Origin of the sequence: Corynebacterium sp. UBA4397 (assembly GCF_002390965.1) — a bacterium.
GTDB lineage: Bacteria > Actinomycetota > Actinomycetes > Mycobacteriales > Mycobacteriaceae > Corynebacterium > Corynebacterium flavescens.
On record NZ_DGRD01000031.1, the window covers coordinates 1 to 57,671 of the forward strand.

Below are 57,671 nucleotides of genomic sequence, written 5' to 3' on the forward strand. Positions count from 1 at the left end.
CTCCCACTGAGCTAATCGCGCTGGGAAATCAAGTTCCACGAGGGAACTTGGAGCGGATGACGAGATTCGAACTCGCGACCCTCACCTTGGCAAGGTGATGCGCTACCAACTGCGCTACATCCGCACTGCAAACAACTACTCAAAGCATGACACTCTAATCGTTGCGGTGCGAGTAGAAACATTATCGTGCGCAGGCGAAGTTTCCAAATCCCCCGCTCAACTAGCCTAACGCTGGCCGAGATACCTATGGCTCGGCAGGCATATCGAACTACAGCGATGTAGTTCTGGGCTTAGTCACGGCACTGTCCTGAGTCCGATAGCCCCTCGCGGCTATCAGCGCAGTAACTAGCCCCGATTAGGAGAGTGAGACTGGCACGGTGTAAATTCTTTTCTCGTTGAGGTCCTATAGCTCAGTGGGAGAGCGTTCCGTTCACACCGGAAAGGTCACTGGTTCAATCCCAGTTAGGACCACCACCTAGCACCCTCGTTAGAGTTCATGTTGTGAATTTCTGGCGAGGGTGCTTCTGCATGCCAGGGCACTTTTAAAGGCTAGGGTGGGCGCATGCTTGACATCTCCGAACTCCTTGGCCCAGACCAACCCGGCATTCGCCTCATTGAGGCCACCTCCCTAGTGGGCTCGGCCACGACTCATGGAACCTCAGGACAGCTGGGCAATGCCACCGACTCTGCGCTTTTTGCGGCAATGCGGGAATGGGCGGATGTCATCGTGGTGGCGGCGGGGACGGTTGAGGCGGAGGATTATGGCGGCGTCGCCAAGCCGAGTACTGCACGGATTGCGGCAGTGACGCGCTCGCTCTCCCTGAGCACGGACTCGAAGTTCTTTCGTGTCACTACCCCGCCGCTGGTGCTGTGCCCTGATGTCGCTCTGGACTCACCCAAGGCCCAGCTGCTGCGGGAGGCGGGCGCCGAGCTCGTAGGCGTGGGTGACGGTGGCGTGGAAGAGATTGTGGCGGCGCTGCACGCCCGCGGGTTTCGCCGCCTCGTGGTGGAGGGTGGGCCGCATCTCTACGCCGGATTCATCGCGGCGGGGCTGGTGGACAAGTTTTACCTCACCGTGGATCCCCACCTGAGTCCGAGCGTGGAGACCCCGCTGGTCAATCCCGCCTTTCTAGACTCCGGTGCAGACTCCATAGTGCCCATGGAACTGGAGAATGTGCAGGCAGACGGCGATGGTACGGTGTTTCTGCGCTATAGACGCCGCCCCACCGCTTAGACTTATTCCCCGTGAACAACCAAGCCTTGCTCCGCGCCGCCGCTTGGCCGGCCGCCGTCATCGTGGTCTTTCAGCGCGTCTTCATCCTGGCCCTTAATGGCACACTTACCGACGATTTCACCACGGTGCATTCCGCGATCCGCCGCTTCATCGACGGCCAAGAGGTCTACGAGCAGGCTTATACGCACGTCGACCCCCTCTATCTTTACTCGCCGGGGGCAACGCTTATCCTGAGCCCTTTGGGCCTGGGCAGTTTTGAGGCGGTACGTGCCATATTCATCGTGTGCAATGCCGCAGCCATCATCGCTGCCCTGGCGTTGTTAACTCGGCTGGTGGGACACAGCCTGCGTGGCGCACTTTTCCCCAGCGCCATTGCTCTGTCCTTCTTGAGCGAGTCGGTGACCAACACCCTCGCCTTCACCAATATCAACGGCCTCCTCTTCTTGGCCTTGGTGGGCTTTCTCTGGGGAGTTATTCGCGGGGACGAGACCAACACGAGCCTCAGCGCGCCTGCGCGGCGGCGGTGGCGTTGGGTGGCGGGTGTGTGCATCGGCCTGGCCATCCTCATCAAACCGCAGTTTGCCCCGCTGCTCTTCCTGCCGCTGGTGCGCAAGGACTGGCGCAGCATCCTTGTGGGACTGGCCATTCCCGTGCTGTCCAACCTCATAGCTTGGCCCCTGGTGGCGGATTCCTCCGCCTACTTGAGCAAGCTAGTCCCCTACCTCGGGACCACCCGAGACTTTGCCAACTCCTCCTGGGAGGGGGTGCGCGCATACTTCGATGTGGGTCCGTGGCTCTACTATCCTCTGTGGCTCGCCTTCGCAGCACTCGTGGCCGCAGCCATTGTAATGCTCTTGCGTTGGCGCGACCGCGATAACACGTTGTGGGTGATGAGCACCGCTGGGATCATCTTGCTCGGGGTATTCTTCTTGTCTTCCCTGGGCCAGCAGTACTACTCGATGTGGCTGTTCCCGCTACTGTTTACGGCGTTTCTGCCGCGCTCCATATTCCACACCTGGGGCGCCTGGCTGGCGGCATTTTTATTCCTCGCCCCCTTGGACTGGAGCTCCAACGTCGCCCCGGACCTCGGGCGCTGGGCAAACTTCTTTGCAGGCACCGTGGGATGGGGGCTTTTGATAGTGGTCAGCGCAGCGACTGTATGCGGCTGGTGGCAGCGCGATAAGCGCCAAGGCTAGACTCTGGCTCATGACCGATTTCAAGCTCATGGCCGATACCGAATGGCGCAAGCGCCTTAGCCCGGAAGAATACTATGTGCTGCGTCAGGCGGGCACCGAGCCACCGCACGTTGGGGAATACACCAACACCACTACTGAGGGCGTCTACACCTGCAAGGCCTGCGGCGCAGAACTATTCCGTTCCACGGAGAAGTTTGACTCGCACTGCGGCTGGCCCTCCTTCTTTTCCCCGCTGGCAGGTGACAATGTAATAGAGCGCGAAGATAACTCGCTCGGCATGCCGCGCACGGAGGTCCTGTGCGCCAACTGCCACTCGCACCTGGGACACGTCTTCGCCGGCGAGGGTTATCACACCCCCACCGACTTGCGTTATTGCATCAATTCCATCTGCCTCAACCTCGAGGAAAAGCCCGTCGAGGACTCTTCACACTAAGGCAGAATCTCCATCAGTTCGCCCACGTCCGCCACGCGGCGGCCGGTGTGGAAGGGAATCTCTTCGCGCACATAGTGCCGCGCCTCGGTGTAGCGCATGAGGTACATCAAGTCCACGATGCGGTGCAGCTCAGGCGCCTCGAAGGCCAGAATCCACTCATAGTCCCCGAGCGCGAAGGCCGGGACCGTATTGGCGCGAACATCTGCAAAATCCCGAGCCTGCATTCCGTGCTCAGCAAGAATGCGGCGACGCTTTTCGTCATCCATGGTGTACCAGTCATAGGAACGCACGAAGGGATAGACGCTGATCCACTCGCCGGGCTCCTCCCCCATGACGAAGGAAGGCAGGTGGGACTTATTAAACTCGGCGGGACGGTGCAGGGCGTTGCCCACCCAGGTCACCTCGGAGACCTGGCCGAGTGTGGTCTCGCGGCGGAAAGCTGCAAAGGCCTTTTGGATCTCCGTGAACTCTGCGGCGTGCCACCAGATCATGAAATCCGCGGACTCGCGCATTCCGGAAAGATCGTAGATGCCGCGCACCGTGACAACGCCCTGCTCCGCCAGGTTGGCAAAAAAGGCCCGCGCTTGGGCGATGGCATCTGCCCGGTCCGTTCCCAATGCTCCCGGGATGACCTGAAATACCGCATGCTGCGAGTATTGCTGGATCTCGTTGAGTTCCTTGAAGTTGACCTTCGCCATGAATTTCTCTCCTTCAACTTAAGACAATGGTGTCAATCATATCCATCATAAGTTGGATACGGCACCGATGCCATTCGCTCACCCCACGGCGCGCCTCCCCCAGCAAAGCGAAGGGACTCTATAGCTTGATCGATGTGAGTAATTCCGACCTAACTCCGCGTCCCCCGGCAGGCAGCCCCTCCCAGCTGAACGCCGCAGCCGCAGATTCCTCCTCTCCCTCCTCTCCAGGACAGGATTCGACGCCGCAGATCTTTAAAGACGCCGTCGACTCCATGCACGCTGCTCGTTTGCGCCCAGAGCTAAGCCTCGGGCCCATTCGCCCTCCGCAGCGCTTAGCTCCCTTTAGCCACGCAGTGGGCCTCGAAGTTGGCTCCGCAGAGGACGCCGATATCGTGCCGACAGACACCGAGGGCGATGCCTTCGGTCGCCTCATTCTGCTCCACGATCCCGGCGCCGAGGAAGCCTGGGAGGGCGCGTTTCGCCTCGTGGCCTACATCCAGGCCGACATGGACGATGCGGTGGCTGGGGATCCCCTGCTTCCCGACGTCGCCTGGGATTGGCTCAACGAGGCCCTCGCCGAGCGCGGGGCAGAACACACCAACCTCGGCGGTACGGTCACCTCGACCGCCTCGGTGCGCTTCGGCGAAATCGGCGGCCCTCCCCGGGCCCACCAGCTAGAGATGCGGGCCTCCTGGACCGCAGCTGGGCTCGATCTCACCGCGCACGTCGAGGCCTTCGCGCAGGTGCTGGCTAATGTAGCCGGGTTGCCGCCAGAAGGCATCACGCAGCTCGGCCACTGAGACAACTAAGACAACTAAGATGAGTCACTATCTGAGCGCCCCGCGCGAGGGCATCCCGGATCTGCTTGATACCCCGGCCCAATTCGAAGAGGCCGCACGCGAGCTCGCCTCCGGTGCGGGCCCCTTTGCCATCGACACCGAGCGCGCCTCCGCGTATCGCTACGATGACCGCGCCTTCCTCATCCAGGTGCGCCGGGCCGGGGCTGGCACCTTCATCTTCGATCCCGAGGGACATCGCAGCGCACTCACCTCTGTCCTTGCCCCCGTGCTCAATGACAGCCCCTGGGTCATTCACGCCGCCCCTTCGGACCTGCCTTCCTTGGCTTGGCTCAACCTCCATCCTGGCGCCCTTTTTGACACGGAGCTGGCCTCGCGGCTCGCCGGGTTCGACCACCCCAATCTCGGCTCCATGGTCGAGGAGCTCTTAGGCGTGGAGCTGGAGAAGGGCTACGGAAATTCTGACTGGTCCACGCGCCCCTTGCCGAGCGAATGGATGGCTTATGCGGCACTAGACGTGGAGCTCCTCAACGAGTTAGCCGCGAATTTACGCGACATTCTCGCGGAGAAAGAACGCATGGACTGGGCCGAGCAAGAGTTTGCCGCCATCCTCAGAGAGCACGCGGGCGATGGAGCCGGCGCTGGGGTCGGTGATAAGGCTGGCGACGCTACTTCTCCCTCCAGTTCGTGGCAGGATCTCAAAGGCCTTTCGACCCTGCATAGTGCTGAGAAGCTCGCCGTAGCTCGCGCACTATGGACTAAACGCGACGAGCAGGCACGGCGCGATGACATAGCACCTGGGCGGATTCTATCCAACAAGCTCATCATCGACATTGCCCACCGCCTACCGGAGTCACCGGGCGCGCTGGGCAAGATCAAGGGCTTTCCGCGCCGCAAACGAGGTGCGCAGAGCTATTGGTTCCAGGTCATCGAACGCACGCGCCGACTCGACCCCTCTCAGTGGCCGAGCCCCCATCCCACGGCCTCGCCCGTCCCCTCGAAGTCCCTGTGGATGCGCGAGTACCCAGAGCAGTGGGAGGCATACCAGAAGGTGCGAGATGAACTGGCGGATCACGCTGAGGATCTTGAGATCGCTCCTGAGCTTTTGTTGCGGCCTGCACTGGTGCGCGAGGTGGTCTGGGCGGCAACCGGGCCGGTGCTGAAACGTTACCCGGAATCGGTCGCCGGAGCCATCAGCTCCGCAGGAGACATAATTCCTTACCTTCGCACCACGCCTGCGCGTCAGTGGCAGATCGAGCAGGCGGCCCCGGCTCTGCAGGCCGGGCTGTTTTCCGCCCGCCGGCTATAGCTCAGGCGCGGAGAACGGGCCCTTAGAATTGGCCTTCGGTTTCTTCCTCGACGAGCATCTCGACCCACTGGTTGATCTGCTCGGCGATGGCCGTTGGCTCTAGGCCATTATCCGCGAGGACCTCGCCACGCGATGCATGCTCCGGAAAGTAGTTCGCAATGGCAATGTGGCGCACTGGTGTGTCTACCTCCGTTGCCTCAAGGGCTTCTGAGATGAGCGAGCCAATACCGCCGCGCATAATGCCATCCTCGATGACGACGACGAGATCATGATCCGCGCCCAGTGCCACGATAGACTGGGCTACTGGGCAAACCCACCGCGGATCGATGACCGTGACATTGATGCCGGACTCCTCCAATATGGTGGTCGCCCGCATCGAACGCGTTGACATCGCGCCCACTGCGACGATGAGTACGCTCGGGATCTCTTCGCCTTCTGCAGTCTCAGCAGCAGTATCAGTATCGCTGTCGACATCGACGTCACTGTAATGGAGAATATCCACGCCGTCGGCAAGCGTGTCCACAGCCTCGATGTCATCGAGGAGGTTTCCTTTGGGAAAGCGCACCACGGTGGGGCCAGTCTCGACGGCGATGGCCTCGTTGAAGAGCTCACGCAGGCGTGCCCCGTCGCGCGGGGCGGCGATGCGCATGCCCGGGACGATGCTCATCAAAGCCATGTCCCAGACGCCGTTGTGCGAGGGACCGTCGGAGCCAGTGACTCCGGCGCGATCCAAGACAATGGTCACGGGCATCTTCAGCAGTGCAATGTCCATGATGACCTGGTCAACCGCGCGGTTGAGGAAGGTGGAATAAACCGCTACGACCGGATGCATGCCGGCTAAAGCGAGGCCAGAGGCCGAGGCCATGGCGTGTTGTTCGGCGATTCCAACGTCAAAAAAGCGCTCGGGGAACTTCTCCTCGAAGGGGGCAAGACCAGTGGGACCGGCCATCGCCGCGGTGATGGCGACGATATCATCGCGCTGCGCGGCGGCCGCCAGCAATTCTTCTGAAAAGGCTGCCGTCCACCCCGGCTGCTTCTTTCCCTTGGCCACGCCCGTTACTGGGTCAATCGCCCCAGTCGAGTGCATCTGGTCCTTGGGCTCATTGACTGCCGGGGCGAAGCCGTGCCCCTTTTCGGTGACCACGTGCACGATGATCGGCCCCTCATAATCGCGCGCATAAGATAGCGCATGTAACAGGGCACCTACGTTGTGGCCGTTGATGGGGCCAACGTACTTGATCCCCAGCTCGGGGAACATCTCGGTGGGAAGGACGGTGGACTTGACCCCCTCCTTGACCGCATGGAGGGCATCGAAGGCGCGCTCGCCTACCCAGCCCATGGACTTCAGGCGCTTCTTGCCCTCCTGCATGAGCTGGTCATAGCCGTGCTGGGAGCGAATGCGCCCTAGATTCTCAGAAAGTCCCCCGATGGTCGGCGAATAGCTACGACCGTTGTCATTGACCACGATGACCGCGTTGCGGTCGTGTCCAGCGGAGATGTTATTGAGGGCCTCCCAGCACATTCCGCCGGTCAGCGCGCCATCACCCACGACGGCCACTGCGTTGCGGTGATCCTCGCCCTTGATCTTGAAGGCCTTGGACATGCCGTCGATGATCGATAGCGCAGCCGAGGCATGGGAGGACTCAGTCCAATCGTGTTCGGACTCGCCGCGGTCCGTGTAGCCGGAGAGCCCGCCTTTCTGGCGCAGCGTGGCGAAGTCTTTGGAGCGACCCGTGAGCATCTTGTGCACATAGGACTGGTGCGAGGTATCGAAGACAATGGGCTCGCGCGGCGAATCAAAGACGCGGTGCAGCGCGATGGTCAGCTCGACGACGCCTAGGTTTGGCCCCAAATGCCCACCGGTCACGGAGACGGTTTCGATGAGGTGATGGCGGATCTCTGCGGCGAGATCATCTAACTTGTCCACCGGCAGGGCCTTGAGGTCCTGCGGAGACTCGATGTTTTCCAATAGCGACATGAAGCGGCCTTTAACTCTCTTCCAAGCTCAGGTTCTTAATTCATCCACCGTACCTTTAACGCACGGTCGAATACATTTTTTGCACCTAATTCGGCGTGACAAAACCACGAAAAGCACCCCGCCTAAAGGAACCTTGGCAGAGGACCCTCCAATTACTAGTGCGCAGACAATAGCGCAATGGTCTCGAAATGGTGCGTTCCGGGGAAAGCGTTGAGCAGCGCCAACCTTTTGACCTGGTAGCCATGCTCGGCCCAATCAGCAACATCGCGGGAAAATGTCGCCGGATCGCAGCCGATGTGGATAATAGCCCGCGGGCCGGCCGCCGCGACAGCAGATACCACCTCCGAGCCCGCACCGGTGCGCGGCGGATCGAGGACCACGACCGAGGGTTTGGGCAGCTGTGGGGCGACCTTTTCCACTCGGGCGGATTCGACCTTGACATCGTACTGCTCCAAGTCCGGCTGCTGGGAGGCCGTCGCCGCCGGGGAATAGTCCACGGAGATAACTGGCTCTCCCGTGACCTGCGCCAGGGAGGGAACGAAAAGCCCTACCCCGCCATAAAGGTCCCAGGCCACCAGCCGGTCCTTCGCATCCGTAGATCCCGCTACGTCTGCTGTGGCAGCGGATGCTCCAGCAGCGGTGTCAGCAGTGTCAAGAGGCTCAATTGCCGGCATGAGCGCCGCACTTAACCACCTGCGTACCAGCGCGGTATAGGCCTCAGGCGCAGCAGTATGCGCCTGCCAGAAGGCGGTCGCCGGGAAGCGGAAGGTGTGCCCATCGGACACCTGGGTCACTTCCCCGCTGCCCTCGATGACCTCGCGAATGGTCTCAACGCGGCGCCCACGCGGGGCCTTGCGCGTCTCCATGACGTGGCGCTCGCCAGTGCTATCGAGCACAACGACTACCTCAGCACCGGGGCTAAAGCGCCGCGCATCAGGGCCCACGATGTCTTCTACCAGGCCTGGTGCCAACTGCGTGCAGGCAACGGAAGTAACGAGATCATTCGAACCGCGCTTGCGGGTGCCCGCCCTGCCCTGGCTGTCTACGCCGAGGCGCACGCGGGTACGCCATCCGCGCTGCGGGCGAAGATCGTGGATCTCTATATCGCTCGCATTCCAGTCCTGCTTTGCCACGCGGTGAAGTTGATCAGTCAGGACGCTGGCTTTCAACTCCGCCTCACGAGCGGGATCTAGCTCCGCGAAGTCGCAACAACCTGCGCCGAGTGCTGCGGCGGGACAGTTGCCCTCAACCCGCAGTGGGCCTGGCGCCACTACCTCAACCAGCTCGGCTCTGATGAAAGCCTTCTTGACCTTGTGGGCACGCGCGCGCACCTCATCCCCAGGAAATGCGCCGTGTACGAATACCACGCGGCCGTCTGGGGCAAAACCGATGCCCTCCCCGCCGTGTGCCATGCGCTCGATAGTCACATCTAAGACATCGCCCCGGGCAATGTCTGCCTGGGTGGACTCGGAGTTAGTGTTGGTGCTCATTGTTTTCCTGTTCTGTCTCCTGTGGGGAGAATTGCTCGATGGCAGCGTTGGCACGTTTTACCATCCACACGGTCAATATCAACACCAGCCCTGTCAAGGGCCAGCCCATGATAATCCGGGTTACCCCCAGAGCCGTGGTGTGGTCTGCATTGTAAATAGCGTTTTGAATAACGAAGCGGGCGAGGAAGACGACGGCCCAGCCTCCGGTGGCGATGGCAAAGGCACGCCGCGCTGCAGGCACTTGCCGCCAGGCCATGTCCTCGCCGTTGATTCCCTTCCAGATAACTCCCACGGCTGGCCAGCGGAAGAGTATCGAAGCCACTGCGAGGACGCACAGAATCAAGGACATCCAGATGCCATAGAGGAAGTAGCCCTTGGCGGAGCCGCTAAACCAGGCGATTGCCGCGCACAGCGCCACGCCCAATAGCCCTGATATTGCCGGCTGCAGTGTTTCCTTACGCAGAATGCGCCAAGCTGTGATGGCCACCGCGACGCCCACGGCGGCAATCAATGCCGGGCCGAGTCCCCAAAAACTGTTGACTGGGATGAGAACGAGGACGGGCAACGTGGCCGAAACCAGTCCGGTTAATCCGCCCATCTGCTCAAGCAGAGTTGGGTCAGTGGTAGAAGAATCCGCGTCACGTGCAGTGGAGGATTCTTTGCCGGTTTCTCTGCCCGTTTCATTACCGGGTTGATCCACGGGTTCGCTTCCGGGCTCAGTGCCAAACTCGGCACCGGATTCGGGTGTAGTCACTACGCTAAGACCTACTTGGGCTAAAGGTATGGGGTGGGATCGATGTTGCGGGAAAGAATACTAGTTCTTCTTGTCTTCGTTCTTCTTGTCTTCGCCCTCTTCTGGATGTGGCTTTTCGTTCTCCTGCGCGGAGGAAGCGCTCCCTAGATTGCGCAGGTGCTCACGCGCCTCATCAAGGGCTTGCTGGTCTGCGTCACTCACACCGTTCTCGGGGTGTTGGGCTGAGTTTGCCGCAGCGGACTTTTCCTGTTCCTGGCGCTGCTTAATAGCCTGCTGGACCTGCTCGGCCAGTGGCTTGGGCAAGGTAACTGGGAGGGAGTTTCCGGCAAGCACCGGGTTCTCACCGCGGTAGACAAAGCTGCGGGCAACGACCTCGCGGCCCAAAGCCACGAGCTCCTCTTCCTTTCCGGCGGGCGCAGCCAGGGTCATACGCAACATCCAGCGCGGCCCCTCCACGCCAATGACGCGAATCTGACCATTGCCATTGGTGCCAACGATTTCCGTACCCCACGGCCCGATCTCTGTGGTGGTGCTCAGGCCATCGTTGCTCATGCCCTCGATAATCTCCTGGGCGGCCTCGACCCACTGCCCGGCGTGGCGGGGTGCGGCGAAAGCCACGGGAGTGACGCGCCCGTGATGGGTGACGATGTGGAGCATCCGGGGACCGTTCTCCCCCATCTCGACCTGCACCTGGGACTCCTTCGGCAGCGGGATCCGGATAGAACCCAGATCCAAGATGCCCACGGAAAAGTCTGCGAAGTCGAAGTCGTTGATGTCTACGGAATCGCCGTCAAAGGGGCCGGATTCACCACCCACCGCGTCGTGGGGATAGCTGACAATGCCAGTCGCAGCGGCAGCGTCTGCTGCGGTATCCACCAGCCCTGCCGTGGTATCCCCCATCGCCGTTCCGGTTGCCGGATCGATAGCCAGGTTTTCTAACGCCTCCTTGCTAGCAGCACCTGGCACAGCGGTGGCATCGGTACCGGTATCGCCGCTGTTCTTATCGTCCTTGGATGCGTTGTCATCCTTCGAGGCGTCGTCATCATGCTTGCGAGAAAATGGCCAGATTCCCATGTGTTTTTCCTTCCCTTACTTTGGGTAGAAGTTAATTCGAGATTGAGTCAGCTTGAGTCAGGTTGAGTCGAGACTGTATTGAGTATCGCGGAGACGTGCTCTTCTCTCCTCTTAGGAGCCGGTGGAGCCGTACCCACCCGCCCCACGCTCGGTGTCATCGAGGTCATCGACTTCGGCGAAATCAACCAACTCAACTCTTTGGATGACCAGCTGTGCAATCCGCATGCCGCGGGTTATCTCAATCGGCTCGTGGAGATCGTGGTTGATTAGGCAGACCTTGATCTCACCCCGATAGTCGGCATCGATAGTACCGGGAGTGTTGACCACCGAAAGTCCATGCTTGGCAGCTAATCCCGAACGCGGATGCACAAGGCCCACCGTACCTAGTGGCAGCGCGATTGCAATGCCGGTCCCCACAAGGGCGCGCTCGCCAGGAGCCAAGGTGAGGTCCTGTGCCGCATAAAGATCTGCGCCTGCGTCACCGCGATGAGCGCGCTGCGGCAGGGGCAGACCCTTGTCGAGCCTCTTGAGCTGGATCGGGGAAAAGGAGCTGGCCGGTACAGCACCAAGGCTGGCACTGGGGCTAGAGGTGGGGCTAGTAGGGGGATTGATATCACTCACCTGCCCTAGCCTACCGTGCCAGCACTAGACGCCTATCGGCGGATGTCACAGCAGCGTGAGAAAAAGGCGCAGGGTGGTCTAAACTAGTATGCCGTGTCTAGAAATAATGCCCCCACCCCGGATCCCGCACAGCCTTCCACCGCTTCATCTTCAGGCAAGCCCGAGGTTCTCTTTCGCGAGCGCCAGTGGGTGCCCTGGTATTTCTGGGTCCTTGCCGCGGCCGTCGTAGCGATTACTACGTTTACCGTCGGTCTCAACCGCAATGTGTGGTGGCATGTCATTCCGGCGGTGTTGTTGGGCGCCATCGCCGTGTGGGTGCTGCTCTCTTGGTCAAGCACCGTCATTCGCGTGGAGCGCGATGGTGATGGCACGCGCTGGCTGATGGTCAAGGATGCACAATTGCCGCATGACGTGGTAGTTCGTTCCATCGTGGTACCCAAGACCGCCCGGCGCAGTGCGCTCGGCCCCCAATATGATCCGGCCTCTTTCCTGGTCACCCACGCTTGGCTGCCGGAGCACGCCATGATGGTGCTCGATGACCCGGAAGATCCCACGCCCTATTGGCTTCTAGCCAGCAAGTCGCCCGAGGAGTTGCTGGACGCCTTTGTCCCGGGACAGCGCCAGGAAAACTCCTAGACCCCTCGCTGCCCTTTTGCTTCTCCGCGGTTACTTCTCCTCGGTGACCTTAGTCGTGCCTAGGTGTCGAGCCTAGGCACAGTCGCGGCAAATAAGTTGCCCGTCCTCCTCGTGGGACAGGCGCTTTTTTGATTGGACCAAGAAGCACACGGAGCAGGTGAACTCGTTTTCTTGGCGCGGCACGACGGTCACGTTGAGTTCCTCGCCGGTGAGATCCACTGTCGGCGGCTCAAAGGGCTCGACGAACTCCCCGTCATCATCCATGCCGCTATTGGCGTTCTCGGAGGCCTTGAGCCCCTCCAAGGAATCGGTCTCAATCTCGTCTTCTGCGCGGCGTCGCGGTGCATCGTAATCGGTGGCCATTATGCACGCCCCTTCACTTCAAATGGTTGGAATAAGGTATTTATCGATCGCGCATACTAAAACACAAAGCCCGATCTGTCATACTCCACGCCGAGTGGGGGCTAGATTATTTCACCCCCGCTGCGGTTCCAAAGCCCCAATACTGGCCAAGAGCTGCTCAAATGCGGGCGCCAGATCCGGTGCGGCCACCCAGATAATCTCACCATCGGCGGCCCCTTTATCTAGGCCAGGGTGATGCACCACGGCGCCGGCCTCGGCAGCAATGACGGCGCCCGCAGCGAAGTCCCAAGCGTTGATGCCGTGCTCGAAATAGGCATCGACGCTGCCCTCCGCCACTCGGCAGAGGTCGAGCGCAGCGGCACCCACCCGCCGAATGTCGCGCACCTGCGGCAAGAGCTCGGCGAGCACAGCACCTTGTTGGCGTCTCCTGCGCGCGTCATAGCTAAAACCGGTGGCAACCAAGGCCAACGCAGGGTCATAGACTCGGTTGCAGCGCAGCTCGCGCGGCTCTTGACCCAGGTGGCGCACCGTGGCACCGTGGCCTGCGGCCGCCGCATAGACAATGCCTTGGGCGACGTTGACCACCGCGCCGGCGACTAGGTGGCCTGCCGAGAATGCGCCGATGGACACGGCATAGTCCCGGGCGCCATAGAGGAAGTTCACGGTGCCATCGATGGGATCGATGACCCAGGTCACCCCCGTGGTGGAAGGAAAATCCGTGCCTTCCTCGCCGAGGATTCCGTCCCCCGGGAAAGTCTCCCTGATGGCGGAGACGATGAAGGCTTCACTGGCTTGGTCTACCTCGGTTACCGGATCGACGGCGCTGGACTTGGTGGTGGTGTGCGCGCCTAAGCCATCGGCGTTTTCGATACGTGCGCGTTCCTCGCGCACGAGAGCCGCTGCTGCAGTGGCGGTAGCCACGGCAAAGTCGCGCAGGGTGTCAACTTCTCGTTGTGCTTGCATGCCAACCATTGTGCCTTCTTCTAGACTGTTAGCCATGACACTCAACTCCACTGCCCCCCGTGAGGGAACGTCTTTCGGCATCGATATCGGCGGCTCCGGCATCAAAGGCGCCATCGTCGATCTCGCTTCGGGCGAGTTCGTGGGCGACAGGCTCAAGGTAACCACCCCCCAGCCCTCCACCCCGCAGGCTGTTGCTGCCATCGTCAGCGACATCGTCAAGCAACACCACTGGGAGGGCCCGGTAGGCATCACCTTGCCTTCCGTGGTCAAGGACCAGAAGGTGCTCAGCGCGGCCAACATTGACAAAACATGGATTGGCGTCGATGCGCAGGAACTGTTTTCGGGTTTTCTTGATGTGCCCTTCAGCGTGCTTAACGACGCCGACGCCGCAGGCCTCGCCGAAGTCGCCTACGGGGACGGCCAAGCCCAGAAAGGCTCCGTCGTCTTCCTCACCCTGGGCACCGGCATCGGCTCGGCCTTCTTGCTCGACGGGCAGCTCTTCCCCAATACGGAGCTCGGCCACCTCATGGTGGGAAGCCACGAGGCGGAGCATCTGGCTTCCTCGGCGGCCAAGGATCGCAATGGCCTGAAATATAAGCAGTGGGCCAAGCACCTCAACCGAGTGCTCTACGAGTACGAGAAGCTCTTCAACCCGCAGTGCTTCATCATCGGTGGCGGAATTTCCCGTAAATTCGACAGGTGGGGGCAGCACCTGACGGTTTCTACCCCTGTCTTCCCCGCTCACCTGCGCAATCGTGCCGGAATCGTGGGCGCCTCCATGGCGGTTGTGGAAGGGATTCGGCCTTAAACTAGGCCGGGAAGGCCCAATTAGGGCAGCTAGCGGCGACCTAGTAGCCCACCAGTTGGGCAAGATGATCTATACTGGGCCGTCGATCGTAAGTTGAAAAGCTAGCGGCGCGCCTCGCCTGCGCAATTGCGAGGGGCCTAGCATGATTTAGGTGATCGCATCACAATGCGATCTCTGCTGTTTTTCACTCAAAGAATAAGGCGAAAGGGCGTACGTGGCAGCCACCGATTCTTCAGACCAGGTACTCAGTGAGAGCGTAGAGGCCGCTGGGTCATCTACACCTGCAAAGAAGACCGCCAAGAAGACGGCGAAGAAGACCGCTCGTAAGACGGCCAAGAAGACCACCAAAAAGACTGCGAAGAAGACGGCCAAAAAGACCGTTCGCAAAACTGCGAAGAAGACGGCCAAGAAGACGGTGCGCAAGTCTGCAGCTAGCAAGCAGGAAGCACCCGAGGAGGCAACTCCAGGTGTCTCCGAAGAGCTCGATGAGGACACCCCCATCGACCACGGCGAGCACGATGAGCATGATGACGTGGACATCGAGCCAGATCACGCCGATCTCAGCGATGAAGAGGACCTCACCGATGAGGAGGGTGACGGAGCGCAGACCGAGGAGCTAGGGGAAGACGGCGAGGAAGATGATTCCGGTTCTTCCGTCTGGGACGAGGATGAATCCGCCACCCTGCGCCAGGCGCGCAAGGATGCCGAGCTCACTGCCTCGGCCGACTCGGTGCGCGCCTACCTCAAGCAAATTGGTAAGGTCGCCTTGCTCAACGCTGAGCAGGAGGTCTCCCTAGCCAAGCGCATCGAGGCCGGGCTTTTTGCCCAGCACCGTATGGATGAGATGACTGAGGCTGTCGCCCACGGGGACAAGGACGCAAAGCTCTCCCCTTCGACCAAGCGCGATCTGCGCGCCATCGCCCGCGATGGCCGTAAGGCCAAGAATCACTTGCTTGAGGCCAACCTCCGCCTGGTTGTCTCCCTGGCTAAGCGTTATACGGGTCGCGGCATGGCCTTCTTGGACCTGATCCAGGAGGGAAACCTGGGCCTTATCCGCGCCGTCGAAAAGTTCGACTACACCAAGGGCTACAAGTTCTCCACGTATGCCACCTGGTGGATCCGTCAGGCCATCACGCGCGCAATGGCGGATCAGGCTCGCACTATTCGCATTCCTGTGCACATGGTCGAGGTCATCAACAAGCTGGGCCGTATCCAGCGCGAGCTCTTGCAGGATTTGGGCCGCGAGCCCACCCCGCAGGAGCTGGCGAAGGAGATGGACATCACCGAGGAGAAGGTGCTGGAGATCCAGCAATACGCTCGTGAACCCATCTCACTGGATCAGACCATCGGTGATGAGGGCGATTCCCAGCTGGGTGACTTCATCGAAGACTCTGAGGCCGTCATCGCGGTCGATGCGGTGTCCTTCACCCTGCTCCAGGATCAGCTCCAGGACGTGCTCACCACGCTCTCCGAGCGTGAGGCCGGCGTTGTCCGCCTGCGCTTCGGCCTGACGGACGGCATGCCGCGTACTTTAGATGAGATCGGGCAGGTCTACGGCGTTACCCGCGAGCGTATCCGCCAGATTGAGTCTAAGACCATGTCGAAGCTGCGCCACCCCTCGCGCTCACAGGTTCTGCGCGACTACCTAGACTAGGGCGCCATCAGCGCCTCGATCCGGATCCGCAAGGCCTCTGCCTTCGATACCGCCTCGAGGCGCTGCTCGGTTCCGGGTGCCTGCTCGACGAGTATTATCATCGCCTCAATCTCGCGCCTTTTTGCCTCCGCGAGAGAGGGCTGCGCGCGCAGGCGCTCCTCCAAGACAGTGCCGATGCCCTTAGTCAAGACGGCATCACTCCACCGAAATTCTAGGTTGCGCAGATCACGGACCGAATCTTGCGCGAGGAGCTCTATCTCCTCGGCCGTTTCGGAACTTTCCCGCTGCGCAGCCACGCCCTTCCATGCGTAGGCTATGAGCATACCCGCGCCGACTATGGCACCAATAGCAACGACTACCCCCACTAGCCACAGTGCTGCCGCCAGGATCCACATGACAATGCCAATGAGGAAGACCACGACGAATAGGGCTGCGCACCCCGAACCACTACTGCCCTTGGACATGATTAGTTCTCCTCCATTGATGCGATCCACTCACCGGCGAATTCCATGATGACGATTCCTAAGGCGATTCCGATAATGGCGATAAGGACCGCTGCTATGGTCAAGGCGATTGCGCGGCCGACTCCGTGCCCTTGGCTTCGCGCAAAGCCCTCGGAGGCACGCTGCAGTTTTTGCTGATACTGCACCAGGTCTGCGGCACTGGCGATGCCGGCACGCTGCGCTCGCAGCCACTGGGCATCGGCCAACTTAAACGTAGGCTTTTCTGCGCCGTCTTTGAGTGCTACTTTTGCGCTCTGTGCGGCGGATACATTGTCTTCGGAGGGACTAGTCCGGTGCGAAGGGGATGGACCCTGCGCAAACGGGGTGGGTTCTTGGCTGGTACTCATGGAAAAGACTCTACTTCCACCTACGGACATTCCTCCCCCAGCCCATTCGAACATGTGTCCCCCGCACATGTCATCCCCAAAAGAAGCTATAGTATGATACTTATATCCATCTAATGTTTGATCTATCGAAGGAATAGCCAGTGTCTCCCAAACACGGCATCAGCCCGTGGGTCCCCAACCAACACGGCGCTTGGGCCATGCTGATTGCTCCTGCAGTGGCCGGAACAATCGCATCGCTAAATTACTTTCTCACCGACGCTACCGAAGGCGAGCTCACCTGGCGCGGCCCGACGGCCGTATTCGCCACCCTCGTGGCCTGGTTTTTCGGATACTTCACCTTCTTCGCCCTAACGTTAGTGGCCAAGGCGCGCACGGCCCAGCGCCGCAGCGCCTACGCTCGCCCGATTTATGTCTACGGCCCCATCACCGCCATCGCCGCCGCCGTGACACTACTTGCCCATCCCGCACTTATCGTATGGGCTGCCTTCTTCGGCCCACTTATGTCGCTGGCCCTATGGGAGACTTTCCACAGCCGACCGCGGTCAATGGCCTCTGGGATTTCCACCACGCTGGCCTCCGCCTTACTCGTGCCGGTGTTGTGGATGGCCGCGCACCACGTCGGCTTCGGCGCCATCGACAAGCAGGTGTGGATTTCCTACCTATTTCTGGCCCTGTATTTCTCGGGTACTGTACCGCTAGTCAAGTCCATGGTCCGTGAACGCAATACTCCCGGATTCGTGCGTCTCTCGGTGCTCTTGCATGTCGGCGCATTGCTCATCTTCCTCGCCGCCTGCGCGTTAAGCGCGGTGCGCATCACCGTCCCCATCATTCTCATGGCGATAATCCTCGCGCTGGCACTGCTGCGCGCTTGGTGGATTCCCAGAGACGCCGCCCGCGGCCACACTTGGACCGCCAAGAAGGTAGGCAAGTGCGAGACCCCGCTGGTTGTCGCGGCCACGGTGGTCACCATCGCCGCACTCCTCTAGGCACGAACGCCATCATCGATGCTCCTAGATTGTCCCCGGCGCGTCTTTTGCGCGCACCTCAAAGTCTTGATTACAATGGCAAACAACATGACCGGTTCCGCTGCCCACTTCTCTGGGAGTCCAGGACCGGTCTTCGTTTCTTCTTGAAGATTCGTCGGAGCTCTCCGTGACCCAACACAAGCAGTTCAAGACTTACGCGGAACAAGTAGCCCTGTTGCGAGGACGCGGAATGAGCTTTCGTGACCCTGCTGATGCAGAAACCCTTCTGTCCTCTCTGAACTATTACCGGTTGTCAGCATATTGGCACCCGATGCGACACTTTGACCAGGACTCTCGCGCAGCACTCGATCGTTTCAAGGGAGGGACCACATTCGAGCTCGTCGTGGACCTCTACGAATTTGATGAAAGGCTTCGGCACTGCGTCTTCGTCGAATTAGATCGGGTAGAAACTGCCATGAGGTCGATGCTCGGCTATGAGCTAGGACGGATTGACCCGCAGATTCACCTAAAGCCTAAGAAGCTCGGGGCACTTGCCTCCAGCAAAAGAAAAAACAATCGTACGGTCTATGAGGTATGGATTAGGAAGTACAACACTGCGCTGGAATCCTCAAAAGAAGACTTCGTTACCCATCACAAACAAAAGTATGGTGGTACCCTGCCGATTTGGGCTGCGGTGGAGCTGTTGGACTGGGGAATGCTCTCACATCTCTTCGCCATGTCCCCAAACATTGCGCGAAACCGGGTAGCCCATCGTTGTGATCTAAACGGCCCGCAGCTTGCCTCATGGTTAAAGTCCCTCAATATTGTTCGCAACTATGCGGCCCACCATGCCCGGATGTTCAACCGCGCTTACGACATCAAGCCCAAACTCAACGACGATCCCAGTCTCGTTGCAGCAAGGAGCTCGATGAACAGAGTTTTCGGGCAACTAAGTTTGATTCAGTATCTTCACCTTAAGCTTGGTCTTTCGTCTGGACAGAGTTTTCCCCGCCTTCTGGAGGGCTATCCGGATAACGCACTTGTACCTTTTCGAGTCCTCGGTGCCCCAGAGCAATGGAGAACCCTAGCCCTATGGCAAGCATCGTGAGTTCCCCTATTTTCTAAACTCGGCCCTGCAATGCAGACGAAGGAAAAGGGGGCGGTCAATAATAGAGCCCATGACTTCTTTCTCCGACGTCCTCAGCCAGCTGCGTGAGAACCAGCCGGCGGGCAAGTACGGCATCGCTTTTGAAAAGCTCATGGTGAACTATTTCCGCACGGATCCGACTCTGCGGGATGAGTACTCGGAGGTAACGCGCTGGACGGACTGGCGCTATAACGGCGGCAAGCAAGACACAGGCATTGACCTCGTGGCCCGGCGCGCCGAGGACCAGGCGTGGGTGGCCATTCAGTGCAAGTTCTATAAGCCGGATACCTATATCCAAAAGCGCCATCTCGACTCCTTCTTTGAGGCCTCGGGGCATTCCTTTGAAACGCCGGAGGGAAAGCAGTCCTTTGCGCAGCGGCTCATTATTTCCACCTCGGACAGGTGGTCCGCCAACGCGGAGGGGATGTTAGAGAACCAGCTCATCCCGGCGAACCGGATTGGGGTGGCTTCCATCGCGGACTCCCCCATTGACTGGGACGTTACTTTCCCCGGCTCCGAGATGGAGGTCAACCTCAGCCGCCGCGAGGTCTTTGAGCCCCGCCCCCATCAAAGCGAGGCTATAAACAAGGCCATCGCCGGCTTTTCCACCCATGACCGCGGCAAGCTCATCATGGCGTGTGGCACAGGCAAGACTTTCACGGCGCTGCGCTTGGCAGAGAAGTTTGCCCAGGACAACGGCGGGCGTGCCCGCGTGCCCTTCCTCGTGCCCTCCATTTCGTTGCTTTCGCAGACGCTCAAGGAGTGGACCGCGCAATCCCAGAGCGCGCTGCCGCTGAAGTCATATGCTGTGTGCTCGGACACGAAGGTCTCTAAGAAAGCGGAGGACATTGCCTCCTATGACTTGGAGGTGCCCGTATCCACCAACGGTGAGGACATCGCCCGGCGCACCAATCTGGGAAAGCGGCGCAAGGGCCTCAACGTGGTCTTCTCCACGTATCAGTCCATCGGCGCCATCCACGATGCCCAGGCTGAGTTCGGGATGGAAGATTTCGACCTCATCATCTGCGATGAGGCCCACCGCACCACGGGGGTTACCCTCTACGGCGAGGATCCTTCGAACTTCGTGCGCGTGCACGACAATGACTACATCGGGGCGGGCAAGCGTCTTTATATGACTGCCACCCCGCGCCTTTTTGATGACACGGTGAAGGGCAAGGCTGCCGAACACTCCGCAGAGCTGGCCTCGATGGATGATGAGGCCATCTTCGGTCCGGAGTTCTACCGCCTTGGCTTCGGTGCCGCGGTGGAAAAGGGCCTGCTCACTGACTACAAGGTCCTCGTGATGACGGTGGACGAGGACGTCGCCGCCGATACTCTAACCACCAAAAATAGCCCGGAAGTCAATCTCACGCTCGCCTCCGCCATGATTGGCGCGTGGAATGGGCTGGCTAAACGCTCGGGCACCGAGCAGGGCAAGAAGTATGGCTTCGAGGAAAACGCCTCACCCATGCGCCGCACGGTCGCCTTTGCCAAGGACATTAAGACTTCGACGCAGATTGCGGAGTCTTTCCCCGCCATCATCAACCAGTACCGCGCCTCCCTCAAGGATCACGCCGCGCTTAACGATGTCTCCTTGCTCAACATCGACCTCTCCGTCGCCGCCCAGCACGTGGACGGTTCCATGAACGCCATGGAACGCAACACACGGCTGTCGTGGCTGGAATCAACCATCCCCACTGATGAGACCCGCGTGCTCACCAACGCCCGCTGCCTCTCGGAGGGCGTGGATGTCCCCGCACTGGATGCGGTCATCTTCTTCAACCCCCGCAACTCCATGGTGGATGTGGTCCAGTCGGTCGGCCGCGTCATGCGCAAGTCTCCGGACAAGGACTACGGCTACATCATCTTGCCTGTGGCCATCCCTGCGGGGCAGTCGCCCTCGGAGGCGCTCAACGATAACAAGCGCTTCAAGGTGGTCTGGCAGATCCTCAACGCACTGCGCGCGCACGATGACCGCTTCAACGCCAAGATCAACTCGCTGAGCCTCAACGATCCCAGCGCACAGACCGAGCTGCCCATCTCCGTGCAGGAGGTGACCAACCCGCTCAAGGTGGCATCCGAGGAGGCCAAGGAGAAGCTCGGCGAGCACGAGGGCGATAAGACCACCGAGGGAAATGCAAACACTCCCTCCGGTGAAGAGCTTGCCCTCTTCTCTCTGGAGCAGTGGCAAGAGGCCATGTACACCAAGCTGGTGGACAAGGTTGGCACCCGCACCTACTGGGAGGATTGGGCCGACGATGTAGCTCATATCGCCGAGGCTCAAATACTGCGGATCAAGGCGCTGATCGCCGCCGCCGATCCGAAGATCAAGAAAGAGTTCGCCGTCATCTCGTTAGCGGAGGGAGCGCAACCGACATTGAACGAAATGTCGAATTTGAACGATGCCGACGCATTGGTTGGATTCGCCCAATGGTGGAAGCATTTAACCACGACTACCCTTCTGAGAAGAACATCAACTGGTGGGTGAGCCCAGACCCTCGGTGGCGCGGGCGACGGTACGTCCTAGCAACGGAGAACTTCGAATACGTTCTTTTCGTTGAAGAGCGCGGAAGCTATGCGCTTGTCGTCACCGCGTACTTTGTTGAAATACCGCGACGGCGAAACAAGTTCAAAAAGCAGCATGATGACTTCTGGGAGATAAAGCAAGGATCGCCCGCTTAGCGAACGATCCCAGATACTCTTTCAACATCTTGGTTGATGAGCTATTTGAAAGCCTAGCAGATATGTCAAAACTCTATTGGCCCTTAGAAACAGGCGCCAGCGGAGAGACTCGGCGAACAAAGAAATAGGAATAGGCTCCATTTTCCAAGGGGACGCGGGGGTGAGCTTGACATGTAGATTCACTGCCCCGAAACGAAAAGCACGTTAGTTAGGAAACCCGCAGTGGCGCAGCGCTGCCCGCAACGCCAAGCTTATTGGACTTGAAGCTTATCCTCAACGCACTGGTTGATGGCGTCTTGATCATCGAGTGTGACGCAGTCACTGAAGACTGCGACGAAAGAACCGATGATGTAGAGGCCGACCGCCAGGGCCACTGCGGCCAGCACGAGCCCGGTCACAGTCATCCATGTGCGGCGATCCTTGGCAGCCTTCGAGCGATTGCGAATGAAGGCGATAATAGCCAGGATCACGGTGATGAACCCGAGAAGAATACCCACCCCGAAGATCATGGTGAGCAAGGATAAAACGCCGAAGATCAACGTCACCAGCGCCATGGTGGACTTCTTACCTGCGCTTTGTGCAGGATCGCTCATGGCGCCCCCATAGCTTGCCCCCGAGTAGGCGCTGGCTTGGGGCTGTGAACCATAGGAAGGAAGCCCGGAGTCACTCGGCGTGGAGTAGTTTCCTGGGGCCGAAGAGTCCTCCGGCGCAGGATTGCTGCCGTGGTCTGCGTCGGCGGAACGGTCGCCGTCAGAGTTAAAGGGATTGCTCAAAGCGGGTGCCTCAGTTCTCAAAGTAGTGCCATTTGTGGTGCTGTTTCTGCTTAGTCTACGTGAGAAATTTACCATTTCCGCAAGTAGTCGATGCGCTTGCGCAATTGCTCAGCGTTGCACAAGGCGGTGGGCGGACCGCCGCAGGCCTTTCGCGCTTCGGTGTGGATGGCGCCGTGCGGGCGCCCGGAGCCCTGGGCCGCGATGGACACGGCGGTGTTGAGCTCTTTGCGCAAGGCGGAGATCTCGTCGACGACTCCCCCGCCGTTGGTGCTGACGCCGTTGCTGCCGGAGCCGTTGTCGTTTGAGCTGTTGCTACCGGAGCCGTAGTCGCTTGAGCTGGGACGCGGCGCGTACTCCATGCCATAGAGCTGGCGGCGGTGTTCCTCGGCTGCTTGCGCAGCCCGGCGCGCCTTCTCCTCGGCTTCCTTGCGGTCAAGTTCCTCGGATTGCTTGTGGCGCAGCAGGTCCTTGACCTGTTCGGCGTCGAGAAGCCCGGGGATGCCGAGGAAGTCGGAATCGACGTCTTCGGTCACATCACCCGTGGTGAACTGCGAGCCGTTGAAAAGGAGCCCGGAGAACTCTGCCTCGGCGCCGAGTGCCTCATAGGAGGGCTCGAGCATATCGGGCTGGGTCTTCTTCTGGTTGGCCTCCGCGAGGAGGTCGTCGTCCCAGCCTTCCTTGTCGGGGTTCTTCTCCCCCAGGACGTGATCGCGCTGCTTTTCCATGTTCTCGGCCAGGCCTAAGAGAACGGGCACAGAGGGCAGGAATACAGAGGCGGTCTCCCCCGGCATGCGCGAACGCACGAAACGACCGATGGCCTGAGCGAAAAACAGCGGCGTCGAGGCGGAGGTGGCGTAGACGCCGACGGCCAGGCGCGGGACGTCCACTCCCTCAGACACCATGCGCACAGCGACCATCCACTCGTCGGTGCTCTCGGAGAACTCGGCGATGCGGTCAGAGGAGCCGGGATCATCGGACAAGATGATGGAGACCGGTGTATTCGAGAGCTGCTTGAGAATGCGGGCATAGGCGCGCGCGGTCTGCGTATCGGTGGCTAGGACAAGGCCGCCGGCGTCGGGCATATTGCGCCGCATCTGCATCAGGCGCGTGTGCGCGGCCTGCAACACGGACGGAATCCACTCGCCCTTCGGATCGAGTGCCGTCTTCCAGGCGCGGGCGGTTTGCTCCGGGTTGAGAATATCGCCCAGGCGGGCGCTGAACTCCTCGCCCGCGCTATCGCGCCAGCGGGCCTCCCCCGAGTAGGAAAGGAAGACCACCGGGCGCACCACGCCGTCGGCAAGCGCATCGCCGTAACCGTAGGTGTGGTCCGAACGTGAGACCAAGTGGCCTTCCCCGTCCTGCTCGTAGCGCACGAAAGGGATCTGCGAATCATCGGAGCGGAAGGGCGTACCCGTCAGCGATAGGCGGTGCTCGACGTCGTCATAGGCCTCGCGCACACCATCGCCCCAACTCTTGGCATCACCGGCGTGGTGAACCTCATCGAGGATCACCAAAGTGCGCCGCGCGGAGGCAATGGCACGGTGCTTAAACGGGTGCATTCCCACCTGGGCGTAGGTGACAACAATGCCGTCGTAGGCCGGGTTGACCGCCGAGGAGTTGCTAAAGTTCGGGTCCAGGCCAAGGCCTACTCGCGCGCCGGCCCGCGACCACTGCACCTTAAGGTGTTCGGTGGGCACGACCACGATAATGCGCTCGACGGTGCGATCTTCGAGCAGTTCAGTAGCTACCCGCAGGGCAAAGGTAGTCTTGCCCGCGCCGGGGGTGGCCACGGCCATAAAGTCTTGAGGTTTACTTGCGAGAAACTTGTGCAAAGCGGCTTGCTGCCAAGCGCGCAACTGCCCTTTGTTCTTACTCACTTGCGCCGCAGACCTCGGTAGATTCGCTCGCAGTCGGGGCACACCGGGGAGCCCGGCTTGGCCTGCTTGGTCACGGGAAAGGTCTCCCCGCACAGCGCAACGACGTACTTGCCGTTGACTGCGGAGTCGAGGATATTGTCTTTCTTGACGTAGTGAAAGAACTTCGGGGTGTCATTGCCACCGCGCGAGGTGTCTTCCTTGATGTCTGGGCGTTCAATAGTCTTTGTCGTGGTGCGTGTCGCGGTAGTCGTTGTAGTACTCACGGTCTCCATCTTTCCCCATCGGTGTCGAAGTTCGCGAGTTCGCAGTCTACCCTTAGGAACATGCACTCGAAGAACTCGCACGACGGCTCGGGCCCCACGTCACTGTGGGCACGGGTCTTCTCCCTGCGGTGGCTTAAGCGCCGGCGTGCGCAGTTAATCACGGATGCCCAGGAATCCCCCGGGCAAGACAGGCATCGGCGCGAGATCTGGTACGCGGTTCTGCAGTTTTTGCGCGTTCCCTCTCTCCTCATCGCCGGCTGGCTCATCTATTCCTTCCATGCTTGGGTGCCCGCCGCTTTCATCGTCGGGGTGACCTTTCCGCTGCCGTGGATGGCGGTTGTCATAGGAAATAGCCGGGGTCGGCCTAAGGACAAGCGCGAGAAGAACATCTACAAGCCGGCGCTTGCCCGGCAGATGGCGCGCGCCCAGGCCCAGCAACTGAGCCGACCGCAGGCCAAGTCGCTGGATTCCACGGTGCATGAGACCATTGAGCATTCAACGATTGAGCACGACAGCAATGACCACACTAAAGGAGGCCCCCAGACATGAATTCCTGGGAATCGGAGGACAGCCCACAAGGCTTTTTGGCCGCGACCGCCGCAGAATTGGCACAGTTCTTGGCCGGGGCTGGGTACAGCGCCGACGGCATCGCCGGTCACCTCGGACCGGAATACACCGAGGCAATGCATCGCGGTGAACCCGCTGCGGTAGAGATGGCCACTGCGGGAAACACGCAGTTAGATGTCCTCATCCGCCTCTTTCTCCTCCATGAGGCCGTGCCCGCCACCCTGCTTGGCGACGTCGTCGGTGCCCGCCTCGCCGGTCGCCTCCTCGATTCCGGCATCGCCGTCGGTGACGGGCACGGTACTGTCTCCATCGCGCTCGACATCCGACCGCATGTCATCGTGGGCCGCAATCGCCTCGTCTTTTCCGATATCGACGCTTCCTTGAGCACTATCGTCCCCGGACCTGATCACGTATTGGGCGTGGGCGCGGCTAGCCTTTCCCTCTTGCAATCCACTCCTATATCGCCCGTTGGCACCGTGCTGGATCTCGGTGCCGGCTCCGGTGTGCAGACCCTGGGGCAGCTGACGTGCGCGCAGACCGTGACTGCCACCGACGTTCACCCGCGCGCCCTGGAGCTGGCTGAGGTAACCCTGGCAGCGGCTGGAACTGAGGATGCCGAACGCGTCGAACTGCTGCAGGGTTCCTGGTTCGAGCCGGTGGCCGGGCGCACTTTCGACCGCATCGTATCCAACCCGCCCTTTGTGGTTGGTCTGCCGGAAGTCGGCCATGTCTATCGCGATTCAGGTCTTGACCTCGACGGGGCCAGCAAGCTCGTGGTTTCCCAGGCCGCCTCGCACCTCAGCCCCGGCGGCACAGCCCACCTCTTGGCCGCATGGGTGCATCACGGTGAAGAGTCTTGGCAGCAGCGCGTAGCCTCCTGGCTGCCCGATACCGGCGTGGCCGCCTGGATCATCCAGAGAGATGTGGCTGACCCAGCACTCTACGTATCGACCTGGCTCAAGGATGAATCCGTCGACGTGCGCAGTCCCCTCGGTCGCGAACGCTCCCGGCTGTGGCTGCAACACTTTAGCGATGCCGACGTCACCGGCATTGGTTTCGGATTCGTCGCCATTCAGAAGCTGGCGGACGAGAACGAGCCTTCCGATATTCTGGCCGAGTACATGCCGCAGCCTTTCGAGGATCCCCTGGGACCAGAGGTGGAAGAGTACTTCGCGCGCATCGCCTGGCTGCGCGAGCTGGTTCCCGGCGAGCTGGAGCATAAGCACTGCGCCCTACGCCCCGGCCTAGCGCGCGAGGACATAGCGCTGGCTGATGAGGAAACCGCCATGGGCTTTAAGCGCGCTGTATTGCGCCTTACCCGCACCGAAGGCCCGCGCTGGTCCCACGAAATCGATGAGCATCTCGCCTCCATCGTCGCCGGGCTCAATCCCCGCGGTCTCAGCTTGGGTGAGACTATTGAGCTCTATGCCGCAGCCCACGGCTTCGACGAGGATGCGCTCACCGCAGCGGCCTTGCCTGCCGTGGTCGATCTCATTCGCCACGGCATTGTCATCCCCGCCGATCTACTCCTGGAGGAAAGCCTGTGAGGGCAGTCATCACCCGCGTCTCGCACGCCTCCGTCAGCGTCGAGGGAGAGGTGGTCGGCTCCATCGACGCCCCCTCGACCGGAGGCCTGCTCGTCTTACTCGGAGTCTCGCGGGAGGACCTCGAAGAGTGGGAGTCGCGTGCCGAGAAAATGGCCCGCAAGATTGCCGAGCTCCGCATCCTCGACGGCGAGACCAGCGTCAGCGAAGCTCACGCCCCCGTCCTCCTCATCAGCCAGTTCACGCTCTATGGCCGTACCGCCAAGGGCCGGCGGCCCTCCTGGTCTGATGCCGCGCCGGGAGAGGTAGCCGAGCCGATCATCAACGCCGTCATCGCAGCGCTGCGTGCGCGTTCTATCACCGTGGCGGAAGGGCAGTTCGGCGCACTGATGTCGGTATCCTCGGTCAACGAGGGGCCGTTTACCGTGCTGGTGGAGACCTAGCACCGGCACACTACCCCCGAAAATGTTGTCTCCGAAAGTTGGAAGCACAGATTTCTATTTCTGGGAACTAATCCGAAATTCGTGCCGTTGTATCTTGTGTAAAAGGCGCCAACTTCAGGAGGCAAGAGATGACAACTACATCCGCCCGCACCGCCGCTGATGTGCATGACATCAAGGACGAAGATGAGCAAGAAGTAGACCGCGGCTCGCGCCGCAATCAGACTAATGACAATCCATCCGCTGACTTGGTACGCGTTTACCTCAACGGAATCGGAAAAACCGCACTGCTCAGCGCCGCGGATGAAGTGGAGCTTTCCCAGGCCATCGAGGCCGGACTCTACGCCGAATACAAACTAGCCAATTCTGAGAAACTCACCCGCGCCACCAAGCGCGATCTCAAGATTTTGGTGCGCGAGGGCAAGAAGGCCCGCTCCCACCTCCTCGAGGCCAACCTGCGCCTCGTCGTTTCCCTAGCCAAGCGCTACACCGGCCGTGGGATGCCGCTTTTGGACCTTATCCAAGAGGGCAACTTAGGTCTTATCCGGGCCATGGAGAAGTTTGATTACGCCAAGGGCTATAAGTTCTCCACCTACGCCACATGGTGGATCCGCCAGGCCATTACGCGCGGCATGGCAGATCAGTCGCGCACTATTCGCCTCCCTGTCCACTTGGTCGAGCAGGTCAATAAGCTCTCCCGGATCAAGCGTGAGATGTACCAGTCTCTCGGACGCGAAGCCACCAATGAGGAGCTCGCTGAAGAGTCCGGCATTGATGAGTCCAAGATTGAGATGCTGCTGCGCCAGTCCCGTGACCCAGTATCGCTCGACATGCCCGTGGGCACCGACGAGGAGGCTCCCCTCGGAGACTTCATCGAGGACGCTGAGGCCACGGACGCCGAAACGGCCGTCGTTGCCTCCATGCGCCACTCCGATATCCGCGAGGTCATTAGTTCCCTCGAGGAGCGTGAGCAAGACGTCATCCGCCTGCGCTATGGCCTCGATGATGGTGTTCCACGCACCCTTGACCAGATTGGACGCCGCTTCGGGCTCTCCCGCGAGCGTGTACGCCAGATTGAGCGCGAGGTCATGTCCAAGCTGCGGGACGGAAACCGCGCTGACCGTCTGCGTGAGTACGCCCTCTAAACGCTGTTCCATCGCGCTGAAGCTTCCTTAGTGCTTCCCCGCCCCGCGTGCTAATCCCGCTTCATCAGTGAGGGAATAGCGCGCGGGGCATTGGCGTTTTAAGTAAATGTCTACACATACCGCGCTGCCACCAAGGCTGGCTTTAAGTACGGTAGAGTTTAGTTTATTATTCTTGGGCTTACCTTAACTGGCGGAGCCTCCCGAAAATGTGCAGAAAGGCATGCCCACGTGAGGGACCTAGTCGATACCACTGAAATGTATCTGCGTACGATCTACGAGCTCGAGGAAGAGGGGATCACCCCGCTGCGCGCTCGCATCGCCGAGCGGCTTGAGCAGTCCGGCCCCACCGTCTCCCAGACTGTGGCCCGCATGGAGCGGGATGGTCTCCTCCACGTTCGCACCGATCGCAGCCTCGATCTCACGGCCAAGGGCCGCGAGCTTGCCACCGCGGTGATGCGCAAGCATCGCCTCGCCGAGCGCCTACTCACCGACATTCTGGGGCTTGATATCCACCAGGTGCACGATGAGGCTTGTCGCTGGGAACACGTGATGAGCAAGGACGTGGAAGAGCGCCTCGTTGCCATCTTGGATGATCCCACCCGCTCGCCCTTTGGCAACCCCATTCCAGCACTCGACGAGCTCGGCTACAAGCACCCCGCCATCGACTTTGGCACCCGCGCTATCGACTTGCCCGATGGGGTGGAAACGGATGCCACCATTTTTCAGATCAATGAGATCCTGCAGGTGGATACTGCTTCCTTCCGTGAGCTCACGGACGCTGGCGTAGCCGTAGGCGCTCCTGTCAAGGTGGTCAATAACAATGGCGCCGTGACCTTAACCACTGAAAGCGGCGCAAAGATCGAATTGCTCGATGACTTGGCCCACGCTATCCGCATCGAGGTGAAGTAGTATGAAGCTCCTCGTTACCGGCGGCGCCGGATACGTTGGAAGCGTCTGCGCTGCAGTCCTTCTTGAGCAGGGCCACGATGTCACCATCGTGGATAATTTTTCCACCGGCAACCGGGAAGCCGTACCTGAGGGCGCGCACCTGGTAGAGGGCAATGTCGCAGATGTCGCCGCAGACGTCCTTTCTGCCGGGGACTTCGAGGGAGTCCTCCACTTCGCGGCACGCTCGCTGGTGGGCGAGTCCGTGGAGATTCCTTCCGATTATTGGCACGGCAACGTTGTCACCACCTTGGCTCTGCTTGATGCCATGCGGGAGAACAATGTTCCCAGCCTGGTCTTCTCCTCCACTGCTGCCACCTACGGCGAGCCGAGCAAGGTCCCCATCACGGAGGACATGCCCACCCAGCCCACCAACCCCTATGGCGCAACGAAGTTGTCGATCGATTTCATGATCACGTCCTTCGCCAAGGCCTATGGCCTCGCCGCCACGTCGCTGCGTTACTTCAACGTCGCCGGCGCTTATGGCGATATCGGAGAGAACCGGGCTATCGAGACCCACCTCATCCCCATTGTCTTGCAGGTAGCCTTGGGCCACCGCGACAAGATCTACCTCTTTGGGGATGACTGGAATACTCCGGACGGCACTCCCGTGCGTGACTACATCCACATCCGCGATCTCGCGGACGCCCACGTGCTCGCACTGCAGGCTAATAAGCCCGGTGTTCACAGCATCTATAACCTGGGCTCGGGTGAGGGCTATTCCGTCAAGCAGGTCGTGGACATGTGCCGCAAGGTCACCGGCCGCGATATTCCTGCTGAGGTAGCCCCCCGCCGCGCCGGAGATCCGGCAGTGCTCGTCGCCTCCTCAGACAAGATCAAGTCCGAGCTGGGCTGGAAGCCCACCCGCACGGACCTGGAGACCATCGCCACTGACGCGTGGAACTTCACCCGTAATCTGGGAGACAAGGCTCATTCCGCCAAGCGCTAAGCTGCGTTTTCGGAAGTTGTTTCCTCCCCCAAGGCTGCCGCACGTGCAACGCGGCAGCCTTTTTGCATGCTGGAAGCAATGATCTCGAACTTCCCGGCGCGGTACACAGCAAAGATCAGGTTTCCAAGGCTGTGGTGCGCCTCCTCCTCCCGCAGGACGTGGAGTGCAGGGCCGGCATAGACAATGCATTCAGTGGTTAGCTCCACCGCCGCATAGAGCGCCAGGGCGTTCGCGCGAATTGTGCCCTTAAAGGTATGGGCTGCGGCCAACAGGAGCTTCGATGCTGCCTGCGGCTGCTCAATAAGATCGGACACGACGAGGTCGCGGACCCAGGTGGTTGAAAGCCACAGCGCCACGGTAGCCAGCATCTCGTGGTCACGGTAGGTCTCCTCTACGGAGGCCACCTCCGCGAGCAGGCGCGGGACATCCTCGATGAGCTCTGCCGCGCTCAGCGTCGATTCGGTGCCGCGAATGCGCAGGTTATTGCGCAGCTCCAGTCCAGCGCGGCGGGCTGCCTCAGCCATGGCGGCCGCGCTCTCTGGGCTCATGCAGGGATTAGAGCGGCTAAAACGCTCCATCATGTCGCCGCGGTTGAGCTCAGGGATCACGTGGTTATCCACGCAATGCCGCATGGACTGCGATGCCGTGATAGCCGGGATCTTTCCGTGCTCCCAGTCCTGCAGAGGCCCTGCCCCGTCCGGGCTGGTCGGGCCGAAGATCAATTCATAGGATTCGCCGGCGCAGATTTCCTCTACCCACCAGGCAGCGTCCACTGTTGTTCCGCCGCTGTCACCGGGCAACTCAACGACTCCTGCGGACAAGGAATCTTCTGCGATGGCCTCAACATCTCCCAGGGCATAGAGGAGATCACTAATGTCAGCGATCTCCGCCTGCGGGCGCTGGCTGATGATGAAGGCAAAGATGCATACGCAGTGCGGGGTGTTAAGCAGATCGGAAGCGTCAGCCCAGGCGTCGAAGATGTCAGGAATATCGACCCGAATGAGCGGACCGAGGCTGATCCCGGTGTCAGTGTGGGCCCCAGAGCCGGGTTGCTCGAGGCTAATAAAGATGACGGAATCGGTGGGATAGAAACCGAGCATCCCGGGAATATTGGATAGTAGTTCCCCCGGAGAGGAGATGTGCGGGTGAGCCTTTGGCGTGTGTGTATTGTGCATGAGTTCCACTCTTGCGTCATAGGTCGCAGTTCGAAAGACTAATTCTTCTTAAGGGGTTGCCTGTGGATAGTTTTCCGCCGTGGAGTCAGTGTTGGGCGCCTGGGGCGCGAAGTTTTCCACAGGCAGCGGCCGAGCCTATGGCCAAAAGCTACGTTTTCCGGCACAATGATTGTCTTAATCCTAACTTGGTGCCGCGTGGTCTTCCCCCAATTTCATCGTGGTCTCTTTGTGATTTCTGTGTTCTCACCGTGCTTGGTTCTTAATTCTGCTTCGCACGCTAGTTCAATAAGAGGGAATAGACCGGCCGGTTCACGTGTTGGAGTAAGTAAATATCAAGGAGGTAGAAGCCATGCACGAAGAAGAACGCAGCATGTACGAATTGGAGTACCCGGCCCCTTCGATCACGGACTATTCCGCCGAGGGAACCGGCCCAACCATGATCGTGGCCATGAACGGCTACGCTGATGCCGGGATGGCCGTGGAGGCCAGCGCCAATCACCTCAAGGCAGCACTGCATAGCCGTCAGCTCGCATCCTTTAACAATGACGAGCTCATCGATTACCGCTCACGCCGCCCTGCGGTGACCATTAGCAATGACCGCACCACGGACATAGAGCCCACGGAATTAGGCATCAAGGTTTTGCGCGATAACGCAGGAAAGTCCTTCCTGCTTCTCTCCGGCCCGGAGCCGGATATGCGCTGGGAGGCTTTTAGCAAGGCGGTCGTGTCTTTGGTGGAGAAGTTCGATATTGAAAACACCATCATGCTCTACGCCGCACCTATGCCGGTGCCACACACCCGTCCCACGGTCGTCACAGCACACGGCAACTCCTCAGAGCTCATCGGCCACATGGTCAAGGTAGATTCCACCATTATCGTCCCCGGCTCGGCCGCGCTCTTCTTGGAGAAGGCCCTCGATGACAAGGGGCGCAACGTGGCAGGCTATACGGTGCAGGTGCCTCATTACTTGGCATCTTCCTCTTATCCGCAGGCCTCTTATCAGCTGCTTAGCTCCATCGCCAACGCCGCTGGGTTGAACTTTCCCCTTGGCAGCCTCGAGGCCGATATTGAGCGCACCAACACTCAGTTGAGTGAGCAGGTCATGGACTCCGATGAGATCACGGGAGTGGTTCACCAGCTCGAGCAGCAGTATGACGAGTACATGCAGCGCTACCGCAGTGCTCACCCGCAGGCGATCATGCCCGGGGATGAAGCCCTGCCCAGTGCTGATGAATTGGGGGAAGAGTTTCAGGCTTTCCTCGCGGAGTTTGACAAGGATGGCGGCGAGAACAAAGAAGATGGACCGCGAGATTAAGGGCTAGCGTACCTGAAGGCGGCGTCGCGATCCGCGGCCTCTACCCCCATCACCTAAGGTGGTGGGGGTGAACCTTTCTCAAATGCTGCCTGATCTCGCCGAAGTCCCCGAATCCGTCGTCGACGAAGTTATTTGGGATACATTCGTCTCGTGGACCACTCAGCGCGGAATCGTCTTATACCCCGCCCAAGAGGAAGCGGCGCTGGGAATACTGGCCGGTGATAACGTCATCCTGGCCACGCCAACCGGTTCAGGCAAGTCCATGGTGGCCAACGCCGCGCACTTTATTGCGCTCTCGCGTGGCCAGCGCAGTTTCTATACCGCACCCATCAAGGCCCTAGTGAGTGAGAAATTCTTCGCCCTGTGTGAGATCTTCGGACCAGAGAACGTGGGCATGATGACTGGGGATGCCACCGTCAACGGCAAGGCCCCCATCATCGCCGCCACCGCCGAAATCGTGGCCAATATTGCCCTGCGGGATGGCGCGGAAGCCGATATCGACCAAGTGGTCATGGATGAATTCCACTACTACTCTGATCCGGAGCGCGGCTGGGCCTGGCAGGTGCCGCTGCTCGAGCTGCCGCGCGCACAATTCCTCCTCATGTCCGCCACCTTGGGCGATACCACGTGGCTCGAAGAGGATCTCACGCGCCGTACCGGCAGGGTGACCACCTTGGTCGCTGGCACGACCCGGCCCGTCCCCTTGGACTTCTCCTATGTCTTTAGCCCCGTGCATGAGACGGTCGAGGCGATTCTGAAGGAGGGCAAGGCTCCGGTCTATGTCGTCCACTTTTCCCAGCGCGAGGCCTCCGAACGCGCCCAGGCGCTGACCTCCCTTTCCGGGATTATCACCAAAGAGGACAAGGCGGCGCTGGCCACGGAACTGGCCGGCTTCCGCTTTACGACGGCGTTTGGACGAGACCTCTCCAAGCTCCTGCGCCGTGGCATCGGCGTCCACCACGCCGGCATGCTGCCCAAGTACCGCCGTTTGGTGGAGAATCTCGCACAGAAAGGCCTGCTGAAGATTATCTGCGGCACCGATACCCTCGGCGTCGGGATCAATGTGCCCATTCGCACGGTGTTGATGACTGGCCTGGCTAAGTACGACGGCACTCGCGAGCGCATTCTCAAATCGCGCGAGTTCCACCAGATCGCCGGGCGCGCAGGACGCGCAGGCTACGACACCGAGGGCACCGTCATCGTCGAGGCCCCCGAGTATGAGATAGAGAACGCCAAAGCGCGGCGCCGCCTCGGAAATGATCCAGCACGTCTGAAGAAGCTACGCAAGAAGTCCCCCCGCGAGGGCGAGGTGTCATGGTCGGAGAAAACCTTCGCACGGCTGACCCAGGCCGAACCGGAGGAGCTCACTTCGCAGTTCCGGGTGTCTAATTCGATGTTGCTCAACGTGCTTGCCCGCCACGGCAACGGCTACGAGCACCTCAGGCACCTGCTGCGTGACAACCACGACACCCGCAGCAAACAGAACCAGGAAATTCTGCAGGCCATCTCGCTGTTCCGCGGCCTAGTCAACTCGGGCGTGGTACAGAAATCGACCAAGGGGCTCGACATCTATGGCCGGCCTTATCACCTCGTGCGTGCACTGCCGCGTGACTTCGCCCTCAATCAGCCCCTCGGGCCTTTTGCCTTGGCTGCGCTGAGCCTGCTCGACCCGGAATCGGAGTCCTATACCTTAGATGTGGTTTCGGTATTCGAGGCCATTGTTGATGATCCGCGCCAAATCCTTATCGCACAACAGAAGGCCGCCCGCGGCGAGGAGATCGCCGCGCTCAAGGCCGAGGGTGTGGACTATACGGAACGCATGGCCATCGTCGAGGAGATTACCTGGCCCAAGCCCCTCGAAGAACTGCTCGAGCAGGCCTATGACACTTTCGCGGAGACAAATGCGTGGGTCAAGGACTTCCAGCTGCGTCCCAAGGCCGTTGTCCGCGACATGTTGGAGAAGTCCATGACTTTCTCTGATCTCATCGCCACCTATGGCCTGGCGCGTTCGGAGGGCGTCGTCTTGCGCTACCTCACTGATGTCTGGCGCACGCTCAAACAATCGGTGCCGGACGAGTACAACACCCCCGAACTGGAGGATATCGTGGTGTGGCTGGGCGAGCTTATCCGCCAGGTAGACTCCTCGCTCGTCGATGAGTGGGCGCAGATGGCCGGGGAAGATTCTCCCATCTCGCAGGCAGACCTCGACCGTGAGCTGGCCTTCGGCGTGGAGGATCCGAGCGCGCTTACCGCCAACCGGCGCGCTTTTTGCATCATGGTGCGCAACTACTTCTTCCGTCTGGTTCAGCTTTTTGCTCTGGAGAAGGAGGACAGGCTGGCGCAGCTGGTTGACTACCTCGACGAGGTCCCCGATTTCGGCGCGGCCCTCGATGATTACTTCGAGGAATACGATGACATTGATACCGGTCCTGCCGCGCGCGGCCCGGAGTACTTCCGAGTCTCAGGTCAGGATTCACGGCGCTGGTCCGTGCGGCAGATCTTTAAGGACCCGCAGGGCGACAACTCCTTCGCACTCGTCGGCACAGTTGATCTCGACGCCTCCGATGAGGAAGGCGAGGTCCGGCTCTCAGAACTCCACCTCGAGAGCTAGTTCCAGTCAGTGAAATGCTAATCCCAAAAGGGGTTAGTTTTTCTCATTGTTTGCGGCGGCCACTACTGTTTTTCCCATGAAAAGCACTGCCGCCAGTACCAGCCTCCCCATAGTGGAGGCCGAGGCCAAACCAGAAACTGCCGCCACCACACCGCCGCGGGGCATGGGCCCGAAGACGTTCATCATGAAGGTCCTCAACGGCATCTCCGTGGCCGTCGTCGTAGCGCTCGTGCCGCAGGCCCTCTTGGGCGAAATCGCCAAGGCGCTCCTGCCCTACTGGTCTGGGGCTGCTACCATCTTGACGCTCACCGGGCTCGCTGCCTCCCTCATGCCCGTTCTCATCGGCGTGTTGGTCGCCATGGAATTCAAGCTCACCCCCATCCAGACTGCCGCCGTGGGCATCGCCGCCATTTGCGGCTCCGGTGTGGCCACGGTCGATCCGCAGGGCGGCTTCCACTTTCAGGGCACGGGCCTTGTCATCAACGCCGGGCTCACCGCAGCCATCGCCGTGCTCCTCATCTTCCTCATCGGCGAAAGGCTCAAGAGCTACACGGTCCTCTTACTCTCCACGCTGGTGACACTCATCGCCGGCGGAATCGGCTGGGTTGTGACCTACCCGGCGGTCAAAGTGCTCACCGAATGGCTGGGAAGCCTCGTCAACGGCGCCACCGGCCTCCAGCCCGTTGTCATGGGCGTCATCTTGGCCGTGCTCTTTTCCTTCCTCATTGTCTCCCCCGTATCGACCGTGGGCGTTGCAACGGCCATCTTCATGGAGGGCGTCTCCTCCGGTACTGCTAACCTCGGCGTCGTAGCAGCGGGATTCGGCCTCCTCGTCGCCGGGTGGAGAGTCAATGGCTTTGCCAACTCCATCCTGCACGTACTCGGCTCCCCCAAAGTACAGATGGCGAACATGCTCTCGCGTCCAGTTACCTTCCTGCCGATTATTTCCAGCGCCGCGATCTTGGGTGGCATCGGCGGTGCCTTGGGAATCTCGGGTACCGCGATGTCGGCAGGCTTTGGCATCTCCGGTTTGATGGGTCCTCTCGCCGCGCTCAACTATGAGGGCTGGGGCTGGAGTGCCTCGAACCTCATCATCATCGCTGTAGTCTACCTCGTCATTCCCATCGCGCTGGCCTTGTTCTTCACCTTCTTGTTTGAAAAGGTCTTGCATTTGACCAAGGCCGAGTACTACCGCCTCGACTTCGAATAAGCGGGCATAGAAAAGCTCCTCCGCGCCGGCATTATCTGGCGCGGAGGAGCTTTTCTATAGAGTTACGCTGTCTTAGCGAGCGGCCTCAATCTGCACGGTTTGTGCAACGGCCTGAATCACTGCACCAATCTTGACGGCCTCCCAAATCTGTTCCTTGGTCAGGCCCTCTTCCTGCAAGGTCTTGGTGTGGGCCACCAAGCAGTGCTCACAGCCGTTAATCGCGGAAGCGACAGTGTTCCACAGCTCGAAGTTAGCCTTTTCGACGCCCGGCTTGGCAATGATGTTCATGCGCAGACCGAACTTGACCTGGGCGAAGTCATCCCCCAACCAGCCCTTGGCGCGGTATGCCACGTTATTCATTGCCATGACAGTAGCTGCACCAAGTGCGGCCTCGACGGCTTCATCGGAGAGGTGGTCCTTGGCCTCGGCGATAACCTCAGCGAGGACGGTGTCATTGCGGGTGGCGGCCGCAGCAGAAAGCAGGCTGCCCCACAGCTGCTCCTCGTTGAGCTCGGTTGAGCGAGTGAGCGAACCGAGGTTGAGCTTCTGATCTTTAGCATAAGCAGGCAGAGAAGACTTAAGGTTTTCAATAGACATAACGTTTACTCCCGTGATTCTTAATAGGTGTTTTCAGTGATTACCCCAATAAAGGCCCCGCCGAAAGCGGCGGGGCCCAAGGCGCTTAATTATAGAGAGGACTGAACAACGTCAAGCTTGTTGATGTTCTTGGTGGGATCATTAGCTTCCCAGTTGCAGGCGCATACCTCTTCGGACTGCAGAGCATCAAGCACACGCAGAACCTCGTCGACGTTACGGCCAACAGCATCAGGGGTAACGGAAACGAACTGGATAACGCCATCGGGGTCGATGATGAAGGTGGCGCGGTCAGCAACACCATCAGCGTTTTCCACGCCGAGTGCGCGGATGAGGTCGTGGCGCACGTCAGAGAACATGGGGAAAGGAACTTCCTTCAGGTCCGGGTGGGTTGCACGCCAGTTGAAGTGAGCAAACTCATTATCGGTAGAACCGCCGAGTACCTGCGTGTCGCGGTCCTGGAACTCCTCATCCAACTTGCCAAAAGCGGCAATCTCAGTTGGGCAGACGAAGGTGAAGTCCTTCGGGAAGAAGAATACGACCTTCCACTTGCCCTCATACTTATCCAAAGACACCTGCTCGAAGTAATCCTCCGGCTGGTTTGCGTTGACGTCATGCAGGTCGCCTCCCTTGAGGGCAGTGAGGTTAAACTCTGGGAACTTTTCGCCAACAGTCATGATAGGCATTATGTACTTCCATCTCCTTGGAATACGCGGGGTCGCTATAGATTTTTCTACGCTTGGGCAGTATCGCCGAGCCCTTTCGGCCCAACGACTCCATTATGCCTCATTGCGCCCACGCCGTCAATAGGAAAACCTATTGACATATGTTACACTTATAGGTATGCACAATAAGGAGTATCGGCCCACCCTCGCACAGCTACGCACCTTCGTTACTGTGGCAGAAAACAAGCACTTCGGCACGGCGGCGGCCAAACTCGAGATCTCCCAGCCTTCCCTCTCGCAGGCGCTCGTCGCACTCGAGCAGGGCCTCGGGGTCCAGCTCATCGAGCGCTCGACCCGCAAAGTTATTGTCACCTCTACGGGAGAAAGCCTTTTACCCTATGCCAAGGCCACGCTCGAGGCCGCGGATGCATTTCTCTCCCACGCCAAGGGGGCACACGGCACTCTAACCGGCCCGCTGACAATAGGAATCATCCCCACCATCGCGCCTTATATCCTGCCCGACCTACTCAATTCCATTAACTCGGCCTACCCAGATCTGCGGCCGCTTTTTGTGGAGGAGCAAACCAAACACTTGCTCAGTAAGCTGCGGGACGGCCATATTGATCTTGCCATCATCGCGCTTCCCGCCGAAGCGGCCGGACTCGTTGAGGTCCCTCTTTATAAGGAGAAGTTCGCAGTAGTCACTCCGTGGGACAACCCCTTAGCCGGCGTGGAGGACCTGCATTTAAGCCAGCTCAAGGAATTTGACCTGCTCTTGCTCGATGACGGGCACTGCCTGCGTGATCAGATAGTCTATCTCTGCCGCAGAGCACAGCTCAACCCCACCGAGACCACCAATTCCGTCACCAGGGCGGCCTCCCTGACCACAATCATGCAGCTTGTCATGGGGGGTCTAGGCACCACGCTGGTCCCCGAGTCCGCCATCGCAACCGAATGCCGCGACAACCGCCTCGCCATCGCCCACTTCGCTCCTGACGTCACCGCGGAGCGGGAAGTTGGAATGGTCTATCGCGCCTCAGCTGCCCGCGCTGAAGAGTTTCGCCAGTTCAGCACGCTCGTCACCGCTGCTTTCGAAAAAGCTCTCAAACGCTCCCGCCGCGTAGAGCGCTAAGCACTCTGCAGGCTAGCCGCGCACTGGCGGTAAATATAGGCCGTGGCTAGCTGGATAGCCGGCAAGATGACCAAGAAGCCTAGGAGCAGGGTGACAATGCCCAACAGGGAAAGCAGGAAGGTAAGCAGCGTCAGCAACAGAAGCTGTCCATAGTTCTTCTTGCCAGCGGCAAAGCCCATGCGGATGGAATCGCCGATGCTATTGCCGTCTGCAGCAAACCACACCATCAAGGTGTAGAGCGGCTGGATGAAAAAGCCCACCAGGGCGACGACGAAGATGACCCTCATGAGGCGGCCGAGCATAAACAGAAGATCGTCATCACTAATCTGCGTGGCATCAGCATTCAACGTGTTAAAGAACTCTGCACCTACGAAGGCCAAGACGAGTCCGCTAATGCAGATAGCAACCACAATCTGTACTACTACCATGATGGCAAAAGGCTGCAGCCACTTCACATTCTTGCCCACATGGGACCATCCGGTGGTGGGATCATCAATCTGGTAGAGGGCCAGACGCATGGCGATAAGGACCAAAATGGTGGTCACCAAGGTGGTCACAATCTCAGAAATGAAACCGCCTGGGCCGCCAGCTGAGCTGGAAGAATTAGCACTCATCGCCCCAAGAGCCGCACTGACGGCCATGGTGATGGCGCCACACAGCAGCGCCCCGAGCACCCACAGCTTGGCATTGCGGAAGGTGGCCTTAAAACCCCAGGATATTGCGGCGGTAGCGCTCGGGGCGGCGCCTAGCGGACCCGCTGCAGGCCCCGTGGGCGCCTGGTACTGATTGCCCTGAGCGCTGTAGGCGCCATAAGCAGGAAGCCCCGGCGCTGCCCCGTAGCCCGGCATGTCCTCCGGGTGGTTGGTCGGCTCATAGCGCGGCATGTTTCCTTCGCCACCGTAGCCATAACCTCCGTTGCCACTGCTGCCATTGCCAAAGCCCCCGTCGTTGCCGTTGCTACTGTTGTCCTTATTCGCCTCATCGTTGTTACCCGGCTGCGAATCAAATGGGTTGCTCATCTTTCTTTCCTTCCTGCTTTATCTCCTAGTTTTGTCGCCTAAATCCTAGCAGCGTTGTGGCCTTTTAGCGCCTCCAGGTAGGATTCCCCACAGACATGTCGAACCCTAATACTCCCTCCCAGCAAGCCGCTGCGCCGAGCCATTCAGACCTTTATTCCTCGCTCGAGTCCGTTCCCTTGGCGGATGCGCGCGCCCTGCGCCGACGCCTGAAAAAGGCGCGTTCCCCCCACGCGCTTTCCGCCATCGCGGAAGACATTGCCAAAGCCCAGAAGCGGGTAGCCGCCATCGCGGAAAATATCCCGCACATCGACTACCCGACTTCTTTGCCCGTCGTCGCGCGCAGGAAGGAAATCGCCGATGCAATCCGCGACAACCAGGTCGTCATCATCGCCGGCGAAACCGGCTCAGGCAAGACCACCCAGATCCCTAAAATCTGCCTGGACTTAGGGCGCGGGCGGCGCGGGCTCATCGGCCACACCCAGCCACGGCGTCTTGCTGCGCGCACGGTGGCGGAAAGAATCGCCCACGAGCTCGGCCAGAAGATCGGCGAGAGCGTTGGCTACGCCATTCGCTTTGATGATCGCGTCTCCCCACACACTGCGGTCAAGCTGATGACTGACGGAATCCTTCTAGCCGAAATGCAGCGAGACCGCTTCCTCAACGCCTATGACACCATCATCATCGACGAGGCCCACGAACGCTCTCTCAACATTGACTTCCTCCTCGGCTACCTCAAGCGCCTCCTGCCGCGGCGCCCCGACCTCAAAGTCATCATCACCTCCGCGACGATTGATCCGCAACGCTTTGCGCAGCACTTCGCCAATGCCAAAGGCAATCCGGCTCCGGTGGTGGAGGTTTCTGGGCGTACTTACCCCGTCGAAATCCGCTACCGTCCCCTTGAATTCGAGGCGGGCGGAAAGCTCATCGACCAAGATCCGCTCGACGGACTCTGCGAGGCCATCGAAGAGCTCATGCAGGCCGGCCCCGGCGACATCTTGTGCTTCTTTCCCGGCGAGCGTGACATCCGCGACGCCATCGAGGCCATCGAGGCCCGCAAGTGGCGCGGCGTCGAGGTCACTCCCCTTTTCGGGCGTTTGTCCAACGAGGAACAGCATCGCGTGTTTAGCTCGCACCGCGGGCGCCGAATCGTGCTCTCCACCAATATTGCGGAGACATCACTGACCGTTCCCGGCATCCGCTATGTTGTCGACACCGGCACAGCTCGCATTTCTCGCTACTCCACCCGCACGAAGGTCCAACGCCTTCCCATCGAGAAAATCTCGCAGGCCAGCGCCAATCAGCGCTCAGGGCGCTGCGGGCGCGTTGCGGACGGCATCGCCATCCGCCTCTACAGCGAAGATGATTTTGCCTCTCGCCCGGAGTTCACTGATCCCGAAATCTTGCGCACCAACTTGGCCAGCGTCATCCTCCAGATGATCTCGCTGCGGCTGGGAGATATCTCCGCCTTCCCCTTCATCCAACCTCCTGAGCCCAAGGCTGTACGCGACGGCTTGTTGTTGCTCCACGAGCTCGGTGCCCTCGAAGACGCGGAGAAGGACGGGCTACCTGTGCTCACCCATGTCGGCCGCGAGGTGGCACGCATTCCCGTCGATCCCCGCATGGCCCGCATGCTCGTCGAGGCTAATCGCTCCGGATGCCTCGACGACGTCATTGTCATCGTCTCCGCGATGACCATCCAAGACGTTCGCGAACGCCCCTTGGAGGCGCAGGCCCAAGCCGACCAAGCCCATGCCCGCTTCAAGGACAAGAGTTCAGACTTCCTCTCGATGCTCAAGCTGTGGGACTACGTCCAGGAAAACCGCGGCGAGCTCTCCGGCAACGCCTTCCGCAAGCGCATGAAGGCCGAGTACCTGCACTACATGCGCATCCGGGAGTGGTTTGATTTGGTGCGTCAGCTGCGCGACGTCGCCAAGCAGCTGCGCTGGACCCAGCGCCACCAGGAATCCACCGAGCGCCGTGCCGCTGACATCCACCTCAGCCTCCTAGCGGGGCTGCTGTCGAATATTGGCGCCCGCGACGGCGAGTCCAAGGAGTTTCAAGGCGCCCGGAATACCCGTTTCCGTATCTTCCCCGGTTCTGCCCTGGCAAAAAAGCCGCCGGAGTTCGTCATGGCCGCTGAGTTGGTGGAAACCTCGCGCCTGTGGGCCCGCGACGTCGCCGCTATCGATCCGGCCTGGGTGGAAAAGCTCGGCGCCAAGCTGCTTAAGCATCACTATTCCGAGCCGACGTGGTCGCGCAAGCGGGCGGCGGCCGTCGTGCACCAGAAATCCACGCTCTATGGAGTACCCGTCGTGGCCGATCGCGTTGTCCCCTATCACCGCGTCGATGCCCAGGCCGCGCGCGATATGTTCATTCGTGAGGCGCTAATCAAGGGAGACTGGCATACTCAGCACCGCTTCTTCCACGATAACGTGCGCAAGCTGGAGGACGCCGCGGAGTACGAGGACAAGGCGCGGCGCCGGGGAATCGTTGTTGACGAGGACGTCCTCTTCGACTTCTACGATCGCCGCCTGCCCGAGTCCGCCACCACAGGGCGTCACTTTGATGCCTGGTGGAAAAAGCAACGCCGGAACGATCGGGACTTTCTCAACTTCGACCCAGATGCCCTCGTCGGCGACAATCAGGACGTGACCGAGGAGGCATTCCCCGATCATTGGCGCAAGGGCTCCATCGACTACGAGCTTTCCTATAAGTTCGAGCCGGGCGACCCCCTCGACGGCGTGACCGTTCTCGTGCCAGTGCCGCTGTTGGCCGGGCTCGACGCGCCGGGTTTTGACTGGCTGGTTCCCGGCCTGCGGCTTGAGCTCGTCACCGAGATGATCCGATCTCTGCCCAAGGCGCTGCGCCGCACCGTGGTCCCCGCCCCCGAGTTTGCCGAGCGCGCCCTACCGCGCCTCATCCCCTACGAGGGCCCACTTTCTGTGCAGCTTGCCGACGTCCTCCGCGAGCTGGGCGGCCACGGTATCAACGCCAGTGATTTTCGTCCCGACCGGCTGCCGGATCACCTGCGGATGAACTACGCCGCTATTGACAAACGCGGCCAACTCATCGACTGCGACCGTGATCTAGCCGCTCTGACCACACGCCAGGCCAGCCACATTAAGTCCTCGGTTTCCCGGGTGGGGCGCAAGGCGGAGTCCGCTGCAGTCGAGGAGTGGACCTCTGACAACATTGGCGCCGTGGAGGAAGAAATCACCACCACCGTTGATGGGCACGAGGTCAAGGCCTACCCCGGGCTGGTCATTTCCGAGGAGGGCGTGTCCTTAAGGGTTCACCCCACCCAGGCCGCTGCGCAAGCTTCAATGTTTAGCACGACGCTGAGGCTACTGTTGCGCGAAATCACCGTCTCAGGGCCGCAAATGGTCAAGGGCCTTCCGCTCCAGCAGCGAGTCGCGGTTGATTCTTACCCGCACGGCGGTGCAGAAGGACTAGTCAAGGACGCCCGCGTGGCAGCCGTGCGCGACCTGCTCGTTGAGGCCGGCGGTGCAGTACGCACGCCAGAAGAGTTTAAAAAGCTCGTAGCCACGATTAAACCCGCAGTCCCGGGGCGTGTCCGCCAGGTGGTTGTCTCCTTGGCCCCAGGGCTGGTGGAATATGTCTCGCTATCCCAAGAACTCAAGAAGTGGGAAGGCCCTGCCATCGATGACATGCGCAGCCAGCTTAGCTTCTTGTTGCCACCCAACGCGATCACACTGCACGGGATCTCCCACCTGCGCCACCTGCCACGCTACCTGCAGGCAATGCGAATCCGTTTGGAGGAGATGTCCCTAGACCCCGAAAAAGATGACGATCGCCAGCGTGACGTAGACGAGGCCAAGGCCTACCTCAACAACCGGCTCAAAGCCCTTCCAGCCGGACGTGAGAAGTCCAAAGACGTCAAGGATATTCGCTGGATGATTGAAGAGCTGCGAGTTTCTCTATTTGCGCAGCGGCTAGGCACAGCCCACGCGGTCTCGTTACGCAGAATCCAAAAAGCAGCCGACAAGCTCCGCTGACCTCTCGCCGAGCCACCACCCCTGCCCTAGTCGCCGAGACTGCTGGAGCGCAGGAGGAGGAGGCGACGCGCCCTCCTCCTCCAAGGAGATAGGTCTAAAAGTCTCCGCGGTCTCTGCGCCGCATCAAGCGGATTTCGGACTCAAAGTCGTCAGCGTTCTCGAAGGACTTGTAGACAGAGGCAAAGCGCAGGTACGCGACCTCGTCGAGGTCACGCAACGGCTCCAAAATGGCGAGACCAACATCGTTAGCATTGACCTGGGAGGAGCCATGACTGCGCACGGTCTCTTCGACCTGCTGCGCAAGCTTCTTGAGCGAATCATCTGATACATCGCGCCCTTGGCACGCCCGCCTGACACCGCGAATAAGCTTGTCGCGGCTGAAAGGTTCCGCCAGACCGTTGCGTTTTAGCACCAATAGCACCGCCTTTTCCACAGTGGTGAAACGTCCTTTGCAGGCAGTGCACTCCCGGCGGCGCCGAATTGCAGAACCACCATCGACCACGCGGGAATCGATGACCTTTGACTGCTCATTATGACAAAAAGGACAGTACACGGTGCGAATCTCCTTCGAACGGTGGCGACGAGGCGCGAACAGCATTAACCGTTCCTATCCTAGTTCGCGGTAGACAGGTGAGACTAACCGGCGATACGTCTAGGAGTCCGCCTAGAGCAGTGGGCTGCCTAACGCTGCGAGGACACCCCTGTTACGTGGGGTGCTCCTGCGCCCATCCCAGGCTCTTCAGAAGCAGTAAAGCCGCCCAAGACGATGGAGATCATGAGAGCAAAGCCAAAGATGCTGCCGAGCAAATAGCTTCCTTTGTTCGAATCGTGGCTCTCGGACGGCACCTGCGCCTGCGCGCTATACCGCGCGACTTTCGCACTAGATACTGGTGGAGCGCCTGTTCTACTAATCACGCTGAGAGTGCGAACCCCTCCCGCATGTGAACATCCATTTCCCCGCCCGACAACTCGACTGCGTTCCGCCTGGGGCTCCCAGACGCTTGCCCTGCGCACTACTTGCTGGCGACGCTGTCCTGCAGCTAGATGTGCGCTATTGCGGTCTAAACGAAGTGTCATGCCATTGTCCTTTTTGTATGTAACCTATTGGCGCTTACTGTAGCGAGAGTCATTGACTGGACCCTGGCCTTAAGTCGCCATTATGTTCGAATTAGCTTCTACGTTCGATTTATAGCACGGTATCGAACACCTGTCCACACTTAGCGGATATTTCTCGAACATTCGTGCATAACGTGATATAAAAGAACGAGCACTAGTCCATAGTTCGCCCCCCGGAAGGGAACCATGCCACGCACTCCAGCCAAAAGCTCGGGAAAGCCAGACATCACCAAGCTCTCAGATCGCCAACGTCGCATCCTTGACGTCATCCATGACGCGGTGATGCTGCGTGGCTATCCGCCTAGCATTCGGGAAATTGGGGATGCTGCGGGCCTGCAGTCCACCTCTTCCGTGGCCTACCAGCTCAAACAGCTGGAGGAGAAGGGGTTCTTGCGCCGTGACCCCAATAAGCCACGCGCCGTCGACGTTCGCCACCTCGATACCGAACACTCCTCCCGCACAAAGAGGCACACCCCTGCGGCCTCTACGCCGCCTGCAGAGGATGCTTCTGTCGTTTCTTATGTTCCGGTGGTCGGTCGCATTGCCGCTGGTTCGCCAATTACGGCCGAGGAGAATATCGATACCTATTTCCCCCTTCCCGGAGATATCCTCGGGGGCGGAGAACTCTACATGCTCAAAGTTGTGGGTGATTCCATGCGGGATGCAGGCATCTTGAATGGAGATTGGGTCGTAGTCCGCTCTCAGTCTGTCGCGGAGGAGGGTGAGTTCGTGGCTGCTCTCCTTGACGGCGAGGAGGCTACGGTTAAGGAGTTCCACCGCGATTCCTCGGGCATCTGGCTCCTGCCTCACAATGAGGCCTACTCCCCCATCAAGGGCGATGAAGCCGACATCATGGGCAAAGTGGTTTCCGTATTCCGCCGCCTCTAGCGCACTGCAACGCAACAAAGGCCTGACTCGCGTTGGGTCTTTGTTGCGTTTTCACCCCCGTTTAGTTGGTTTTCCTTCGCCGCTCAGGAAAGTGACGAGTCTCTAACAGTCCACCAAAACCCCTTGTAATGGCCATTTTCCACGCTAAGGTGCCCACGATCTCCGATTATTTTTGTTTGGTTCCGTTTACTTGTTCCCAAAGTCTGTCAGAATGGAGGAATAGCACAGGGGCCGCCCCAGTAGGCTTCGGGTCCCCCATAGCCGCGAACCTGCAAAAGGAGACATACATGTACGCCGAGGAGCGTCGCCGGCAAATCGCTTCCCTCACGGCGGTGGAGGGAAGAGTCAACGTTACCGGGCTCGCAGAGCGCTTTGATGTCACCGCTGAAACGATTCGCCGAGATCTAGCCGTCTTGGACAAGGAGGGCGTGGTCCATCGTGTACACGGTGGCGCCGTGGCTTCCCGCTCCTTCCAGACCGCTGAGTTCACGCTGGACACGCGGCAACGTTCCGCTTCGGGCGCCAAGGCCGCCATCGCTCGCGCAGCGCTCGACTTCATCCCGCACGGCTCCGCGAGCATCTTCCTCGACGCAGGAACTACGATAAACGCTCTTGCTGATCTGATTGGCCAAAGATACAACAATGAGCAGGTAAGTATCGTCTCCAACTCCCTACCCATTGCTCTCTCGCTCGCCAGCAACGGCGTCCCCAACGTCCAACTCCTCGGCGGGACCGTTCGCGCCATCACGCAGGCCGTCGTGGGCGATACTGCCCTGCGCACCATGGCGCTCATGCGTGCCGACGTCGCCTTCATCGGCACCAACGCACTCACGCTAGATCATGGCTTGTCGACGGCGGACCCCCAAGAGGCCGCCATTAAATCCGCCTTTGTTACCAATGCTCACAAGGTGGTTGTCCTGTGCGATTCCAGCAAACTTGGCAACGATTATCTTGTCAGCTTCGCCGCCATTGGTGATATCGATGTCGTTGTCACCGATGCTGGAATCCCGCAGTCCTTCATCGACGCACTCAGCGAGCGCGAGATCGACGTCGTCGTCGCCGACGAATAGTGCCGCTTGAGGCCAATTAGGCCAGCAGTAGCGCAAGCAAAAGAGGTGCCTCCCCTTTTAAAGGGAAGTACCTCTTTTCGCGTTCTGGAGAGTTTAGTTCTTGAACTGCTCCATGACTTTGAACACGCTCGCACGCGCTTCGGTGGGGCCTTCTGCGTCGATAGCAGCCTCCGCCATCTTCTGGCATTCTTCGAGCGTGACCTCAGCCAACTGCGCACCAACTCCTGCCACAGCCGTCGAAGCGGCCGACAGAGAGTTGACGCCAAGACCGGTGAGAACACAAGCCAGAACTGGGTCAGCTGCAGCCTCGCCGCATACCCCGACCGGAACGTTGTTGTCCCGCCCGACCACGCACGTATGCCGGATGAGGCGAAGCACCGCCGGCTGCCACGGATCCGTAAGATAAGCCAACTGCGGGGAGAGGCGGTCAGCAGCCATGGTGTACTGCGTTAGGTCATTGGTGCCGATGGAAACAAAGTCCAAGTGCGGCATGATCGTATCCGCCATGAGCGCAGCGGCGGGAACCTCGATCATGGCTCCCGGGGTCAGCCCGCGCTCGCGGCACAGGCCGGCGAACCACTTCGCCTCAGTCGAAGTCGCGACCATAGGAGCCATTACCCACGTAGGAGCGTCCTCGCCGCGCTCCGCTGCAGCCTGCGCAATAGCATCAAGCTGGCGGGTAAGCAGGGCCTCGTTATCACGAGCAACGCGCAAGCCGCGCACACCCAGGGCCGGGTTTTCCTCCGACGTCAGCGTGGCGTAGGAAATGGGCTTATCAGAGCCTGCATCGAGCGTGCGTACGACGACCTTCGAATGCGGGTAGGCATTGAAAACCTTGGCGTAGATACGCGCCTGCTCATCGACGGTGGGTTCCTCGCTGGCCGAGAGGAAAGAAAGCTCCGTGCGATAGAGACCAATGCCTTCTGCTTGGGAGTCGGAGGCGATGCGGGCGGCGTTTCCATCGGCCACATTCGCCAGCAGCTGAACGCGATACCCATCCTTGGTTTCGGCAGGACCACGCCATTGCGCCACGCGGGCGGCCTTTTCGCGATACTCCTCGACCGCCTTGCGCGACTCAGCGGGATCGACGCCGAGGCGCACGGTTCCCACTGCCCCGTCGACGAATACGAGCTCCCCGGATTCAATCTCGCGCAGGCGTGCACCCACAGCGACGACGCACGGAATGTTGAGCTGCCTAGCGATGATCGCCGTGTGACTGGTCGGCCCGCCCAGCTCGGTCACGAGGGCCTTAATGTGGGCGGTGTCTAGAGTGGCGGTATCAGCAGGAGCGAGATCCGCAGCAAAGAGAACTGCCTCGCCCTCAACCAAGGGCAGCCCTGGCTCTTGCTCGCCACGCAGCTCTGCGATGACGCGGTCACGCACATCCTTCAAATCGGTGGTGCGCTCAGCCATAACGCCGCCCGCCGCTTCGAACATGGTGACAAACTTATCGGTGGCACCCACGGTGGCGTATTCCGCGGATTTACCTGCCCGGATGCCTTTGCGCACGGCCTTGTGCCAACCGCGGTCCTTGACCATGCCCGCGGTGGCTCCCAGGACTTCTGCGGCCTGGCCATCCGCGCCGGCGGCGCGCTGTTCAAGGCGGGAGGCAACGATGTCTATCGCTTCGAGGAACCGGTCATACTCGGAATCGCGACGCGACTCCTCGATCGGCTCCCCCGCAGTGGGAAGATCGGGCCGCGGCCGTACCCACACGGCCTCGGCGTAAGCGACGCCAGAGACAACTCCGGTTCCTTTGATAGTGGACGGGGATGCGTTACTCATAACCACAATTCCTTCGAAGAGTTAGTTTTTCTTTAACCCAGAACATCACAAACCGGGCAAAAAAGCAATGAAAACCACACTTATTTGATTGACATTCGGACACAAACGGGCAACAATCGACATTAGGCGGGAGAATCCACCACACGGCAATAGCCTGCGCGTTTTCTCCCAATATACGCACAATGCCGAAGGGACGGATGCCCACCATGATCCTCACGCTGACCCCCAACCCCAGCATCGATGTCACTCTCTCACTTGATGAGACCCTCACCCGCGGAGCCGTGCACCGCGCGGCGCAGGTAACCCAAGTGGCCGGCGGAAAGGGGGTCAATGTCTCCCACGCCGCTTTCCTTGCCGGCGAAGAGACTACCGCCCTCTTCCCCGCTGCCGAAAGTGATTCTTTTCTCACTCTCATATCTGAAGCACAGATTCCAGCCCAGGCGGTTCGCATCGCCGACAAGGTCCGAATCAACACCACCGTCACAGAGCCCGACGGCACGACCACCAAGATCAACGACCCCGGCCCCGCCCTCAGCCAGGCCGAGCAGCGCTCACTCATCTCCAGCCTCGAAGGGCTCGCGGCCAAGGCCGAGTGGATCGTCATGGCCGGATCTCTGCCCCAGGGCGTGCCCGTCGACTGGTACTCCCAACTCACGGCCGCACTTCGCACTGCGGCCCCGAACGCACGCATCGCCGTCGATACTTCCGACGCCCCCATGCAAGCCTTGGGAGCCAACCTCGACGCCGCCGCCCCGCACCTCATCAAGCCCAACGGGCTCGAGCTCGGTCAGCTCACCGACACGGACGGTCTCGCCTTAGAAAAGGCTGCCGAGGAAGGGGACTTTAGCGGTGTGGTGGAGGCGGCACGCGTCGTCGTCAAGCGCGGCATCGACGAGGTTCTTGTCACCCTTGGCGGGGCTGGAGCAGTCCTCGTCACCGCCCAGGGTGCGTGGAAGGCCACCCCGCCGCCTGTGACGGTGCGCTCAACCGTGGGTGCTGGGGATTCTTCCCTGGCTGGCTACATCCTCGCCCGAAAAGCAGGCAAGGACTTCGCCGCCGCGCTCGCGCAATCGGTCGCCTACGGCACCGCGGCTGCGGGCCTGCCCGGAACGCAGATTCCTGCGCCGGAAACGCTTAACATTGAAGAGACCACCGTTTCACTCTTGTCATAACAACCTCATCCAACTTGAAGGAGCTCTACTCATGACAACCGATCTCATCACCAGGGACCTGGTGGCGCTAGACGCGGACTTCGGCGACAACGTCGAATCCGTCATCACCCACCTCGCCACCTTGGTACACAACACCGGGCGTGCCAGCGACGTCGAAGGACTAGCCCAACCCGCCATCAAGCGCGAATCCCAGGCCGGAACGGGTGTTCCTGGCGGAGTCGCTATCCCCCACTGCCGCTCGGAGGTCGTCTCCGAACCTACCCTGGCTTTCGCCCGCCTCTCCCGCGGCGTTGATTTCTCCGGCCCCGACGGAGACGCCCACCTGGTATTCCTCATCGCGGCACCCGCCGGCGGCGGCAAAGAACACCTGCGAATCCTGTCCAAGCTCGCCCGCGCGCTAGTTAAGAAGGACTTCCTGGAAGCCCTGCGCACCGCCCAGACCGAAGACGAGATCGTTAAGCTCGTCCTCGACGTGGTCAATGCCAAGAAAACCAAGAAGGCCCCCGCCCCAGCAGCGGAAGAAAAGCCCGCCGACGACTCCAAGGCAACGCGGGTCGTCGCGGTTACCGCCTGCCCCACAGGAATCGCGCACACCTACATGGCAGCCGACGCGCTGACCCAAACCGCCGACGCGCGGGACGACGTCGATTTGACCGTAGAGACCCAAGGCTCATCCAACAATGAGTCCGTGTCGCAGGCCACTATCGACGCGGCCGACGCCGTCATCTTCGCCACCGACGTCGGAGTGCGCGACCGCGAGCGCTTCGCAGGCAAGCCTGTCATCGAATCCGGCGTCAAACGCGCCATCAACGAGCCCGGCGTCATGCTCGATGAGGCTATCGCCGCCGCCCACAATCCCAACGCCCGCAAGGTCGCAGGGACGGCCGGTTCTGCGCCAGCCGAAGCCGCCGGCGAGGGCGAGAGCCTGGGGTGGGGCAAGCGCATTCAGCAGGCCATCATGACGGGTGTTTCCTACATGGTTCCCTTCGTCGCGGCCGGCGGACTGCTCCTCGCACTAGGCTTCCTCTTCGGAGGCTACGACATGGCCAACGGCTGGCAGGCCATCGCGACCAACTACTCGCTGACTAACCTGCCCGGCCACCAAGTCGAGGTCGATGGCGCACTTATGACCTTCGATCGCGCTGGATTCATGCTTTACCTTGGTGCGGTACTCTTTGCCACTGGCCAGGCGGCGATGGGCTTTATCGTCGCAGCGCTATCCGGCTACATCGCCTTTGCCTTCGCCGGACGTCCCGGCATCGCCCCCGGCTTCGTAGGCGGCGCTATCTCCGTGACCTTGGGCGCCGGGTTCATCGGCGGTCTTGTCACTGGTCTGCTCGCCGGCTTCATCGCGATGTGGATTGGCAAGTGGAAGGTTCCGCGCTGGATCGGCTCCCTCATGCCCGTCGTCATCATTCCGCTTTTGACCTCGCTCGTCGTTGGACTCTTGATGTTCCTGCTGCTCGGCGCACCGCTGGCTAACCTCATGGCGGGTCTGCAGAACTGGCTGTCGTCGATGTCTGGTTCTTCCGCTGTGCTGCTTGGAATCATTCTAGGCCTGATGATGTGCTTCGACCTGGGCGGTCCCGTCAACAAGGCTGCATACCTCTTCGCTACCGCCGGCCTTTCCACCGGAGACGAAGCGTCTATGCAAATCATGGCTGCGGTCATGGCTACCGGCATGGTTCCGCCCATCGCGCTCTCCCTTGCCACCTTCGTGCGCAAGAACCTGTTCACTCCCGCCGAGCAAGAAAACGGCAAGTCCGCGTGGTTGCTGGGTCTGTCCTTCGTGTCCGAGGGCGCAATCCCCTTCGCTGCGGCGGATCCCCTGCGCGTCATCCCTTCGATGATGGTTGGTGGCGCAGTCACCGGCGCGTTGTCCATGGCCTTCGGTGTAATTTCGCGCGCTCCGCACGGAGGCATCTTCGTGTTCTTCGCCATCGATCCTATCTGGGGCTTCCTAGTATCCCTGGCTGCAGGAATCGTAGTTTCTGCAGTCGCAGTTATCGCGATGAAGCAGCTGTGGCCCAATAAGACCATCGAAGCAGCAGCTGCAAAAGAAAGTTCCGTGGCAGCCTAACCCAAAGGCTCGTACACTGGTTAGAGATTAATTCGACTTCAACGAAAGGTTAGGATCCCATTATGGCTTCCAAGACTGTAAAAGTAGGCTCCTCCGTTGGGCTGCACGCTCGCCCAGCTTCCATCATCGCTGACGCTGCCGGAGAGTACGACGAGGACATCTTCCTCACCCTCGTCGGTGACGAGGACGAGGACGAGACCGATGCTGCGTCTTCCCTGATGATCATGGCTCTCGGCGCCGAGCAGGGTGACGAGGTCACCGTCACCTCCGAGAACCCTGAGGCCGTAGAGAAGATCGCCGGTCTTATCGAAAAGGACCTTGACGCGTCTTAATTCTCCACGCTCCGCTAACCCGCCTCCTTAAAATCAGGAGGCGGGTTTCGCGTTTTAGGGCCGAGCCCAGGGAGGTATCCACACTACCTTGCCTGCTATGCGCTCTAGCCGCCCTCGGCTCGTGAGCGCCAACGGGTCATCACTATTGACCCCGTTGTGATAGGCGCAGCAGGTAGCCAGATTCCCCGGGTTAGTCTCTCCCCCGCGACTCCAGGCTTTGAGGTGATGAGCCTGGGCGCTATCCGCGGGATGGCTGCAGCCGGGCCAGGCGCAACGGGGATTTTCCGCTGACATCATAAGGCGCTGCTTTCTGCTTGCGTGACGCGAGGCACGATAGAGATTGACCGGCCCCTCGAGCGGGTGAATCAAGGTCACGTAGCCGTGCTCGAGGAGCCGTTTGCGCGCCAGCTCGGCTCCGGTTATCGTCGCCCCGTTCGTCATCGTCACCGTAACTTCATCACCGCGACCTGACACAACCTTGTCGAGTTGATCCAGCTCAATAATGACATTCGTAGCCGCAGCCGGTGCAGAGCCTGCTCCGCCACCGAAGAAGATCTTCTGGACAGAATCCAACGGAGATTGGGGGTCTATCGCCGCGCTCAGCTGGGCCACCAAATCTGAAGGGCCGGTTATTGTCAACGTCCACGGAGCCCTCGCACGGCGAGTCAGCCGCACGCCCTGGCTCGGCGGCCGCGGGACAGCCAATTCTCGAACCAGCTCGCGTGCGCGCCTTTCCAGCTGCGCTGCCGACTCTCCCCGAGTACACAGCTCTTTGCGCAGCAGCCAGGCAGAGCGCCGAGAAGACAGGCGTTGTGCGTAGCGCTCGATCATGCGCAGCGTCGACAGCACGTGGCGGCTCCCGCGCGCTGCAGCTTGCATCGCCGTATAGGCAGTCGGCCCGAAGTAGATGTGAGCTAGGCCCAGAATTTCGCGCGTGTCTGTATCGCTGGCACCCATCTCGAGGAGCTCGCCTTCTTGCTTGCCCCAGGCCGCGGCGAGGATATCCATGCCGGGGGCTGCGGCGACAATATAAGCTTCAAGGGCGTCCATGGCTCAAAGACTATGGCCGCTTACCATCCGCTGGCTAGATCCAAGGCGCCAACCTGTGGATAACTTGTTGCCCGCGTCACCAAACAGAAACCAAACTAGGCAATCAGTAGCGCGCGCCGCGACCTTCTCCGACCTTCTCGTAGAGCCACTTGGCAACCGGATAGACCACGATAACCCCCACTGAGCCCCAGGCAATGCCCTCCAAAGATACGGAACCAATGGATAGCGTGAGGTTTCCAATACCCGCGATAAGAGCCACTGCTGCGCAGGTCAGGTTCACCGGATTGTTGAAATTGACCTTGTTATCCATCCAGATGCGGATACCTAGCATCCCGATGAGGCCGTAGAGCACCAGTGTCGCCCCTCCCAAGACTCCGGTGGGAATAGTAAAAATCAAGGCCCCGAACTTGGGGATGAAGGCTAAACAGATGGCGAATACCGCAGCTACCCAGTAGGCCGCGGTGGAGTAAACCCGAGTAGCCGCCATCACGCCAATGTTTTCGGCGTAGGTGGTCGTGCCCGAGCCGCCGAAACCACCGGCGATGGAGGTGGCGAGGCCGTCGGCGATGAGAGCATCGCCGGCGAGATCATCGAGGTCACGCTTGGTCATCTCGGACACAGCCTTGACATGGCCGATGTTCTCGGCAATAAGGACGGCGAGGACCGGTAGCGCGACGATGATCGCAGAAAAATGGAACTCCGGGGAATGGAACTGCGGCAGCCCCACCCAGGCGGCCTCGCGGATGGTTTCCGCTGTGCCTTCGGCAAGATTGCCCGTCAGCGCTGCAAACAGCCAGCCGATAACCACTCCAATGAGGATTCCCAGGCGCGCAACCATTCCGCGCCCGCCCACGGTTGCCGCGACGATGGCCACGAGCGTAACGAGAGCCACCAGCGGCTGCGTCTGGAAGTTGGAGGTGGCAGCCGGGGCAAGATTCAGCCCGATAAGCGCCACGATTGCACCTGTGACAGCCGGCGGCATGACCGCATCAAGCACCTTGCGCCCGGCGGCCTTAACTGCGAAGCCGATGAGCACCAAGACCACACCGGTGACAAGTATCGATCCTGCCTGAGCACTTATTCCATACTGTTGGGATGCAGTCAAAGGCGCAATAAAGGCAAAGGAGGAACCAAGGTAGGATGGCAGGCGGTTGCGGGTGATGAGCAGGAAGAGGATCGTGCCCACGCCCGAAAAGAGCAGAGTGGTATTGACGGGGAAACCCGTCAGTGTCGGCACCAACAACGTGGCGCCGAACATTGCCACCACGTGCTGCATGCCGATGCCGATGGTGCGGCCCCAACTCAGTCTTTCTTCGGGGGCGACGACCGCGCCTGGTTCAATCTTGCGGCCGTCACCGTGGACGCGCCATCCAAAAAATGTACTCACGAACCCCAATTATGGCCTATCCGGCCCCAAATCAGGAAACCTTTTTCTCCACCACGAACTCGGCGAGCTCGAGCGCGAGTGGTGCGGGAAGACGTACGTCGACAAGCGTGCCTTGGGGGGTGTACTCCTCCTCGCGCACGGTTCCATGGGCGTGGACGCGCGAAACGACGTCCCCGCGGGTAAAAGGCACCAACAACCGGACGTGTTCGTCGCGAGCGTTGAGGAAGAGCTCCACCCGCGAGGTGAGCTCGTCGACGCCTTGTCCCGTGCGGGCCGAAACATAGACCACGTTATCCCGGTCGAGGACGTGGCGCAGCTCGGCGAGGACGAGTGGATCCGCCTCATCAATCTTGTTGATGACAATAATCTCGGGCGGGGCCTTCTCGCCGGTGTCCTTGACGATGTCATAAATGACCTTGTTGACCGCCTCGATCTGCTTGAGGGGGAAGGGATCCGAGCCGTCGACGACGTGCAGCATGAGATCGGCGCCGAGGACCTCCTCCAGCGTGGACTTGAAGGCCTCGACGAGCTGCGTGGGCAGGTGGCGCACGAAGCCGACCGTATCGGTGAATACGACCTGGCGCCCGTCCCCCAGCTCTGCGCGGCGCGTGGTCGGGTCCAAGGTGGCAAAGAGCGCATCTTCCACCAAAACGCCCGCTCCGGTCATGGCGTTGATGAGACTGGATTTGCCCGCGTTGGTATAGCCGGCGATGGCAATCTGGGGCACCGAGGACGCGCGGCGTTGCGAGCGTTTGACCTCGCGCGCGGTCTTCATCGACTTAAGTTCCTTGCGCAGCAGCGCCATCTGCGTGCGGATGCGGCGCCTGTCGGTCTCGATCTTGGTCTCACCGGGGCCGCGCAATCCGACGCCGCCATTCGAGCCAGCGCGTCCGCCTGCCTGGCGCGAGAGGTTCCCGCCCCAGCCACGCGTATGGGTATACAGGTACTCCAGCTGCGCCAGAGAGACCTGGGCCTTGCCTTCCTTAGATTTGGCATGCTGGGCAAAGATATCGAGGATGAGCATCGTGCGGTCAATGACCTTGGTGTTGAGAGCACGCTCGAGCGCTGAGAGCTGGCCTGGGGTCAACTCTCCATCACAGACTACGGTGTCGGCGCCTGTGGACTCGACTATCTCCTTGAGCTCCTTGACCTTGCCGGAGCCGACAAAGGTACCAGGATCGGGCTTGTCACGCTTTTGATAGAGCATCTCGACGACGATGGCACCGGCGGTTTCCGTCAGCGCCGACAACTCAGCCATGGTGGCCTCGACCTCGGCGACGGTGCCTTCAGTCCACACGCCGACGAGAATAACCTGCTCGAGGCGGAGCTTTCGGTACTCGACTTCGTAGCCGTCCGTGGTGTCCTCAGCGTGGATGGTGGTATCCCGCGTAACGCGCTGGAAAGACCTGCGCTCGGCCAGATCGAGCTCGCCTGTTGTGGGATCTTCTAGGGAGGAGACTAGGCGTGTCTCCTGCGGAGCGTTGTCCCGAAAAGCGCGTTTGAGCAGCTCTTCGTGGGATGGCGCGGCATGCTGCCGCGATGGTTTTTGATTCTGTTCATGGGAATTGCTCATACTCGTCCTATTATCTCACGTCAGACGGGCAATTAGTCAATCGCATTTTGGGTTTGTGCACCTTATTCCCATGCTTTGCGCAGGTTCGGGAAGGCAGCGGCTTTTCACCGTTTGGCTTTGCGGGATACACTAGTCGACATGACCGCGAATGTTTCCGCCTCCGGCGCAGCCGTGAAAGACAACCTCGAAATGCAGGCCATTGGGCTGAACTTCGAGCGCTGGCAAGACGCCGTGGAGGCCGCAATCTCCACCAACCTTTTGACCGTGACCGGTGAGGTCCGGGGCGGTCAGCTCATCCAGTTCACTGACCCTTCCGGGGCAGAGATCAATATCCTCGCTGTCGAGCCCTTCGCTACTTACATTGGCTTCGAGGCTGTCACCCAGGCCTTCGCCCACGTAGACATGGTCAACGATGTCCTGGCTTACCTCGAGATTGTTGATCCTTTTGGCACTACCCTGGCAACTGCCACCGCTAACCTAGCGCAAGGCCCGCTGTTGGCTGATGTAGAGCAGCAGCAATGGCAGCAGGTCGGGATCACCGCGATGGGCCTTGATGTACGCCGCTATGCAGACGCCGATTCTTACGAGGCTTCCGAAGGGGCATACCCGGCTACTTTTAACTCCGAGGGTGCCGAAATCGTTGCCAAGGGCTCCGGTTCTCATGCCCCAACCCCAGCCTGTGAGTTCTCCGCCCGCGTCATGGAATCAGAATGGCGCCACAACCAGCTCACCGGAGAGAAGTTCATGCATCTCATCATGGACGGCGCGTTCCCCTTCGACCTTTGCCTGCCCGAGTCTTTCGGCGAACTACCCGAGAAAGGCTCCGTACTTGCAGGAACGGCGCTATTAACGGCCTCGATTGCACTTCCCACCGGCGGCGGATGCGGCGGCGGGAGCTGTGGCTGCGGCTCCGGAGGCTGCGGCGGACACTAGTTCGGCCGAGTCTCGATTAGGCAACAACTTGGTATCAACCGTCACAGTTCCCTCGGCTTGTTCGCGACAGCCTAGTAGAATTCCAAGTGTCTTTGTGCCTATGAGAGTTTGTCCAACAAGGCTTTTGTCCAACAAGGCTTTTGTTCAACAGGGCTCCAGCAAGATTCAACACAGTAAGGAGAAGGCGACGTTGATGCAGCTTCCGCTCCCCGGTAACGCCGCACACCGCTACCCGCTAAAGTTTGCGCTGGCGGTCATGCTTGCAGTATCGGCAACCGTCTTCCTCATCGCCACGTTGAAGCTTCCCGGCCTTGTCATTGCGCTCGCACTGACTGCGGCAGCTTGGCTGATGTTTAATTCGCGCCCGGCTTCCTCTGAGCAAATTGCGCTACG

At 60.2% G+C, this 57,671-nt stretch carries 51 protein-coding genes, 2 tRNA genes and 1 pseudogene (1 of these 54 running past the window's edge); 30 read left to right on the forward strand and 24 right to left on the reverse strand.

The window, feature by feature from the left end:
• Positions 1-48: 48 nt before the first annotated feature.
• A tRNA-Gly gene (locus tag B2696_RS06695) sits at positions 49-124 on the reverse strand.
• A 275-nt stretch (positions 125-399) separates the two neighbouring features.
• Here B2696_RS06695 and B2696_RS06700 point away from each other — a divergent pair.
• The 4 genes from B2696_RS06700 (at position 400) to msrB (ending at position 2,863) form a co-directional block, all read left to right on the forward strand.
• Positions 400-474 (forward strand) — tRNA-Val (locus B2696_RS06700).
• A gap of 88 nt (positions 475-562) precedes the next feature.
• Entirely contained in the window at positions 563-1,234 is a 672-nt protein-coding gene (locus B2696_RS06705; protein ID WP_286954601.1) for a dihydrofolate reductase family protein, read from the forward strand.
• Positions 1,235-1,245: 11 nt separating this feature from the next.
• Complete coding sequence (locus tag B2696_RS06710; RefSeq protein WP_286954603.1) at positions 1,246-2,430, forward strand: glycosyltransferase family 87 protein; 1,185 nt, start codon at positions 1,246-1,248, stop codon at positions 2,428-2,430.
• Positions 2,431-2,440: 10 nt separating this feature from the next.
• A complete protein-coding gene (gene msrB / locus B2696_RS06715) occupies positions 2,441-2,863 on the forward strand; it encodes a peptide-methionine (R)-S-oxide reductase MsrB (RefSeq protein ID WP_286954605.1) in 423 nt (140 codons plus the stop codon).
• Here msrB and hemQ read toward each other — a convergent pair.
• Complete coding sequence (gene hemQ, locus B2696_RS06720) at positions 2,860-3,561, reverse strand: hydrogen peroxide-dependent heme synthase (RefSeq protein WP_286954607.1); 702 nt, start codon at positions 3,559-3,561, stop codon at positions 2,860-2,862. The two genes, msrB and hemQ, sit on opposite strands and share 4 nt — an antisense overlap.
• A gap of 134 nt (positions 3,562-3,695) precedes the next feature.
• On the opposite strand from hemQ, the gene B2696_RS06725 reads away from it, so the two are divergent.
• Positions 3,696-4,361 carry a DUF3000 domain-containing protein gene (locus B2696_RS06725; RefSeq protein WP_373862508.1) on the forward strand — a complete coding sequence of 222 codons (666 nt, stop codon included), beginning with the start codon at positions 3,696-3,698 and terminating at the stop codon, positions 4,359-4,361.
• 19 nt (positions 4,362-4,380) lie between these two features.
• Positions 4,381-5,667: an HRDC domain-containing protein gene (locus B2696_RS06730; RefSeq protein ID WP_286954609.1), complete on the forward strand. Its 1,287-nt coding sequence runs from the start codon at positions 4,381-4,383 to the stop codon at positions 5,665-5,667.
• Positions 5,668-5,689: 22 nt separating this feature from the next.
• Here B2696_RS06730 and dxs read toward each other — a convergent pair whose 3' ends face one another.
• From dxs to dut, 5 genes are all read right to left on the reverse strand, one after another.
• Positions 5,690-7,645: a 1-deoxy-D-xylulose-5-phosphate synthase gene (gene dxs, locus B2696_RS06735; protein WP_286954611.1), complete on the reverse strand. Its 1,956-nt coding sequence runs from the start codon at positions 7,643-7,645 to the stop codon at positions 5,690-5,692.
• A gap of 155 nt (positions 7,646-7,800) precedes the next feature.
• Entirely contained in the window at positions 7,801-9,135 is a 1,335-nt protein-coding gene (locus B2696_RS06740; protein WP_286954613.1) for a class I SAM-dependent RNA methyltransferase, read from the reverse strand.
• Positions 9,119-9,733, reverse strand: a complete 615-nt coding sequence (locus B2696_RS06745; RefSeq protein ID WP_084559263.1) for a DUF3159 domain-containing protein — start codon at positions 9,731-9,733, stop codon at positions 9,119-9,121. The genes B2696_RS06740 and B2696_RS06745 overlap by 17 nt, the downstream gene beginning before the upstream one ends.
• A gap of 216 nt (positions 9,734-9,949) precedes the next feature.
• Complete coding sequence (locus B2696_RS06750) at positions 9,950-10,963, reverse strand: DUF3710 domain-containing protein (RefSeq protein WP_286954615.1); 1,014 nt, start codon at positions 10,961-10,963, stop codon at positions 9,950-9,952.
• Between the two features lie 111 nt (positions 10,964-11,074).
• Entirely contained in the window at positions 11,075-11,500 is a 426-nt protein-coding gene (gene dut, locus B2696_RS06755; RefSeq protein ID WP_286954738.1) for a dUTP diphosphatase, read from the reverse strand.
• A 177-nt stretch (positions 11,501-11,677) separates the two neighbouring features.
• On the opposite strand from dut, the gene B2696_RS06760 reads away from it, so the two are divergent.
• Positions 11,678-12,220, forward strand: a complete 543-nt coding sequence (locus B2696_RS06760) for a DUF3093 domain-containing protein (RefSeq protein WP_286954617.1) — start codon at positions 11,678-11,680, stop codon at positions 12,218-12,220.
• A 72-nt stretch (positions 12,221-12,292) separates the two neighbouring features.
• Here the strand turns inward: B2696_RS06760 and B2696_RS06765 are convergent, their stop codons facing one another.
• Together B2696_RS06765 and B2696_RS06770 are read right to left on the reverse strand one after the other, a co-directional pair.
• Positions 12,293-12,583 carry a DUF4193 domain-containing protein gene (locus B2696_RS06765; RefSeq protein WP_075729932.1) on the reverse strand — a complete coding sequence of 97 codons (291 nt, stop codon included), beginning with the start codon at positions 12,581-12,583 and terminating at the stop codon, positions 12,293-12,295.
• 111 nt (positions 12,584-12,694) lie between these two features.
• Positions 12,695-13,546 (reverse strand): inositol monophosphatase family protein, encoded by an 852-nt coding sequence (locus tag B2696_RS06770; protein WP_255312464.1) that lies wholly within the window; start codon positions 13,544-13,546, stop codon positions 12,695-12,697.
• A gap of 34 nt (positions 13,547-13,580) precedes the next feature.
• On the opposite strand from B2696_RS06770, the gene ppgK reads away from it, so the two are divergent.
• Positions 13,581-14,354: a polyphosphate--glucose phosphotransferase gene (gene ppgK, locus B2696_RS06775; protein ID WP_075729934.1), complete on the forward strand. Its 774-nt coding sequence runs from the start codon at positions 13,581-13,583 to the stop codon at positions 14,352-14,354.
• Between the two features lie 214 nt (positions 14,355-14,568).
• The gene (locus B2696_RS06780) at positions 14,569-16,008 is read left to right on the forward strand and encodes an RNA polymerase sigma factor (RefSeq protein ID WP_075729935.1); all 1,440 of its coding nucleotides are present in this window, start codon (positions 14,569-14,571) and stop codon (positions 16,006-16,008) included.
• On the opposite strand, the gene B2696_RS06785 is transcribed toward B2696_RS06780, so the two are convergent.
• Both B2696_RS06785 and B2696_RS06790 read right to left on the reverse strand, forming a co-directional pair.
• On the reverse strand, positions 16,005-16,472 hold the full coding sequence (locus B2696_RS06785) for a hypothetical protein (RefSeq protein ID WP_286954622.1): 468 nt from the start codon (positions 16,470-16,472) through the stop codon (positions 16,005-16,007). The genes B2696_RS06780 and B2696_RS06785 overlap by 4 nt on opposite strands.
• Positions 16,473-16,474: 2 nt before the next feature.
• Positions 16,475-16,858: a hypothetical protein gene (locus tag B2696_RS06790; protein ID WP_286954624.1), complete on the reverse strand. Its 384-nt coding sequence runs from the start codon at positions 16,856-16,858 to the stop codon at positions 16,475-16,477.
• Between the two features lie 140 nt (positions 16,859-16,998).
• Here B2696_RS06790 and B2696_RS06795 point away from each other — a divergent pair, with 140 nt between their 5' ends.
• The 3 genes and pseudogenes from B2696_RS06795 to B2696_RS06805 form a co-directional block, all read left to right on the forward strand.
• Positions 16,999-17,844 carry a YwiC-like family protein gene (locus B2696_RS06795; RefSeq protein ID WP_286954626.1) on the forward strand — a complete coding sequence of 282 codons (846 nt, stop codon included), beginning with the start codon at positions 16,999-17,001 and terminating at the stop codon, positions 17,842-17,844.
• Positions 17,845-18,010: 166 nt separating this feature from the next.
• Positions 18,011-18,931, forward strand: a complete 921-nt coding sequence (locus B2696_RS06800; RefSeq protein ID WP_286954627.1) for an Abi family protein — start codon at positions 18,011-18,013, stop codon at positions 18,929-18,931.
• Between the two features lie 70 nt (positions 18,932-19,001).
• Positions 19,002-21,422, forward strand: a pseudogene (locus B2696_RS06805) (DEAD/DEAH box helicase family protein); the annotation flags it as partial.
• 481 nt (positions 21,423-21,903) lie between these two features.
• Here the strand turns inward: B2696_RS06805 and B2696_RS06810 are convergent.
• The 3 genes from B2696_RS06810 to B2696_RS06820 form a co-directional block, all read right to left on the reverse strand.
• Positions 21,904-22,425, reverse strand: a complete 522-nt coding sequence (locus B2696_RS06810; protein ID WP_286954629.1) for a hypothetical protein — start codon at positions 22,423-22,425, stop codon at positions 21,904-21,906.
• A gap of 68 nt (positions 22,426-22,493) precedes the next feature.
• Complete coding sequence (locus tag B2696_RS06815) at positions 22,494-24,302, reverse strand: DEAD/DEAH box helicase (protein WP_286954631.1); 1,809 nt, start codon at positions 24,300-24,302, stop codon at positions 22,494-22,496.
• The gene (locus tag B2696_RS06820) at positions 24,299-24,565 is read right to left on the reverse strand and encodes a DUF3039 domain-containing protein (RefSeq protein ID WP_232315902.1); all 267 of its coding nucleotides are present in this window, start codon (positions 24,563-24,565) and stop codon (positions 24,299-24,301) included. Before B2696_RS06820 ends, B2696_RS06815 begins: the two co-directional genes overlap by 4 nt.
• Before the next feature lie 60 nt (positions 24,566-24,625).
• On the opposite strand from B2696_RS06820, the gene B2696_RS06825 reads away from it, so the two are divergent.
• The 6 genes from B2696_RS06825 to galE all read left to right on the forward strand — a co-directional run bounded on the left by B2696_RS06825 (position 24,626) and on the right by galE (position 30,155).
• Positions 24,626-25,114 (forward strand): DUF3099 domain-containing protein, encoded by a 489-nt coding sequence (locus B2696_RS06825; protein WP_286954634.1) that lies wholly within the window; start codon positions 24,626-24,628, stop codon positions 25,112-25,114.
• Positions 25,111-26,679, forward strand: coding sequence for a class I SAM-dependent methyltransferase (locus tag B2696_RS06830; RefSeq protein ID WP_286954636.1), 1,569 nt, complete (start codon positions 25,111-25,113; stop codon positions 26,677-26,679). The genes B2696_RS06825 and B2696_RS06830 overlap by 4 nt, the downstream gene beginning before the upstream one ends.
• Complete coding sequence (gene dtd, locus B2696_RS06835) at positions 26,676-27,119, forward strand: D-aminoacyl-tRNA deacylase (protein WP_286954638.1); 444 nt, start codon at positions 26,676-26,678, stop codon at positions 27,117-27,119. Before B2696_RS06830 ends, dtd begins: the two co-directional genes overlap by 4 nt.
• 128 nt (positions 27,120-27,247) lie before the next feature.
• Positions 27,248-28,261 carry a sigma-70 family RNA polymerase sigma factor gene (locus tag B2696_RS06840; protein WP_276622203.1) on the forward strand — a complete coding sequence of 338 codons (1,014 nt, stop codon included), beginning with the start codon at positions 27,248-27,250 and terminating at the stop codon, positions 28,259-28,261.
• A gap of 228 nt (positions 28,262-28,489) precedes the next feature.
• Positions 28,490-29,170 (forward strand): metal-dependent transcriptional regulator, encoded by a 681-nt coding sequence (locus tag B2696_RS06845; RefSeq protein ID WP_286954641.1) that lies wholly within the window; start codon positions 28,490-28,492, stop codon positions 29,168-29,170.
• Between the two features lies 1 nt (position 29,171).
• Positions 29,172-30,155 (forward strand): UDP-glucose 4-epimerase GalE, encoded by a 984-nt coding sequence (galE, locus tag B2696_RS06850; RefSeq protein WP_286954643.1) that lies wholly within the window; start codon positions 29,172-29,174, stop codon positions 30,153-30,155.
• On the opposite strand, the gene B2696_RS06855 is transcribed toward galE, so the two are convergent.
• Positions 30,152-31,330, reverse strand: coding sequence for a DUF4192 domain-containing protein (locus B2696_RS06855; RefSeq protein WP_286954645.1), 1,179 nt, complete (start codon positions 31,328-31,330; stop codon positions 30,152-30,154). The two genes, galE and B2696_RS06855, sit on opposite strands and share 4 nt — an antisense overlap.
• A 349-nt stretch (positions 31,331-31,679) precedes the next feature.
• On the opposite strand from B2696_RS06855, the gene B2696_RS06860 reads away from it, so the two are divergent.
• From B2696_RS06860 to B2696_RS06870, 3 genes are all read left to right on the forward strand, one after another.
• Positions 31,680-32,645: a PAC2 family protein gene (locus B2696_RS06860; protein WP_286954647.1), complete on the forward strand. Its 966-nt coding sequence runs from the start codon at positions 31,680-31,682 to the stop codon at positions 32,643-32,645.
• Positions 32,646-32,712: 67 nt separating this feature from the next.
• Positions 32,713-35,256, forward strand: coding sequence for a DEAD/DEAH box helicase (locus tag B2696_RS06865; RefSeq protein WP_286954649.1), 2,544 nt, complete (start codon positions 32,713-32,715; stop codon positions 35,254-35,256).
• 184 nt (positions 35,257-35,440) lie between these two features.
• Positions 35,441-36,466: a PTS sugar transporter subunit IIC gene (locus tag B2696_RS06870; RefSeq protein WP_376778848.1), complete on the forward strand. Its 1,026-nt coding sequence runs from the start codon at positions 35,441-35,443 to the stop codon at positions 36,464-36,466.
• 72 nt (positions 36,467-36,538) lie between these two features.
• Here the strand turns inward: B2696_RS06870 and B2696_RS06875 are convergent, their stop codons facing one another.
• Entirely contained in the window at positions 36,539-37,063 is a 525-nt protein-coding gene (locus B2696_RS06875) for a carboxymuconolactone decarboxylase family protein (protein WP_286954651.1), read from the reverse strand.
• Positions 37,064-37,152: 89 nt separating this feature from the next.
• Entirely contained in the window at positions 37,153-37,746 is a 594-nt protein-coding gene (locus B2696_RS06880; RefSeq protein WP_276622855.1) for a peroxiredoxin, read from the reverse strand.
• Between the two features lie 157 nt (positions 37,747-37,903).
• On the opposite strand from B2696_RS06880, the gene B2696_RS06885 reads away from it, so the two are divergent.
• Positions 37,904-38,857 (forward strand): LysR substrate-binding domain-containing protein, encoded by a 954-nt coding sequence (locus B2696_RS06885; RefSeq protein ID WP_286954653.1) that lies wholly within the window; start codon positions 37,904-37,906, stop codon positions 38,855-38,857.
• On the opposite strand, the gene B2696_RS06890 is transcribed toward B2696_RS06885, so the two are convergent.
• Positions 38,854-39,876, reverse strand: a complete 1,023-nt coding sequence (locus B2696_RS06890; protein WP_286954655.1) for a hypothetical protein — start codon at positions 39,874-39,876, stop codon at positions 38,854-38,856. The two genes, B2696_RS06885 and B2696_RS06890, sit on opposite strands and share 4 nt — an antisense overlap.
• A gap of 95 nt (positions 39,877-39,971) precedes the next feature.
• Here B2696_RS06890 and hrpA point away from each other — a divergent pair, with 95 nt between their 5' ends.
• A complete protein-coding gene (gene hrpA / locus B2696_RS06895) occupies positions 39,972-43,892 on the forward strand; it encodes an ATP-dependent RNA helicase HrpA (RefSeq protein ID WP_286954657.1) in 3,921 nt (1,306 codons plus the stop codon).
• 94 nt (positions 43,893-43,986) lie between these two features.
• Here the strand turns inward: hrpA and nrdR are convergent, their stop codons facing one another.
• Positions 43,987-44,445, reverse strand: coding sequence for a transcriptional regulator NrdR (gene nrdR, locus B2696_RS06900; protein ID WP_075731167.1), 459 nt, complete (start codon positions 44,443-44,445; stop codon positions 43,987-43,989).
• Positions 44,446-44,573: 128 nt separating this feature from the next.
• Positions 44,574-44,699, reverse strand: coding sequence for a hypothetical protein (locus B2696_RS06905; RefSeq protein ID WP_255312466.1), 126 nt, complete (start codon positions 44,697-44,699; stop codon positions 44,574-44,576).
• Between the two features lie 495 nt (positions 44,700-45,194).
• On the opposite strand from B2696_RS06905, the gene lexA reads away from it, so the two are divergent.
• Both lexA and B2696_RS06915 read left to right on the forward strand, forming a co-directional pair.
• Positions 45,195-45,896 carry a transcriptional repressor LexA gene (gene lexA / locus B2696_RS06910; RefSeq protein ID WP_075729956.1) on the forward strand — a complete coding sequence of 234 codons (702 nt, stop codon included), beginning with the start codon at positions 45,195-45,197 and terminating at the stop codon, positions 45,894-45,896.
• Positions 45,897-46,183: 287 nt separating this feature from the next.
• Positions 46,184-46,966 (forward strand): DeoR/GlpR family DNA-binding transcription regulator, encoded by a 783-nt coding sequence (locus tag B2696_RS06915; RefSeq protein ID WP_286954660.1) that lies wholly within the window; start codon positions 46,184-46,186, stop codon positions 46,964-46,966.
• Between the two features lie 93 nt (positions 46,967-47,059).
• On the opposite strand, the gene ptsP is transcribed toward B2696_RS06915, so the two are convergent.
• Entirely contained in the window at positions 47,060-48,751 is a 1,692-nt protein-coding gene (ptsP, locus tag B2696_RS06920; RefSeq protein ID WP_286954662.1) for a phosphoenolpyruvate--protein phosphotransferase, read from the reverse strand.
• 206 nt (positions 48,752-48,957) lie between these two features.
• Between ptsP and B2696_RS06925 the strand changes: the two genes are divergently transcribed.
• The 3 genes from B2696_RS06925 (at position 48,958) to B2696_RS06935 (ending at position 52,335) form a co-directional block, all read left to right on the forward strand.
• A complete protein-coding gene (locus B2696_RS06925; protein WP_276622926.1) occupies positions 48,958-49,923 on the forward strand; it encodes a 1-phosphofructokinase family hexose kinase in 966 nt (321 codons plus the stop codon).
• A 31-nt stretch (positions 49,924-49,954) separates the two neighbouring features.
• Positions 49,955-52,003 carry a PTS fructose transporter subunit IIABC gene (locus B2696_RS06930; RefSeq protein WP_286954664.1) on the forward strand — a complete coding sequence of 683 codons (2,049 nt, stop codon included), beginning with the start codon at positions 49,955-49,957 and terminating at the stop codon, positions 52,001-52,003.
• A gap of 62 nt (positions 52,004-52,065) precedes the next feature.
• Entirely contained in the window at positions 52,066-52,335 is a 270-nt protein-coding gene (locus B2696_RS06935; RefSeq protein ID WP_075729960.1) for an HPr family phosphocarrier protein, read from the forward strand.
• Between the two features lie 54 nt (positions 52,336-52,389).
• On the opposite strand, the gene B2696_RS06940 is transcribed toward B2696_RS06935, so the two are convergent.
• From B2696_RS06940 to hflX, 3 genes are all read right to left on the reverse strand, one after another.
• Positions 52,390-53,385, reverse strand: coding sequence for an HNH endonuclease signature motif containing protein (locus tag B2696_RS06940; protein ID WP_286954666.1), 996 nt, complete (start codon positions 53,383-53,385; stop codon positions 52,390-52,392).
• Positions 53,386-53,488: 103 nt separating this feature from the next.
• A complete protein-coding gene (locus B2696_RS06945) occupies positions 53,489-54,772 on the reverse strand; it encodes a uracil-xanthine permease family protein (protein WP_075729962.1) in 1,284 nt (427 codons plus the stop codon).
• Positions 54,773-54,803: 31 nt separating this feature from the next.
• The gene (hflX, locus tag B2696_RS06950; protein WP_286954668.1) at positions 54,804-56,345 is read right to left on the reverse strand and encodes a GTPase HflX; all 1,542 of its coding nucleotides are present in this window, start codon (positions 56,343-56,345) and stop codon (positions 54,804-54,806) included.
• Between the two features lie 138 nt (positions 56,346-56,483).
• On the opposite strand from hflX, the gene B2696_RS06955 reads away from it, so the two are divergent.
• A complete protein-coding gene (locus tag B2696_RS06955; RefSeq protein WP_075729964.1) occupies positions 56,484-57,278 on the forward strand; it encodes a hypothetical protein in 795 nt (264 codons plus the stop codon).
• Between the two features lie 193 nt (positions 57,279-57,471).
• Positions 57,472-57,671: the 5' portion of a hypothetical protein gene (locus B2696_RS06960; RefSeq protein ID WP_075729965.1), read on the forward strand. The gene runs 361 nt beyond the window's last position; only the first 200 of its 561 coding nucleotides appear in the window; its start codon is at positions 57,472-57,474; its stop codon lies beyond the right edge, outside the window.

What these genes read in the sequence shown, in the direction of transcription:
- B2696_RS06705 (WP_286954601.1), top strand. Translation starts at nt 563, where the DNA reads ATGCTTGACATCTCCGAACTCCTTGGCCCAGACCAACCCGGCATTCGC.
- msrB (WP_286954605.1), top strand. Translation starts at nt 2,441, where the DNA reads ATGACCGATTTCAAGCTCATGGCCGATACCGAATGGCGCAAGCGCCTT.
- hemQ (WP_286954607.1), bottom strand. Translation starts at nt 3,561, where the DNA reads ATGGCGAAGGTCAACTTCAAGGAACTCAACGAGATCCAGCAATACTCG.
- B2696_RS06730 (WP_286954609.1), top strand. Translation starts at nt 4,381, where the DNA reads ATGAGTCACTATCTGAGCGCCCCGCGCGAGGGCATCCCGGATCTGCTT.
- dxs (WP_286954611.1), bottom strand. Translation starts at nt 7,645, where the DNA reads ATGTCGCTATTGGAAAACATCGAGTCTCCGCAGGACCTCAAGGCCCTG.
- B2696_RS06740 (WP_286954613.1), bottom strand. Translation starts at nt 9,135, where the DNA reads ATGAGCACCAACACTAACTCCGAGTCCACCCAGGCAGACATTGCCCGG.
- B2696_RS06745 (WP_084559263.1), bottom strand. Translation starts at nt 9,733, where the DNA reads ATGGGCGGATTAACCGGACTGGTTTCGGCCACGTTGCCCGTCCTCGTT.
- B2696_RS06750 (WP_286954615.1), bottom strand. Translation starts at nt 10,963, where the DNA reads ATGGGAATCTGGCCATTTTCTCGCAAGCATGATGACGACGCCTCGAAG.
- B2696_RS06765 (WP_075729932.1), bottom strand. Translation starts at nt 12,583, where the DNA reads ATGGCCACCGATTACGATGCACCGCGACGCCGCGCAGAAGACGAGATT.
- B2696_RS06770 (WP_255312464.1), bottom strand. Translation starts at nt 13,546, where the DNA reads ATGCAAGCACAACGAGAAGTTGACACCCTGCGCGACTTTGCCGTGGCT.
- ppgK (WP_075729934.1), top strand. Translation starts at nt 13,581, where the DNA reads ATGACACTCAACTCCACTGCCCCCCGTGAGGGAACGTCTTTCGGCATC.
- B2696_RS06785 (WP_286954622.1), bottom strand. Translation starts at nt 16,472, where the DNA reads ATGTCCAAGGGCAGTAGTGGTTCGGGGTGCGCAGCCCTATTCGTCGTG.
- B2696_RS06790 (WP_286954624.1), bottom strand. Translation starts at nt 16,858, where the DNA reads ATGAGTACCAGCCAAGAACCCACCCCGTTTGCGCAGGGTCCATCCCCT.
- B2696_RS06825 (WP_286954634.1), top strand. Translation starts at nt 24,626, where the DNA reads ATGCACTCGAAGAACTCGCACGACGGCTCGGGCCCCACGTCACTGTGG.
- B2696_RS06830 (WP_286954636.1), top strand. Translation starts at nt 25,111, where the DNA reads ATGAATTCCTGGGAATCGGAGGACAGCCCACAAGGCTTTTTGGCCGCG.
- B2696_RS06840 (WP_276622203.1), top strand. Translation starts at nt 27,248, where the DNA reads ATGACAACTACATCCGCCCGCACCGCCGCTGATGTGCATGACATCAAG.
- galE (WP_286954643.1), top strand. Translation starts at nt 29,172, where the DNA reads ATGAAGCTCCTCGTTACCGGCGGCGCCGGATACGTTGGAAGCGTCTGC.
- B2696_RS06855 (WP_286954645.1), bottom strand. Translation starts at nt 31,330, where the DNA reads ATGCACAATACACACACGCCAAAGGCTCACCCGCACATCTCCTCTCCG.
- B2696_RS06860 (WP_286954647.1), top strand. Translation starts at nt 31,680, where the DNA reads ATGCACGAAGAAGAACGCAGCATGTACGAATTGGAGTACCCGGCCCCT.
- B2696_RS06870 (WP_376778848.1), top strand. Translation starts at nt 35,441, where the DNA reads ATGAAGGTCCTCAACGGCATCTCCGTGGCCGTCGTCGTAGCGCTCGTG.
- B2696_RS06875 (WP_286954651.1), bottom strand. Translation starts at nt 37,063, where the DNA reads ATGTCTATTGAAAACCTTAAGTCTTCTCTGCCTGCTTATGCTAAAGAT.
- B2696_RS06880 (WP_276622855.1), bottom strand. Translation starts at nt 37,746, where the DNA reads ATGCCTATCATGACTGTTGGCGAAAAGTTCCCAGAGTTTAACCTCACT.
- B2696_RS06885 (WP_286954653.1), top strand. Translation starts at nt 37,904, where the DNA reads ATGCACAATAAGGAGTATCGGCCCACCCTCGCACAGCTACGCACCTTC.
- B2696_RS06890 (WP_286954655.1), bottom strand. Translation starts at nt 39,876, where the DNA reads ATGAGCAACCCATTTGATTCGCAGCCGGGTAACAACGATGAGGCGAAT.
- hrpA (WP_286954657.1), top strand. Translation starts at nt 39,972, where the DNA reads ATGTCGAACCCTAATACTCCCTCCCAGCAAGCCGCTGCGCCGAGCCAT.
- lexA (WP_075729956.1), top strand. Translation starts at nt 45,195, where the DNA reads ATGCCACGCACTCCAGCCAAAAGCTCGGGAAAGCCAGACATCACCAAG.
- B2696_RS06915 (WP_286954660.1), top strand. Translation starts at nt 46,184, where the DNA reads ATGTACGCCGAGGAGCGTCGCCGGCAAATCGCTTCCCTCACGGCGGTG.
- ptsP (WP_286954662.1), bottom strand. Translation starts at nt 48,751, where the DNA reads ATGAGTAACGCATCCCCGTCCACTATCAAAGGAACCGGAGTTGTCTCT.
- B2696_RS06925 (WP_276622926.1), top strand. Translation starts at nt 48,958, where the DNA reads ATGATCCTCACGCTGACCCCCAACCCCAGCATCGATGTCACTCTCTCA.
- B2696_RS06930 (WP_286954664.1), top strand. Translation starts at nt 49,955, where the DNA reads ATGACAACCGATCTCATCACCAGGGACCTGGTGGCGCTAGACGCGGAC.
- B2696_RS06935 (WP_075729960.1), top strand. Translation starts at nt 52,066, where the DNA reads ATGGCTTCCAAGACTGTAAAAGTAGGCTCCTCCGTTGGGCTGCACGCT.
- B2696_RS06940 (WP_286954666.1), bottom strand. Translation starts at nt 53,385, where the DNA reads ATGGACGCCCTTGAAGCTTATATTGTCGCCGCAGCCCCCGGCATGGAT.
- hflX (WP_286954668.1), bottom strand. Translation starts at nt 56,345, where the DNA reads ATGAGCAATTCCCATGAACAGAATCAAAAACCATCGCGGCAGCATGCC.
- B2696_RS06955 (WP_075729964.1), top strand. Translation starts at nt 56,484, where the DNA reads ATGACCGCGAATGTTTCCGCCTCCGGCGCAGCCGTGAAAGACAACCTC.